56 protein-coding genes, 1 tRNA gene and 1 pseudogene (2 of these 58 running past the window's edge) are annotated in these 54987 nt (G+C 71.0%); 39 read left to right on the top strand and 19 right to left on the bottom strand.

What is annotated here, in order from left to right:
* A protein-coding gene (locus ACAG26_RS06450) for an Rv2175c family DNA-binding protein (protein ID WP_370480535.1) crosses the window boundary here: on the top strand, nucleotides 1-161 show its final stretch. It extends 244 nt beyond the left edge of the window; the window shows 161 of its 405 coding nt (coding positions 245-405); its start codon lies off the left edge, out of view; its stop codon occupies nucleotides 159-161.
* Here the strand turns inward: ACAG26_RS06450 and ACAG26_RS06445 are convergent.
* Nucleotides 148-1665 (bottom strand): alpha-(1->6)-mannopyranosyltransferase A, encoded by a 1518-nt coding sequence (locus ACAG26_RS06445; protein ID WP_370480534.1) that lies wholly within the window; start codon nucleotides 1663-1665, stop codon nucleotides 148-150. The genes ACAG26_RS06450 and ACAG26_RS06445 overlap by 14 nt on opposite strands.
* Before the next feature lie 6 nt (nucleotides 1666-1671).
* On the bottom strand, nucleotides 1672-2721 hold the full coding sequence (gene idsA2, locus ACAG26_RS06440) for a bifunctional (2E,6E)-farnesyl/geranyl diphosphate synthase (protein ID WP_370480735.1): 1050 nt from the start codon (nucleotides 2719-2721) through the stop codon (nucleotides 1672-1674).
* A gap of 277 nt (nucleotides 2722-2998) precedes the next feature.
* Here idsA2 and ACAG26_RS06435 point away from each other — a divergent pair, with 277 nt between their 5' ends.
* Nucleotides 2999-3892 carry a mycobacterial-type methylenetetrahydrofolate reductase gene (locus tag ACAG26_RS06435; RefSeq protein ID WP_370480533.1) on the top strand — a complete coding sequence of 298 codons (894 nt, stop codon included), beginning with the start codon at nucleotides 2999-3001 and terminating at the stop codon, nucleotides 3890-3892.
* Here the strand turns inward: ACAG26_RS06435 and ACAG26_RS06430 are convergent.
* Together ACAG26_RS06430 and ACAG26_RS06425 are read right to left on the bottom strand one after the other, a co-directional pair.
* Nucleotides 3868-4542, bottom strand: coding sequence for a DUF3153 domain-containing protein (locus tag ACAG26_RS06430; RefSeq protein WP_370480733.1), 675 nt, complete (start codon nucleotides 4540-4542; stop codon nucleotides 3868-3870). The genes ACAG26_RS06435 and ACAG26_RS06430 overlap by 25 nt on opposite strands.
* A 102-nt stretch (nucleotides 4543-4644) precedes the next feature.
* Entirely contained in the window at nucleotides 4645-5247 is a 603-nt protein-coding gene (locus tag ACAG26_RS06425; RefSeq protein WP_370480731.1) for a GNAT family N-acetyltransferase, read from the bottom strand.
* A gap of 275 nt (nucleotides 5248-5522) precedes the next feature.
* On the opposite strand from ACAG26_RS06425, the gene ACAG26_RS06420 reads away from it, so the two are divergent.
* From ACAG26_RS06420 to ACAG26_RS06400, 5 genes and pseudogenes are all read left to right on the top strand, one after another.
* On the top strand, nucleotides 5523-5930 hold the full coding sequence (locus ACAG26_RS06420; RefSeq protein WP_370480532.1) for a DUF3040 domain-containing protein: 408 nt from the start codon (nucleotides 5523-5525) through the stop codon (nucleotides 5928-5930).
* Nucleotides 5931-6478: 548 nt separating this feature from the next.
* Nucleotides 6479-6910, top strand: a complete 432-nt coding sequence (mraZ, locus tag ACAG26_RS06415; RefSeq protein WP_071030051.1) for a division/cell wall cluster transcriptional repressor MraZ — start codon at nucleotides 6479-6481, stop codon at nucleotides 6908-6910.
* Nucleotides 6885-8105, top strand: coding sequence for a 16S rRNA (cytosine(1402)-N(4))-methyltransferase RsmH (rsmH, locus tag ACAG26_RS06410; protein WP_370480531.1), 1221 nt, complete (start codon nucleotides 6885-6887; stop codon nucleotides 8103-8105). The genes mraZ and rsmH overlap by 26 nt, the downstream gene beginning before the upstream one ends.
* A pseudogene (locus ACAG26_RS06405) lies at nucleotides 8102-9134 on the top strand (hypothetical protein); the annotation flags it as partial. The gene rsmH and the pseudogene ACAG26_RS06405, both read left to right, overlap by 4 nt.
* Complete coding sequence (locus tag ACAG26_RS06400; RefSeq protein ID WP_370480530.1) at nucleotides 9124-11082, top strand: peptidoglycan D,D-transpeptidase FtsI family protein; 1959 nt, start codon at nucleotides 9124-9126, stop codon at nucleotides 11080-11082. The pseudogene ACAG26_RS06405 and the gene ACAG26_RS06400, both read left to right, overlap by 11 nt.
* 11 nt (nucleotides 11083-11093) lie before the next feature.
* On the opposite strand, the gene ACAG26_RS06395 is transcribed toward ACAG26_RS06400, so the two are convergent.
* Genes ACAG26_RS06395 through ACAG26_RS06385 form a run of 3 tightly spaced genes read right to left on the bottom strand, consistent with a single transcriptional unit; the run spans nucleotide 11094 to nucleotide 12684 of the window.
* A complete protein-coding gene (locus tag ACAG26_RS06395; RefSeq protein ID WP_370480529.1) occupies nucleotides 11094-11492 on the bottom strand; it encodes a PIN domain nuclease in 399 nt (132 codons plus the stop codon).
* Nucleotides 11489-11713 (bottom strand): type II toxin-antitoxin system VapB family antitoxin, encoded by a 225-nt coding sequence (locus ACAG26_RS06390; protein ID WP_370480528.1) that lies wholly within the window; start codon nucleotides 11711-11713, stop codon nucleotides 11489-11491. Before ACAG26_RS06390 ends, ACAG26_RS06395 begins: the two co-directional genes overlap by 4 nt.
* A 44-nt stretch (nucleotides 11714-11757) precedes the next feature.
* Nucleotides 11758-12684 carry an acyl-ACP desaturase gene (locus ACAG26_RS06385; RefSeq protein ID WP_370480527.1) on the bottom strand — a complete coding sequence of 309 codons (927 nt, stop codon included), beginning with the start codon at nucleotides 12682-12684 and terminating at the stop codon, nucleotides 11758-11760.
* Nucleotides 12685-13432: 748 nt separating this feature from the next.
* Here ACAG26_RS06385 and ACAG26_RS06380 point away from each other — a divergent pair.
* The 15 genes from ACAG26_RS06380 to ACAG26_RS06310 all read left to right on the top strand — a co-directional run bounded on the left by ACAG26_RS06380 (nucleotide 13433) and on the right by ACAG26_RS06310 (nucleotide 29703).
* A complete protein-coding gene (locus ACAG26_RS06380) occupies nucleotides 13433-14938 on the top strand; it encodes a UDP-N-acetylmuramoyl-L-alanyl-D-glutamate--2,6-diaminopimelate ligase (protein ID WP_370480728.1) in 1506 nt (501 codons plus the stop codon).
* Nucleotides 14935-16416, top strand: coding sequence for a UDP-N-acetylmuramoyl-tripeptide--D-alanyl-D-alanine ligase (murF, locus tag ACAG26_RS06375; protein ID WP_370480526.1), 1482 nt, complete (start codon nucleotides 14935-14937; stop codon nucleotides 16414-16416). The genes ACAG26_RS06380 and murF overlap by 4 nt, the downstream gene beginning before the upstream one ends.
* Nucleotides 16413-17492 carry a phospho-N-acetylmuramoyl-pentapeptide-transferase gene (mraY, locus tag ACAG26_RS06370; protein WP_370480525.1) on the top strand — a complete coding sequence of 360 codons (1080 nt, stop codon included), beginning with the start codon at nucleotides 16413-16415 and terminating at the stop codon, nucleotides 17490-17492. The genes murF and mraY overlap by 4 nt, the downstream gene beginning before the upstream one ends.
* Nucleotide 17493: 1 nt before the next feature.
* Nucleotides 17494-18954: a UDP-N-acetylmuramoyl-L-alanine--D-glutamate ligase gene (gene murD / locus ACAG26_RS06365; protein ID WP_370480524.1), complete on the top strand. Its 1461-nt coding sequence runs from the start codon at nucleotides 17494-17496 to the stop codon at nucleotides 18952-18954.
* Nucleotides 18955-18968: 14 nt separating this feature from the next.
* A complete protein-coding gene (gene ftsW, locus ACAG26_RS06360; protein ID WP_370480726.1) occupies nucleotides 18969-20477 on the top strand; it encodes a putative lipid II flippase FtsW in 1509 nt (502 codons plus the stop codon).
* Nucleotides 20478-20480: 3 nt separating this feature from the next.
* Nucleotides 20481-21596 carry an undecaprenyldiphospho-muramoylpentapeptide beta-N-acetylglucosaminyltransferase gene (gene murG, locus ACAG26_RS06355; protein WP_370480523.1) on the top strand — a complete coding sequence of 372 codons (1116 nt, stop codon included), beginning with the start codon at nucleotides 20481-20483 and terminating at the stop codon, nucleotides 21594-21596.
* On the top strand, nucleotides 21593-23038 hold the full coding sequence (murC, locus tag ACAG26_RS06350) for a UDP-N-acetylmuramate--L-alanine ligase (RefSeq protein WP_370480522.1): 1446 nt from the start codon (nucleotides 21593-21595) through the stop codon (nucleotides 23036-23038). Before murG ends, murC begins: the two co-directional genes overlap by 4 nt.
* Nucleotides 23029-23931: a cell division protein FtsQ/DivIB gene (locus ACAG26_RS06345; protein WP_370480521.1), complete on the top strand. Its 903-nt coding sequence runs from the start codon at nucleotides 23029-23031 to the stop codon at nucleotides 23929-23931. The genes murC and ACAG26_RS06345 overlap by 10 nt, the downstream gene beginning before the upstream one ends.
* Nucleotides 23932-24243: 312 nt before the next feature.
* On the top strand, nucleotides 24244-25407 hold the full coding sequence (ftsZ, locus tag ACAG26_RS06340) for a cell division protein FtsZ (RefSeq protein WP_370480520.1): 1164 nt from the start codon (nucleotides 24244-24246) through the stop codon (nucleotides 25405-25407).
* A 25-nt stretch (nucleotides 25408-25432) separates the two neighbouring features.
* Nucleotides 25433-26140 (top strand): peptidoglycan editing factor PgeF, encoded by a 708-nt coding sequence (pgeF, locus tag ACAG26_RS06335; RefSeq protein WP_370480519.1) that lies wholly within the window; start codon nucleotides 25433-25435, stop codon nucleotides 26138-26140.
* A complete protein-coding gene (locus tag ACAG26_RS06330; RefSeq protein WP_370480518.1) occupies nucleotides 26137-26883 on the top strand; it encodes a YggS family pyridoxal phosphate-dependent enzyme in 747 nt (248 codons plus the stop codon). The genes pgeF and ACAG26_RS06330 overlap by 4 nt, the downstream gene beginning before the upstream one ends.
* A gap of 65 nt (nucleotides 26884-26948) precedes the next feature.
* Complete coding sequence (locus ACAG26_RS06325) at nucleotides 26949-27578, top strand: cell division protein SepF (protein WP_370480517.1); 630 nt, start codon at nucleotides 26949-26951, stop codon at nucleotides 27576-27578.
* 127 nt (nucleotides 27579-27705) lie between these two features.
* On the top strand, nucleotides 27706-28008 hold the full coding sequence (locus ACAG26_RS06320; RefSeq protein WP_370480516.1) for a YggT family protein: 303 nt from the start codon (nucleotides 27706-27708) through the stop codon (nucleotides 28006-28008).
* A gap of 473 nt (nucleotides 28009-28481) precedes the next feature.
* Nucleotides 28482-29306: a DivIVA domain-containing protein gene (locus ACAG26_RS06315; protein WP_370480515.1), complete on the top strand. Its 825-nt coding sequence runs from the start codon at nucleotides 28482-28484 to the stop codon at nucleotides 29304-29306.
* Nucleotides 29307-29370: 64 nt separating this feature from the next.
* Nucleotides 29371-29703: a hypothetical protein gene (locus ACAG26_RS06310; RefSeq protein WP_370480514.1), complete on the top strand. Its 333-nt coding sequence runs from the start codon at nucleotides 29371-29373 to the stop codon at nucleotides 29701-29703.
* Here ACAG26_RS06310 and ACAG26_RS06305 read toward each other — a convergent pair.
* Complete coding sequence (locus tag ACAG26_RS06305) at nucleotides 29700-30380, bottom strand: phosphoribosyltransferase (RefSeq protein WP_370480513.1); 681 nt, start codon at nucleotides 30378-30380, stop codon at nucleotides 29700-29702. The two genes, ACAG26_RS06310 and ACAG26_RS06305, sit on opposite strands and share 4 nt — an antisense overlap.
* Here ACAG26_RS06305 and ACAG26_RS06300 point away from each other — a divergent pair.
* The gene (locus tag ACAG26_RS06300; protein WP_370480512.1) at nucleotides 30379-30636 is read left to right on the top strand and encodes a Txe/YoeB family addiction module toxin; all 258 of its coding nucleotides are present in this window, start codon (nucleotides 30379-30381) and stop codon (nucleotides 30634-30636) included. The genes ACAG26_RS06305 and ACAG26_RS06300 overlap by 2 nt on opposite strands.
* A 23-nt stretch (nucleotides 30637-30659) precedes the next feature.
* On the opposite strand, the gene ACAG26_RS06295 is transcribed toward ACAG26_RS06300, so the two are convergent.
* Nucleotides 30660-31916, bottom strand: coding sequence for an ATP-binding protein (locus ACAG26_RS06295; protein WP_370480511.1), 1257 nt, complete (start codon nucleotides 31914-31916; stop codon nucleotides 30660-30662).
* A gap of 237 nt (nucleotides 31917-32153) precedes the next feature.
* Between ACAG26_RS06295 and ACAG26_RS06290 the strand changes: the two genes are divergently transcribed.
* Together ACAG26_RS06290 and ACAG26_RS06285 are read left to right on the top strand one after the other, a co-directional pair.
* Nucleotides 32154-32381, top strand: a complete 228-nt coding sequence (locus ACAG26_RS06290; RefSeq protein ID WP_370480510.1) for a hypothetical protein — start codon at nucleotides 32154-32156, stop codon at nucleotides 32379-32381.
* On the top strand, nucleotides 32374-32823 hold the full coding sequence (locus ACAG26_RS06285; protein ID WP_370480509.1) for a TA system VapC family ribonuclease toxin: 450 nt from the start codon (nucleotides 32374-32376) through the stop codon (nucleotides 32821-32823). The genes ACAG26_RS06290 and ACAG26_RS06285 overlap by 8 nt, the downstream gene beginning before the upstream one ends.
* Before the next feature lie 158 nt (nucleotides 32824-32981).
* Here the strand turns inward: ACAG26_RS06285 and ACAG26_RS06280 are convergent.
* Nucleotides 32982-33067, bottom strand: a tRNA-Leu gene (locus tag ACAG26_RS06280).
* An 81-nt stretch (nucleotides 33068-33148) separates the two neighbouring features.
* On the opposite strand from ACAG26_RS06280, the gene ACAG26_RS06275 reads away from it, so the two are divergent.
* Both ACAG26_RS06275 and ACAG26_RS06270 read left to right on the top strand, forming a co-directional pair.
* Nucleotides 33149-34501, top strand: coding sequence for a M20/M25/M40 family metallo-hydrolase (locus ACAG26_RS06275; protein ID WP_370480508.1), 1353 nt, complete (start codon nucleotides 33149-33151; stop codon nucleotides 34499-34501).
* A gap of 22 nt (nucleotides 34502-34523) precedes the next feature.
* Complete coding sequence (locus ACAG26_RS06270) at nucleotides 34524-35090, top strand: YbhB/YbcL family Raf kinase inhibitor-like protein (protein WP_370480507.1); 567 nt, start codon at nucleotides 34524-34526, stop codon at nucleotides 35088-35090.
* Between the two features lie 87 nt (nucleotides 35091-35177).
* Here the strand turns inward: ACAG26_RS06270 and ACAG26_RS06265 are convergent, their stop codons facing one another.
* The 3 genes from ACAG26_RS06265 to ACAG26_RS06255 are packed head-to-tail and all read right to left on the bottom strand — an operon-like array spanning nucleotide 35178 to nucleotide 37579.
* Nucleotides 35178-36242, bottom strand: a complete 1065-nt coding sequence (locus ACAG26_RS06265; RefSeq protein WP_370480506.1) for a quinone-dependent dihydroorotate dehydrogenase — start codon at nucleotides 36240-36242, stop codon at nucleotides 35178-35180.
* Nucleotides 36243-36488, bottom strand: coding sequence for a DUF5703 family protein (locus ACAG26_RS06260; RefSeq protein ID WP_370480505.1), 246 nt, complete (start codon nucleotides 36486-36488; stop codon nucleotides 36243-36245). It abuts the gene before it with no gap.
* Nucleotides 36485-37579 (bottom strand): hypothetical protein, encoded by a 1095-nt coding sequence (locus ACAG26_RS06255; protein WP_370480504.1) that lies wholly within the window; start codon nucleotides 37577-37579, stop codon nucleotides 36485-36487. Before ACAG26_RS06255 ends, ACAG26_RS06260 begins: the two co-directional genes overlap by 4 nt.
* Before the next feature lie 79 nt (nucleotides 37580-37658).
* On the opposite strand from ACAG26_RS06255, the gene ACAG26_RS06250 reads away from it, so the two are divergent.
* Complete coding sequence (locus tag ACAG26_RS06250; RefSeq protein ID WP_370480503.1) at nucleotides 37659-37964, top strand: hypothetical protein; 306 nt, start codon at nucleotides 37659-37661, stop codon at nucleotides 37962-37964.
* Here ACAG26_RS06250 and ACAG26_RS06245 read toward each other — a convergent pair.
* Nucleotides 37863-40178, bottom strand: a complete 2316-nt coding sequence (locus tag ACAG26_RS06245; RefSeq protein ID WP_370480502.1) for an MMPL family transporter — start codon at nucleotides 40176-40178, stop codon at nucleotides 37863-37865. The genes ACAG26_RS06250 and ACAG26_RS06245 overlap by 102 nt on opposite strands.
* 148 nt (nucleotides 40179-40326) lie before the next feature.
* Between ACAG26_RS06245 and ACAG26_RS06240 the strand changes: the two genes are divergently transcribed.
* From ACAG26_RS06240 to ACAG26_RS06230, 3 genes are read left to right on the top strand one after another with little or no spacing between them, the layout of a single operon-like run.
* Entirely contained in the window at nucleotides 40327-41367 is a 1041-nt protein-coding gene (locus ACAG26_RS06240; protein WP_370480501.1) for a type III polyketide synthase, read from the top strand.
* A 3-nt stretch (nucleotides 41368-41370) separates the two neighbouring features.
* Nucleotides 41371-41871 carry an isoprenylcysteine carboxyl methyltransferase family protein gene (locus ACAG26_RS06235; protein ID WP_370480500.1) on the top strand — a complete coding sequence of 167 codons (501 nt, stop codon included), beginning with the start codon at nucleotides 41371-41373 and terminating at the stop codon, nucleotides 41869-41871.
* A complete protein-coding gene (locus ACAG26_RS06230; RefSeq protein WP_370480499.1) occupies nucleotides 41868-42884 on the top strand; it encodes an NAD(P)/FAD-dependent oxidoreductase in 1017 nt (338 codons plus the stop codon). The genes ACAG26_RS06235 and ACAG26_RS06230 overlap by 4 nt, the downstream gene beginning before the upstream one ends.
* 5 nt (nucleotides 42885-42889) lie before the next feature.
* Here the strand turns inward: ACAG26_RS06230 and ACAG26_RS06225 are convergent, their stop codons facing one another.
* From ACAG26_RS06225 to ACAG26_RS06210, 4 genes are read right to left on the bottom strand one after another with little or no spacing between them, the layout of a single operon-like run.
* Entirely contained in the window at nucleotides 42890-43573 is a 684-nt protein-coding gene (locus ACAG26_RS06225; protein ID WP_370480498.1) for an anti-sigma factor, read from the bottom strand.
* The gene (locus ACAG26_RS06220) at nucleotides 43570-44088 is read right to left on the bottom strand and encodes a sigma-70 family RNA polymerase sigma factor (RefSeq protein WP_370480497.1); all 519 of its coding nucleotides are present in this window, start codon (nucleotides 44086-44088) and stop codon (nucleotides 43570-43572) included. Before ACAG26_RS06220 ends, ACAG26_RS06225 begins: the two co-directional genes overlap by 4 nt.
* Before the next feature lie 59 nt (nucleotides 44089-44147).
* Complete coding sequence (locus ACAG26_RS06215) at nucleotides 44148-45776, bottom strand: carotenoid oxygenase family protein (protein WP_370480496.1); 1629 nt, start codon at nucleotides 45774-45776, stop codon at nucleotides 44148-44150.
* Nucleotides 45773-46279, bottom strand: coding sequence for a sigma-70 family RNA polymerase sigma factor (locus tag ACAG26_RS06210; RefSeq protein WP_370480495.1), 507 nt, complete (start codon nucleotides 46277-46279; stop codon nucleotides 45773-45775). The genes ACAG26_RS06215 and ACAG26_RS06210 overlap by 4 nt, the downstream gene beginning before the upstream one ends.
* A gap of 158 nt (nucleotides 46280-46437) precedes the next feature.
* On the opposite strand from ACAG26_RS06210, the gene ACAG26_RS06205 reads away from it, so the two are divergent.
* From ACAG26_RS06205 to ACAG26_RS06175, 7 genes are all read left to right on the top strand, one after another.
* Nucleotides 46438-47268, top strand: coding sequence for an undecaprenyl-diphosphate phosphatase (locus ACAG26_RS06205; RefSeq protein ID WP_370480724.1), 831 nt, complete (start codon nucleotides 46438-46440; stop codon nucleotides 47266-47268).
* On the top strand, nucleotides 47265-47939 hold the full coding sequence (locus ACAG26_RS06200) for a histidine phosphatase family protein (RefSeq protein ID WP_370480494.1): 675 nt from the start codon (nucleotides 47265-47267) through the stop codon (nucleotides 47937-47939). The genes ACAG26_RS06205 and ACAG26_RS06200 overlap by 4 nt, the downstream gene beginning before the upstream one ends.
* Before the next feature lie 66 nt (nucleotides 47940-48005).
* Nucleotides 48006-48593 (top strand): DUF3090 domain-containing protein, encoded by a 588-nt coding sequence (locus ACAG26_RS06195; protein ID WP_071028987.1) that lies wholly within the window; start codon nucleotides 48006-48008, stop codon nucleotides 48591-48593.
* Nucleotides 48590-49405 (top strand): SCO1664 family protein, encoded by an 816-nt coding sequence (locus tag ACAG26_RS06190; protein ID WP_370480493.1) that lies wholly within the window; start codon nucleotides 48590-48592, stop codon nucleotides 49403-49405. The genes ACAG26_RS06195 and ACAG26_RS06190 overlap by 4 nt, the downstream gene beginning before the upstream one ends.
* A 130-nt stretch (nucleotides 49406-49535) precedes the next feature.
* The gene (locus ACAG26_RS06185) at nucleotides 49536-50309 is read left to right on the top strand and encodes a 3'(2'),5'-bisphosphate nucleotidase CysQ (protein ID WP_370480492.1); all 774 of its coding nucleotides are present in this window, start codon (nucleotides 49536-49538) and stop codon (nucleotides 50307-50309) included.
* Between the two features lie 81 nt (nucleotides 50310-50390).
* Nucleotides 50391-51626: a cysteine--1-D-myo-inosityl 2-amino-2-deoxy-alpha-D-glucopyranoside ligase gene (mshC, locus tag ACAG26_RS06180; RefSeq protein ID WP_370480491.1), complete on the top strand. Its 1236-nt coding sequence runs from the start codon at nucleotides 50391-50393 to the stop codon at nucleotides 51624-51626.
* 98 nt (nucleotides 51627-51724) lie between these two features.
* Nucleotides 51725-52600, top strand: coding sequence for an SDR family oxidoreductase (locus ACAG26_RS06175; RefSeq protein WP_370480490.1), 876 nt, complete (start codon nucleotides 51725-51727; stop codon nucleotides 52598-52600).
* A gap of 113 nt (nucleotides 52601-52713) precedes the next feature.
* Here ACAG26_RS06175 and ACAG26_RS06170 read toward each other — a convergent pair whose 3' ends face one another.
* Nucleotides 52714-53580, bottom strand: a complete 867-nt coding sequence (locus ACAG26_RS06170) for a PAC2 family protein (RefSeq protein ID WP_370480489.1) — start codon at nucleotides 53578-53580, stop codon at nucleotides 52714-52716.
* Nucleotides 53581-53782: 202 nt separating this feature from the next.
* Here ACAG26_RS06170 and metH point away from each other — a divergent pair, with 202 nt between their 5' ends.
* Nucleotides 53783-54987, top strand: the start of a protein-coding gene (metH, locus tag ACAG26_RS06165) for a methionine synthase (RefSeq protein WP_370480488.1). It continues 2554 nt past the right edge of the window; 1205 of the gene's 3759 nt are visible here — the first part of the coding sequence; it begins with the start codon at nucleotides 53783-53785; its stop codon lies beyond the right edge, outside the window.

Below are 54987 nucleotides of genomic sequence, written 5' to 3'. Positions count from 1 at the left end.
ACGAAACCGAGATCCTGCGCTGGCTGTTCACCCCGGATGCGTCGCTGTCGGTGACCCGCGACGGGATGCGCGACCCGGTCGACAACGCCCGCCCGGTCGATGCGCTGCACGCCCACCAAGCCCGTGAGGTGGTGCGCCGGGCCCAGGCTATGGCGTACTGACCGGGGCCTGCGGCGCCCGGTACAGCGTGTAGAACGCGAACGCCGCGCAGCTGGCCGCGATGCCGACATGCACCCAGGAGTACATGCCGTGCGCGCCGTCGGGTTTGAAGATCACCATCACATAGGTGCACAGCGCCGCGATCGTGGCCAGCGCCACCCGGGACTGCGCCACCGCGGCCGCGGCGGCTAACGGCCAGGTGTAGTACCAGGGCAGTGCGGCCGGCACGAACAACACCACGATCAGCATCGCCCAGGCGATCCCGGTCAGCGCGGCGCGGTCGTCGCGGCGGAACCGCCACCACAGCAGCGGCAGCGACACCGCGATGAGGACGATCCCGATGATGCGGGTCACGTGTAGCACCGCGTAGAAGTTGACCGGGAAGAACAGTCCGCCGATCGCGTGCACCAGGTTCGCGGTCGCCGTCGGCACCGTTAGGGCGTTAATGATCTTCACGTTGCCGGCCAGCAGCGCGGTCAGCCAGCCCAGGCCCACCCCGGCCAGCCCGGACAACACCCCGAACACCGTGACCACGATGGCCACGGTGGCCGCGCCGGCCGCCGCGAACGCCGCGGCCCGGCGGTAGCCGCGCCGGTCCCGCAGATGCCGCATCCACACCCACACCAAAAACGGCAACGCGATCCCGGCGGTGGCCTTGACCGCCACCCCCAACGCGACCACGGTGGTCCCGGCCAGGGGGCGGTGGCCGAAGGTCAGCGCGATGCCGGCGGTCATCAGCCCGACCATCAGCATCTCGTTGTGCACCCCGCCCATCAGGTGGATGATCACCAGCGGGTTGAGCACGCAGATCCACAGCGCGGCCGGTCCGTTCCCGCCGACATGGCGGGCCAGCCGCGGCGCCGCCCAGATCAGCAGCGCCAACCCGGGCAGCATGCACAACCGCAGCAGCATGGTGCCCAAGATGACGTGGTCGCCGACCAGCATCGTGACGAACTTGGCGACCAGGATGAACGCCGGGCCGTAGGGCGCGGTGGTGGCCGACCAGATCGGGCTGACGTCGTCGAGCAGCGGATTGGGGTTGTCGACCGGCCCGACCAGGTACGGGTCCAGCCCGTCGCGCAGCAGCGCGCCCTGGGCCAGATACGAGTAGGTGTCGCGGCTGAACACCGGCACCGACGCCAGCAGCGGCGCCAGCCAGAAGCCGGTGGTGGCCACCAGGGTGTACTCGGTGACGGTGCCGTCGAGGACGCGCCGGCCCAGCCGCAGCCAGGCGAGCAGCATCAACGCCACCCCGGTCCACAGCAGCACCGAGGACAGCACCAGCCCGTGCCCGAACCGCAGCCAGGACAGGTGCAGCCCCTCCAGCAGCGGGTCGTGCAGTTTGGTGCTGCCGGCGCCCAACCCGCCAGCGGTGATCAGCGCCGCGCCCAAACACCCCAGCAGCGCCGGGCGGGCCTGGGCGCTGGCGGTGAACTCCTGCAGCCGGGCCAGCCGTGGGGGGCGGGCGGCGGCCGCGTCGGCGGTCGTGGGGGTCGGGGTGGACATCGGTGCTCAGCTGGATCGGTTGGCGGCCAGGCTGGCCAGTTCGGAGAGCCCGGCCTTGGCCGCGGCGGAGATCGGGGCGGCGGCCAGCGTCGCCTGCGCCCGCCGGGTCAGCGTGTCGATGTGCTCCTCGACCGCCGCCAGCGCCCCGACCGCGGTGATGACGTCGCACAGCTCGCCGACCTGGGCGTCGGTCAGCTCGGTGCCGATCGAATTGCGCAGCAACTGCGCCGCGGCCGGGTCGGCCTCATCGGCCAACTCCACCGCCTCGGCCCACAGCACGGTGCGCTTACCGGACCGCAGGTCGTCGCCGGACGGTTTGCCGGTCACCGCCGGGTCGCCGAACACGCCCAGCACGTCGTCGCGCAGCTGAAACGCCACCCCCAGATCGGTGCCCAGCTCGTGGAAGATGGCCTGCACATCGGGGCGGTCGGCCGCGGCGGCGGCACCCAGCTGCAGCGGACGCGACACCGTGTACGACGCGGTTTTGTAGGTGTTGACCTGCATCGCCGAGGCGATCGAGTCGGCGCCGGTGGCCTCGGCGACGATGTCGAGGTATTGCCCGCCGAGCACCTCGGTGCGGATATCGGCCCACACCCGCCGCACCCGGGCGTGCGCGGCCGGCGGCAACTCGGCGGCGGCGACGATGTCGTCGGCCCAGACCAGGGCCAGATCACCGAGCAGGATCGCCGCCGACAGCCCGAACTGGTCGGGCACCCCCCGCCAGCACCGGTCGCGGTGCAGGCCAGCGAATTTCACGTGCGTCGTCGGTTTGCCGCGGCGGGTCGCCGAGGCGTCGATCACGTCGTCGTGCACCAGCGCGCAGGCGTGCAGCAACTCCAACGCGGCGAACAGCCGCAGCATCCCGGGGTCGGGTTCGGCGTCGGCCACCGCGCGCCACCCCCAGTAGGCGAACGCCGGGCGCAGCCGCTTACCGCCGGACAGCACGAACTCCTCGAGCCCGGCGACCAGGCCGTCGTAGTCCGGCCCGATGTAGGCGGTGTCCCGGCGGCGGTCACGCAGATACCCACGCAGCTGGTCGGTGACGGCGCCGGCCAGCTCCGCGGCTGACGGAGCGGGTGCGGCTGTAGCTCTAATGCTCAGCGCGGCGCCCCTTTCTGCTCTGTGCGCTACCGATGACGGAGTGCATTCAGGGTAGAGCGTACGGCCACTTTCGGGGGAGCCGAGCCCCGCGGCCACCGGAGTTGCTTCGACAGGCTCACTAACTCGCCCCTATGCTGTCTGCAGAACCCGCGCGCCCGCTCAGTTGACGAAGCAGCGCCGTCCCGGTGGCGGATCGCCGCGCCGGGCGTGGCAAACACACAGGAGCATCCTCTTGACCTTGAACACCATCGCGCTCGAACTCGTCCCGCCCAATGTGGAACGCGGTCGCCAGCAGGCCATCGACGACGCGGGCAAGGTGCTCAAGTTCGCCGCGGAAACCGGCCTGGCCGGACAGATCGGGCACATCATGATGCCCGGGATGATCGAGGAAGAGGCCGACCGGCCCATCGAGTGGAAGCCGAAGCTCGACGTGCTGGATTTCTGGTCGATGGTCAAACCGGAGTTACCCGGGATGAAAGGACTGTGCAGCCAGGTCACCGCGTTCTCCGATGAGCCGTCGCTGCGCCGGCGGCTCACCGATCTGGTCGACGCCGGCATCGAAGGCATCGTGTTCGTCGGGGTGCCGCGCACCATGGCGGACGGGGAGGGCTCCGGCGTCGCGCCGACCGACGCCCTGTCGCTCTACCGCGAGCAGGTGGCCAACCGCGGCGTGATCCTGATCCCCACCCGGGACGGTGAGCAAGGCCGCTTCGGGTTCAAGTGCAACCAGGGTGCGACGTTCGCTCAAACCCAGCTGTTGTACTCCGATGCCATCGTGGGATTCCTGGCCGAGTTCGCCAGGCACACCGACCATCGCCCCGAGATCCTGCTGTCCTTCGGCTTCGTCCCGAAGATGGAGAGCCGGGTGGGGTTCATCGATTGGCTCATCCAAGATCCGGGCAACGCCGCCGTCGCGGCCGAGCAGGCGTTTGTCAAAACGCTGGCGCACAGCGAACCCGCGCAGAAGCGTCGGCTGATCCTCGATCTGTACCAGCGGGTGATCGACGGTGTGGCCGACCTCGGCTTCCCGTTGAGCATCCACTTGGAGGCCACCTACGGGGTGTCCGCGCCGGCATTCGAGACCTTCGCGACGATGCTGGACTACTGGTCGCCGCGCGGGGAGTGAACCTCGGCGTCGGCCTCGTCGTCCTCGCCGAACCGGGGGCTGCGGTCGCGGCCGGTCCACGCCAACACCGCGATCAGGATCGCGACCGCGACCGACCCGAGCCCTAGGCGCATCGCGGCGCTGGTGAACGAGCGGGTGGACGGATCGGTGTAGCGGGCCTGGGCGCTCATGGTGGTGACCACCCCGGGTTTGAGTTTCCATTCCACCGAGTCGCTGGCGATGCGATCCCCGTTGGTGGAGGTCACTTCCCCGGGGAACGACACGCTTAACTGCACGTCGGCCTCGGGGTCGTCCAACGTGGTCAGGTCGACGCGGCCCTCCAGGATCACCAGATCGCCGGCGCGGCGCAGCGACAGGTCGACCCCGGCGGCGTCGGGGTTCATATTCGCCAGTTGCGGCAGCTCGGCGAAGGTCAGATCGGAGAACACCGCCTGCGAGCCGACGTAGCCGTCCCGGTCGTACTTCGAGATCGCCACCTTCTGGCTGAACGGCAGGTCGGGGTTCAGTTGCGGCCCGGGGTCGTGCTCGTTGCGGGGTTTGGTCGCCGCGATCACCTGGCCGGACACCTGATCGTCGGGGGAGACGGTGATCGTCGCGTGAACCCGCAGGCAACCGACGGTCATCAGGGTCACCGGGAGCAGCAGCAGCATCAACGCCAGCGGGCGGCGAACCCGAGGTGGGCGAGAGGTGGCGCGCACCCGGTCATCGTGCCAGACCGGCGGTGTGCGCGCCGCCGTGCCGGCCGGGTTTTGTCACGACAACGGCAGCGGCCGGCCCAGGATCGCGAACGGACGCGGGTCACCGGCGAAGTGGTAGCCGCGGATGACGTCGGTGAAGCCCAACCGCCGGTACAGCCGCCAGGCGCGGTTGGCCTCGCCGTGGATTTCCGGGGTGGACAGCAGCACGTGGGCTTCGCCGCGCCCGGCGAGCAGCCGCCGCGTCAACGCCTCACCCAGGCCGCGGCCCTGCGCCCGCGGCGCGATATGCAACTCGGTCAGCTCGAAGTAGCTGGTCATCAGGCGGGCGATCTCCGGGGCGGGCCGGCCGCCGCGCTGTAAGCCCTGCACGACCTGCTGCTGCCACCACTGGTCGGGGGCGCCGCAGTAGCCGTAGGCAACGCCCAGCAGCGGCGCCCCGGTTAGCTCGGCCGCCGACGGCGCCGCACCGGTGCGCACGTCGGCCTCGACGGCGGCCACCGCCTGCCAGCCGCGTCGGCGCATATGTTCCAGCCACATCGACGCCCGCTGGCTCTCCGTACCACGCGGGTAACTCATCGCGTCGACGTAGACACCCAGCGCGTCACCGAGGCGGCGGGCCATGTCCTGGGGCGCCAAATCGATGAGGAAGGTGGCCAACTCGGGGCGTCCTCCTGGTGATCGGGTTGGTGCTGCCACTGTTCCATTATCCGGGGCGGGTGATCGATGCCCAGCGACGATCCTGTCGGCTGGCCGCGATGTCGGGCGGTGTCACCCGGGCCTGCCCGCCCGCATTGCCGCCGGGCTACACTCATCGTTCGAACCCGGTGGTACGCCGCAGATCGACCTCGTATCATCAGTGGTAGTTGCCCGTCGCTACGGGCATCCACGTGCTATCGGAAACCACGTGACGGGCCGTCGGCAAGGAGGGACGAATGCCACTCTCCGATCATGAGCAGCGGATGCTCGACCAGATCGAGAGCGCTCTCTACGCCGAGGACCCCAAGTTCGCCTCCAGTGTGCGCGGCGGGGGACTGCGTGCGCCCACCACCCGGCGGCGGGTCCAAGGCGCGGCGATGTTCGTGGTCGGTTTGGCGATGCTGGTGTCCGGTGTGCCGTTCTACGCGAACGTCAACCACAGCTTCCTGGTCCTGTCCGTCGTCGGGTTCGTGGTCATGTTCGGCGGGGTGGTGTTCGCCGTCACCGGCCCGCGGATCGCCGGTGGCCGTGGACCGTCGGGGTCGTCGGCCCCCAACGCCGCGCGCCAGGGCCGGGTGAAGGGCGCCGGCGGTTCCTTCACCAGCCGCATGGAGGATCGGTTCCGCCGCCGCTTCGAGCCGTAATCCGGCCCGTCCGCATCGAGTTCACGTCGGGGCAGCCCAGTTGGGCTGCCCCTTTTTGCTTTTCGGTTCGCCGGCATCGGGATTGAGGTGTCGAGGCTGGATTTGGCTTCTTGAGACTGCAGCCATGGCGTCGAGACTGTAGCCATGGCGTCGAGACGGTACTGAGGCCGTCATTTCCGTCGGGGGATTGGCCCTGGATACAGGCTCGGCGCCGTGAGCACGGCCTCGACGCCGTGGGCGCAGGCTCGGCGCCGCCAATACAGTCTCGGCGCCACCAGCCCCGCCGCGCCCAGCCGCCGCGAGCGTACCGAGACTCCCCACCGCTCCCCACCCTTGACCCCACCCGCGAATTTCCGCGCTGAGCTGGTAGTTCACCGCCACGACGGCCCGCGCCGGCGGCCCCCGCCGAGGCCAACCCGGCCGCATGGTGGGGGAAACACCCAACCGTTATGTCTCAGAGGGCGCGAAGTGGGGGATTGTGGGGTATGGTGGCTGAAGTCGGCGGCGAGACGGAGTGCAAGGAGGCTCCGCCAGGCGGGAGGTGCGCGATGTTCCTCGGCACCTACACGCCCAAGCTCGACGACAAGGGGCGGCTGACCTTGCCCGCAAAATTTCGCGACGCACTGGCAGGAGGGTTGATGGTGACGAAGAGCCAAGACCACAGCCTGGCCGTGTACCCGCGGGCCGAATTCGAGCAGCTGGCCCGCCGGGCCGCCAACGCGTCGCGGCGTAACCCGGAGGCGCGGGCGTTCCTGCGCAACCTGGCCGCAGCCACCGACGAACAACACCCCGACGGCCAGGGCCGCATCACGCTGTCGGCCGACCACCGCCGCTACGCCAACCTGTCCAAGGAGTGCGTCGTCATCGGATCCGTGGACTATCTCGAGATCTGGGATGCGCAGGCCTGGCAGGACTACCAACAGACCCACGAAGAGAACTTCTCCGCGGCCAGCGATGAAGCACTCAGCGACATCATTTGAGGCGCATGCCCGTGCCTCGTGGCCTCTGCCCGAACCGACCCTGACGTACTTCCCCAACGCCAGGTTCGCGCTCTCGGACAGGGACCTCGAGGCAGGGGCTACCCGCCGTGCCGTCGGGCGACCGCCAGCGCGGCGGTGCCGGGCGCAGCGGGTCGTGCGCGGGCCTTACATGCGTTGCCAAACTCGACGGGGAGGTGCTGTGGGCGATTTCGGCCATGTGCCGGTGCTGCTGGAGCGCTGCGTCGCCCTGCTGACCCCCGCGCTGACCCGGCAGCATGCCGACGGGTCCGGGGCGGTCCTGGTCGACGCCACCCTGGGTGCGGGCGGGCACGCGGAACGGTTCTTGACCGAGCTGCCCGGGCTGCGGCTGATCGGCCTGGACCGCGACCCCACCGCGCTCGACATCGCCGCCGAGCGGCTGGCACCGTTCGCCGATCGGCTCACCCTGGTTCGGACGCGCTACGACGGGATCGCCGACGCGCTGACCGAAACAGGTTATGCCGCAACGGGATCTATCGACGGCGTGCTGTTCGACCTGGGCGTCTCGTCGATGCAGCTGGACCGGGCCGAGCGGGGCTTCTCCTACGCCCAGGACGCGCCGCTGGACATGCGGATGGACCCGGAGGCACCGCTGACCGCGGCCGACATCCTCAACACCTACGACCAGGCCGCGTTGACCGATATTCTGCGCCGCTACGGCGAGGAGCGGTTCGCGTCGCGCATCGCCACCCAGATCGTGCGTCGCCGCGCGCACACCCCGTTCAGCTCCACCGGTGAGCTGGTTTCGCTGCTCTACGAGGCGATCCCGGCCCCCGCCCGGCGCACCGGGGGGCACCCCGCCAAGCGGACGTTCCAGGCGCTGCGGGTCGCGGTCAACGGCGAATTGGACTCGCTGCGCGCCGCGCTGCCCGCAGCGTTGGCCGCGCTGGACGTGGCCGGGCGCATTGTGGTGATGGCCTACCAGTCGTTGGAGGACCGCATCGTCAAAGGCGTGTTCGCCGAGGCGACCGCGTCGCGCACGCCGCCCGGGCTGCCGGTCGAACTTCCCGGCCACGCACCGCAATTCAGGTCGCTGACGCACGGAGCCGAACGGGCAGACGCCGCCGAAGTCGAACGCAACTCCCGCAGCGCCGCGGTGCGGTTACGCGCCCTGCAGCGGGTGGAGCAACGGTCAGCAAGGAGGGGAGACCGATGACCACCAAGCGCGAAGCGCCGGCGCGGCGCGGCGGCGACCGTCGTCGTCGCCCCGATGGTCCCACCCGCCGAACCACTCGCCGGCCCGCCGAGGCGACCTCGTCGGGTCGCGGCCGGCCGCGCGGCGCGAAGGCTACCGCGCCGGCCCGCGAGGCCCGGGTGCCGCGGTCCGGTCCGCAAACCACCACCCGGACCCGGCCGGCTCCGGCGAAAAGCACCAAACAGGCTAAGGCGCGGGCGAAGGCTCGGAAAGCTAAGGCACCCAAGGTTGTTCGCCCACCGCTGCGGGAGCGGCTGCTCACCCGGCTGGCGTCGGTGGACCTGCGACCCCGCGCGCTGCTGGCCAAGGTGCCGTTCGTGGTGCTGGTGATCGGTTCACTCGGTGTCGGCCTGGGCGCCACGCTGTGGCTGTCCACCGACTCGGCCGAGCGTTCCTACCAGCTGGGCAGCGCGCGCGAGGAGAACCGGGCCCTGGTGCAGCAGAAGGAGTCACTGGAACGCGATGTGCTCGAGGCGGAGGCCGCACCGGCGTTGGCCGAGGCGGCGCGGAACCTGGGCATGATCCCGTCGCGCGACACCGCGCATCTGGTGCAGGACCCGGCCGGCAACTGGGTGGTGGTCGGCACCCCGAAACCCGCCGAGGGGGTGCCGCTGCCGCCGTTGAACAGCAAACTGCCCGACGAACAGGCGCCGCCCACCGGGCCGGCGGGCAATCCCGTCGAGGTGCCGGTGCGGGTGTTGCCCGGCCTCGGGGAGCCCATCCCGGGCCTGCCGGCCCCGGCCCCGGATGTGTTGCTGCGCGCCCCGGATGGGGCATCGACGCTGGGCGCCGAACATCTGCCCGGCGGTGATCCCGCCCCGGCGGGTCCGCCCGCACCGGGTGTGCCCGACGCCCCGGTCACCGGTCCGCTGCCGGGCCCGGTTGCGGTGCCCGCGGCGCCGCCCGCGGCGCCGGCCGCCACCCCGGTCAACCCCGAGCAATTCACCCCGGTGACCGGAGCGACGGCGGGTGTCGCCCGGTGAGCCGCGCCGGCCGGACGCGCACCCGTCAGCCGGCGCGCCCCGCGCGTGGCCGCCGCGGCGCCAAGGGCGGCCCGGCGCCTAAAACCAGCACCGAGCCGCTGGGCCACTCGGCCCGGGCGCGCCGCACCCGACAGGCGGTGGAATTCGGCTCCCGCAGCGCATCGTTCGTCTTCCGGCACCGCGCCGGCAATGCGGTCATCTTCCTGGTGCTCGCGGTGGCCGCGGCGCAGCTGTTCTATCTGCAGGTGCCGCGGGCGGCCGGGTTGCGCGCCGAAGCCGCCGGCCAGCTCAAGGTCACCGACGTCGAACAGGCGATGCGTGGGGCCATCATCGACCGCAACAACGACAAGCTGGCGTTCACCGTGGAAGCGCGCGCGCTGACGTTCCAGCCGGTCAAGATCCGCCAGCAGCTGGCCGACGCCAAACAGAAGAACCCCCAAGCCCCCGACCCGCAACGGCGGCTGCACGAGATCGCCACCGAGGTGGCGGCCCGGCTCAACAACAAGCCGGACGCGGCGACGGTGGAACGCAAGCTGCAAAGCAACGACACCTTCGCCTACCTGGCCCGCTCGGTCGACCCCGCCATCGCCGAGGTGATCACCAAGAAATTCCCCGAAGTCGGCAGCGAGCGGCAGGATCTGCGGCAGTACCCGGGCGGTTCGCTGGCGGCCAATATCGTCGGCGGCATCGACTGGGACGGCCACGGCCTGCTGGGCCTGGAGGACTCGCTGGACGCCGTGCTGGCCGGCACCGACGGATCGGTCACCTACGACCGCGGCTCCGACGGGGTGGTGATCCCCGGCAGCTACCGCAACCGGCATAAGGCGGTCGACGGGTCCACGGTGCAGCTGACCCTCGACGACGACATCCAGTTCTACGTGCAGCAGCAGGTGCAGCAGGCCAAGAACGCCTCGGGGGCGCAAAACGTCTCGGCGGTGGTGCTCGACGCCAAGACCGGTGAAGTGCTGGCGATGGCCAACGACAACACCTTTGACCCGTCCCAGGACCTCGGGCGCCAGGGCGACAAGCAGATGGGCAACCTTCCGGTGACCTCGCCGTTCGAGCCGGGCTCGGTGAACAAGGTGGTCACCGCCGCCTCGGTCATCGAATACGGGTTGAGCAACCCCGACGAGGTGCTGCAGGTGCCGGGCTCGATCGACATGGGCGGGGTGACCGTGCACGACGCCTGGAACCACGGCGTGACGCCCTACACCACCACCGGGGTGTTCGGGAAGTCGTCCAACGTGGGCACGCTGATGCTGGCCCAGCGGGTCGGCCCGGACCGCTGGTTCGACATGCTGGAGAAATTCGGGCTGGGACAGCGCACCCGGGTCGGCCTGCCCGGGGAAAGCGCCGGGCTGGTGCCGCCGATCGACCAGTGGTCGGGCAGCACCTTTTCCAACCTGCCGATCGGGCAAGGTCTTTCGATGACGCTGCTGCAGATGGCCGGCATGTACCAGGCGATCGCCAACGACGGGGTGCGGATCCCGCCGCGGATCATGAAAGCGACCGTCGCCCCGGATGGCACCCGCACCGACGAGCCCCGCCCGCAAGGTGTTCGGGTGGTCTCGGCGCAGACCGCGGCGACGGTCCGGGACATGTTGCGCGCGGTCGTGCAGCGCGACCCGATGGGCTACCAGCAGGGCACCGGATGGCAGGCCGGGGTCGAGGGCTATCAGATCGCCGGGAAAACCGGTACCGCCCAGCAGATCAACCCGGCCTGCGGCTGCTACTTCGACAACGTGTACTGGATCACCTTCGCCGGCATGGCCCCGGCCGACAACCCGCGCTACGTCATCGGCCTGATGATGGACAACCCGCACCGCGCCGCGGACGGCTCCCCGGGATCGTCGGCGGCCCCGCTGTTCCACGACATCGCCAGCTGGCTGCTGCAGCGCGAAGAGGTGCCGCTGTCACCGGATCCGGGGGCGCCGCTGACCCTGCAGCAGATGTAGCGTCGGAACCGTCAGAACAGCGGCAGCGTTCGTAATCCGCAATGCCGTCGGATGACTTCAAAGTCGCGGTCGCGGTGCGCCACCACCAGGTTCAAACGCAGTCCCATCGCCGCGACTTGGCAGTCGATCAAGCTGCGGACGGTGTCTCCGCCGCGCCGACAGCGACGGTGAATCGCCGCGGCGTCCTCGGCATCGCGCACGGGTGCGAGCGGCTCGATGTCGAATCGCTGGAGGAACCGCCGCCGAACCGCCGCGGCTTTCTCCTCGGTGGTACCGATCAGCAATTCCATCACCACCACCTCGGGGATGGTCAGTGACGCTTCGTCCGCGATGCGGCCCGCGACCCAACGGCTTGCGGTCGAGTCGGTGGTAGCCAAATACTCGATCCACACCGATGTGTCGACGATCACCGGTCGTCGGCAGCGCGTTCTGGAACGGAGAACGCCTCGAGTTCTTCATTGGTGTAGTCGAAGCCGGTTCCCTGCAACGCCAGCGCTTCCTCGACGCTGAGGGCCTCGCCGACCAGCCGGCGCAAGGCCAGGTCGACCGCGCTGCGTTTCGATGTCAATCGGTAGATGCGCTGCGCGGCGGCGATCAACTCGTCATCGATGTCGATGTTCGTACGCGACATGACACCACCATACACCGCAGGGTGTATTCGGCCTCCGTCGCTGACTACGACCGCGCTTCGGCCAGCTCCCGGCGGGCGGCGGCCTTCTCCTCGTAGTAGCGGGCCCGCTCGTCGAGGGCGGCCAGGAAATCGGTGATCTCCTCGCGGGCTTTCTCGCCGTCGGCGCCAACGTCGGTGCGGTCGAACACCTTCCAGTAGCGCAGGACCGGCAGCAAAACGTCGTCGTGGTGAATGCGCAGATCGTAGATGCCCGCCTTGGCGATGAGCAGCGCGTTCTCTTCGAAGCCCGGCATGCCGATACCGGGCATGGCGAAGCCGAGCACCTCGTCGCGGATCGCGCCGAGCGCCGCGTCCGGGTCGATGTCCAGTGCGGCGGCCATCAGGTTGCGGTAGAACACCATGTGCAGGTTCTCGTCGAGCGCGATGCGGGACAGCAGCTGCTCGGCCAGCGGACAGCCCGACGCCCGACCGGTATTGCGATGCGAGATCCGGGTGGCCAGCTCCTGGAACGACACGTAGGCCAGCGCCTGCAGCGGCGTCTTATCCCCGGAGTCGTAGCCGGCGATCACGTGCGCCATCCGCATGTTCTCCAACGCCACCGGATCGACGCCCCGGGTCACCACCAGGTAGTCGCGCAGCGCCACGCTGTGGCGGCCCTCCTCGGCCGTCCACTGGCCCACCCAGGATCCCCAGGCGCCGTCGCGGCCGAACCGGGTGGCGATCTCGCGGTGATAGGACGGCAGGTTGTCCTCGGTGAGCAGGTTGACCGTCAGGGCCGCCCGGGCCACCGGATCCAGCGGCGAGTCCTGCGGCGTCCAGTCCTGCCCGCCCAGGAACGCGAAGTCCCGGCCGCGGCTCCACGGCACATAGTCGTGTGGCTGCCACGGGCGCACCGCGGCGAGGTGCCGGTCCAGATTCGCGGCGACCACGGGTTCGAGGTCGTAGAGCAGTGTGGTGTTCGATTCGGTCACTGGTTCGCGCCTTCCGAGCGTCGTCAATGTCCCCGACCCTGAAACCTACGGTTGCGTAAGCTACGGAACCGTAGCCTCGAGGGTATTGCTGGGTCACCGGGCTGTCAACGCCGCGCCGCGCCGTGTGTATCAACCGCGGTGAGGACGCGACCGGCCTAGAACGATCGGTACTTTGACGGGTCCGATGATGAGCTGACAAACCCGTGGTCGCCGTCCCTGCAGGTGGTGGTGTCTGCGTCTTGGGTGCAGCGGATCGGTGCGGATGTCAACTGAAGGAGCTCACCCAGATGTTCGTCGCGATTCCGAACACGCCGGTGCGGAGTTTGAAACCGGTCCCGTCGCTGTAATAGAAGGACGGCGCTACGACCGGGACCCCAGGGAAACTGGGCCCGGTGCATCCCGCTGAGAACTCGCCAGTGGTATCGAACGGGCAGGGGATCCCATCCGGGGTAAGGAATCTCGTAAAAAAATTGATATGCCCAGGGCTCGTCTCTTCCACTGCGTAGTCCTCGACGTGGGCGGCGGCGAAGCCGGCGAGGTCCGGGAAAATCGGCGTACCTGCAGGGGGTCGGTGCGGCAGGGTGAAGCGTGCATGCGGTCAGCACAGCGGCGCTGACGAAGGTGAAGTTACGCGACCGGGGTGACCGCATGAGTGTCACTCATACACACTCCCGGCAACGGTAGGGTGTCTAGGCCGAAGATGGCGTGACTGGCGGCGGTGGACGGAGGTGATCTCGGGGTGCCCACGATGCTGCGGCCGCGGACCGGTGATGGCATCCCGCTGCTGACGCTGGCCGCCCAGGTCAGCGCGGTGCCCGCGGAAGGCAGCGTGGTCGCCGACACCCGCATCACCGGGGTGACGCTGCGGGCACAGGACGCCGCGCCCGGTGACCTGTTCGCCGCCCTGTCCGGGTCGGCGACCCACGGCGCGCGCTACACCGGCCAGGCCGTCGAGCACGGCGCGGTCGCGGTGCTCACCGACCCCGCCGGGGCCGCCGCGTTGGGCGCGGATCGCACCGTGCCGGTGCTGGTGCACCCCAACCCCCGGGAGATCCTCGGTGCCCTGGCCGCCACCGTCTACGGGCATCCCTCCGAGCGGATCGCCGTCATCGGCATCACCGGGACCTCGGGCAAGACCACCACCACCTACCTGGTCGAGGCCGGGCTGCGCGCGGCCGGGCGCACCGCGGGCCTGATCGGCACCGTCGGCGTCCGCATCGACGGCGCCGATGAGCCCAGCGCGCTGACCACCCCGGAGGCGCCCGCGCTGCAGGCGCTGCTCGCGGTGATGGCCGAACGCGGCGCCGACACCGTGGTGATGGAGGTGTCCAGCCACGCGCTGGCGTTGGGCCGCGCCGACGGGGTCCGGTTCGCGGTGGGCGGCTTCACCAACCTGTCCCGCGATCACCTCGACTTCCACCCCAGCATGACCGACTACTTCGAGGCCAAGGCGCGGCTGTTCGACCCGGCGTCCCCGCTGCGGGCCCGCCGCGCGGTGGTCTGCGTCGACGACGACGCCGGACGGGCGATGGCCGCCCGGTTCGGCGAGGCGATCACGGTCAGCGCGGCGGGGAAGCCGGCGTCCTGGCGCGCCGAGGACGTGGTGGCGCTGCCCGGCGGCAGCCAGGAGTTCACCGTCGTCGACCCGGTCGGGGTGCACCATCGGGTCGGCATCCGGCTACCCGGTGGCTACAACATCGCCAACTGCCTTGTCGCGCTGGCGATCCTGGACAGTGTCGGGGTGTCCCCGGAGCAGGCGGCGCTGGGGCTGCGGGACGCCGGGGTGCCCGGGCGGCTGGAGCCGGTCGACCGCGGCCAGGGCTTTCTCGCGCTGGTCGACTACGCGCACAAACCCGGCGCGCTGCGCGCCGTGCTGAGCACGCTGCGCCGCCCGGAGGGCCGGCTGGCGGTGGTGTTCGGCGCCGGCGGTGACCGCGACCCGGGCAAACGCGCCCCGATGGGACAGATCGCCGCCGAGCTGGCCGACCTGGTGGTGGTCACCGACGACAACCCGCGCAGTGAAGACCCCGCCGCGATCCGCCGCGAGATCCTGGCCGGCGCCGCCCACGGCCCCGCCCAGGTCGTCGAGATCGGTGACCGGCGCGCCGCGATCGAGCACGCCGTGGCCTGGGCCCGCCCCGGCGACGTGGTGCTGATCGCCGGCAAGGGCCACGAAACCGGGCAGACCGCGGCCGGACAGACCCGCCCATTCGACGACCGGGTGGAGCTGGCGGCCGCCCTGGAGGCGCTGTGATCCCGTTGACCGTGGCCCAGATCGCCGAGATCGTCGGTGGGCGGGTGGCCGACCTGGCGCCCGACGTCGCCGCACGCACCCCGGTGACGTCGACCGTGGAGTTCGACTCCCGCAAAATCACCCCGGGCGGGCTGTTTTTGGCGCTGCCCGGGGCGCGCGCCGACGGGCACGACCACGCCGCGGCGGCGGTGGCCGCCGGGGCGGTTGCGGTGCTGGCGGCCCGCCCGGTCGGGGTGCCCGCGATCGTGGTTGACCCCGCCCCGACCGGCAGCCGCGCCGGGGTGCTCGAACACGACACCGACGGCTCGGGGGCGGCGGTGCTGGCGGCGTTGGCCAAGCTGGCCGCCGCGGTGGCCGCCGACCTGGTCGCCAAGGGGTTGACGATCATCGGGGTCACCGGTTCGTCGGGCAAAACCTCCACCAAGGATCTGCTGGCCGCGGTGCTGGCGCCGCTGGGGCAGGTGGTGGCCCCGCCCGGCTCGTTCAACAACGAGCTCGGCCACCCCTGGACGGTGCTGCGCGCCACCGAGGACACCGACTATCTGATCCTGGAGATGTCGGCGCGACACCCCGGCAATATCGCCGCGCTGGCCGCGATCGCGCCGCCGCAGATCGCGGTGGTGCTCAACGTCGGCACCGCGCATCTGGGCGAGTTCGGCTCCCGCGAGGCGATCGCGCAAACCAAAGCCGAGCTGCCGCAGGCGGTTCCGGCATCCGGGGTGGTGGTACTCAACGCCGACGACGCGGCGGTGGCGGCGATGGCCGCCCAGACCGCCGCCCGGGTGGTGCGGGTCAGCCGCGCCGGACCGGCCGACGTGTGGGCCGGGCCGGTGACCCTCGACGAGCTGGCCCGGGCCCGGTTCACCCTGCACGCCGGGGACGCCGCCGTCGACGTCGCGCTCGGCGTGCACGGCGACCACCAGGTCGGCAACGCGCTGTGCGCGGCCGCGGTCGCGCTGGAATGCGGCGCCAGCACCGAGCAACTGGCCACCGCGCTGGCCGGCGCGGGCCCGGTGTCCGCGCACCGGATGCAGGTGAGCACCCGCGCCGACGGGGTGACCGTCATCGACGACGCCTACAACGCCAACCCGGACTCGGTGCGCGCCGGCCTGCAGGCGCTGGCCGTCATCGCCCGGCAAACCGGCGCCCCCCGCCGCAGCTTCGCGGTGCTCGGCGAGATGGCCGAACTGGGGGAGGACGCGATCGCCGAACATGATCGCATCGGCCGACTGGCGGTGCGCTTAGATGTCTCTCGTCTCGTTGTCGTCGGAATGGGGAGGTCTATGAGCGCCATGCACCACGGGGCGGTGATGGAGGGTTCGTGGGGCTCCGAGTCCACCATGGTCGCCGACGCCGACGCCGCGCTGGCCCTGTTGCGGGCCGAATTGCGGCCCGGTGATGTGGTGCTGGTCAAGGCGTCCAACGCGGCCGGCCTGGGACGGCTGGCCGACGCCCTGGTCGGCGGGGACGGCGCATGATCGAGATCCTGCTCGCCGTCGGTATCGCGCTGGCGGTGTCGATTCTGCTGACCCCGGCGCTGATTCGGCTGTTCACCCGGCAGGGGTTCGGCCACGAGATCCGCGAGGACGGCCCGCCCAGCCACAAAACCAAACGCGGCACCCCGTCGATGGGCGGGGTGGCGATCCTGGCCGGCATCTGGGCCGGCTACATCGGCGCCCACCTGCTCGGGCTGCTGTTCGGCGGCGGCGGCCCGACCGCCTCGGGCCTGCTGGTGCTCGGCTTGGCCACCGCGCTGGGCGCGGTCGGCTTCGTCGACGACCTGATCAAGATCCGTCGGTCCCGCAACCTGGGGTTGAACAAGACCGCCAAGACCGTCGGCCAGATCGGCGCGGCGGTGCTGTTCGGGGCGCTGGTGCTGGGCTTCCGCAACGACATCGGGCTGACCCCGGGCGGGGTGCAGCTGTCCTATGTCCGCGACATCGCCACCGTCACCCTGGTGCCGGTGCTGTTCGTGCTGTTCTGCGTGGTGCTGGTCAGCGCCTGGTCGAACGCGGTGAACTTCACCGACGGCCTGGATGGGCTGGCCGGCGGGGCGATGGCGATGGTGTCCGCCGCCTACGTGCTGATCACCTTCTGGCAGTACCGCAACGCGTGCGCCCTCACCCACGACCCGGGCTGCTACGACGTGCGCGACCCGCTGGATCTGGCGCTGATCGCGGCCGCCACCGCCGGGGCCTGCGTGGGGTTTCTGTGGTGGAACGCCGCGCCGGCCAAGATCTTCATGGGCGACACCGGGTCGCTGGCGCTGGGCGGGGTGATCGCCGGGCTGTCGGTGACCAGCCGCACCGAGATCCTGGCGGTGGTGTTGGGGGCGCTGTTCGTCGCCGAGATCATCTCGGTGGTGGTGCAGATCGTCGCGTTCCGCAGCACCGGCCGGCGGGTGTTCCGGATGGCGCCGTTTCACCACCATTTCGAGCTGGCCGGCTGGGCCGAAACCACCGTGATCATCCGGTTCTGGCTGCTCACCGCGATCACCTGCGGATTGGGTGTGGCCCTGTTCTACGGTGAGTGGCTCGCCACCACCGGCAACTGAGATGACCGATCCGCTGCACCCGCTGGCGCCCGGGCTGCCGGTCTTGGTGACCGGGGCCGGGATCACCGGGCGGGCGGTGCTGGCCGCGCTGGCGCCGTTTCACGTCGCGGCCACGCTGTGCGACGACGACCCGGCCACCTTGGCGCCGTACGCCGACGCCGGGGTGATCACGGTCGACCCGGCCGCCGCCGCGCGGCGCATCACCGACTACGCCCTGGTCATCACCAGCCCCGGGTTCCCGCCCACCGCACCGGTATTGGCCGCCGCCGCGGCGGCCGGGGTGCCGATCTGGGGGGACGTGGAGCTGGCCTGGCGGCTGGACGCGGCGGGCCGCTACGGGCCGCCGCGGCGCTGGCTGGTGGTCACCGGTACCAACGGCAAGACCACCACCACCTCGATGCTGCACGCCATGCTGACCGCGGCGGGCCGGCGGGCCGTGCTGTGCGGCAACATCGGTGACCCGGTACTCGACGTGCTCAGCGCACCGGCCGAGCTGCTGGCCGTGGAACTGTCCAGCTTCCAGCTGCACTGGGCGCCGTCGCTGCGCCCGGAGGGCGGCGCGGTGCTCAACATCGCCGAGGACCACCTGGACTGGCACGGCAGCCTGGCCCACTACACCGCCGCCAAGGCGCGGGTGCTCGACGGCCGGGTGGCGGTCGTCGGGCTCGACGACGCCCGGGCGGCCGCGCTGGCCGACACCGCCGCCGCCCCGGTGCGGGTCGGGTTCCGGCTCGGTGCGCCGGCCGCCGGCGAGCTGGGGGTGCGCGACGGCTGGCTGGTCGACCGCGCCTTCGCCGACGATGTGCCGTTGGCGCCGACCGCCGCGATCCCGGTGCCGGGCCCGGTCGGGGTGCTCGACGCGCTGGGCGCGGCGGCGCTGGCCCGGGCGGTCGGGGTGCCCGCCGAGGCCGTCGCGTCCGCGCTGGCGGCGTTTCGGGTCGGGCGGCACCGGGCCGAGCTGGTGGTGGTCACCGGCGGCATCAGCTACGTCGACGACTCCAAGGCCACCAACCCGCACGCCGCGGAGGCCTCGGTCCTGGCCTATCCGCGGGTGGTGTGGGTGGCCGGCGGCCTGCTCAAGGGCGCCTCGATCGACACGACCGTGGCCCGGATCGCGTCCCGGCTGGTGGGGGCGGTGCTGATCGGCCGGGACCGCGCCGAGGTTGCCAAGGCGTTATCACGACACGCGCCCGATGTGCCCGTCATCGAGGTTGTGACAGGTGAGGATGTTGATATGGATGCGCCTGCTGCGACTGCTGTTACCAAAGTGATACGCGTGGTGAATGGGCCGGAGGGGCCGATCGGTCCGCGCGTGATGACCGCGGCCGTCGCGGCGGCCCGCGACCTGGCCCGACCCGGCGACACCGTGCTGCTGGCGCCGGCCGGCGCATCGTTTGACCAGTTCACCGGCTATGCCGCGCGCGGTGACGCGTTCGCGGCCGCCGCGCGCGCTACCAGCTGATCGGCGTGACCAACGTGCTGACCCGGTTGCGGCACCGGGGGGACAAGGGTGGGTCGGCCGCCGCGGAGGCCGAGCAGTCCGCCGCCGAGGAAACGGCGGCGGCCGCGCCGCCGCCGTCGGGTCCGCGCACCCGGTTCGGGGCCTGGCTGGGCCGGCCGATGACCTCGTTTCACCTGATCGTCGCCGTCGCCGCGCTGCTGACCACGCTCGGCCTGATCATGGTGCTGTCGGCCTCGGGGGTGCATTCCTACGACGCCGACGGATCGGCGTGGCTGATCTTCGGCAAGCAGCTGATGTGGACGGTGATCGGGCTGATCGCCTGCTATGCGGCGCTGCGGACACCGGTGCGGTTCATGCGCCGGGTCGCGTTCTCCGCGTTCGCCGTCACCATCGTGTTGCTGGTGCTGGTGCTGGTCCCCGGCGTCGGCACCGTCTCCAACGGCTCCAGCGGATGGTTCGTCATCCACGGCTTCTCGATGCAGCCCTCCGAGCTGACCAAGATCGCCTTCGTCGTCTGGGGCGCGCACCTGCTGGCCGCCCGGCGGATGGAGCGGGCCACGCTGCGCGAGATGCTGGTGCCGCTGGTGCCGGCCGCGGTGATCGCGTTGGCGCTGATCGTCGCCGAACCCGACCTGGGCCAGACGGTGTCGCTGGGCATCATTTTGTTGGCGCTGCTGTGGTACGCCGGGCTGCCGCTGCGGGTGTTCTGCAGCTCGCTGGTGGCCGTCATCGTCGCCGCCGCGATCCTGGCGGTCTCCGAGGGCTACCGCTCCGACCGGGTGCGGTCCTGGCTGGATCCGGCCGCCGACTCGCAGGGGTCGGGTTACCAGGCCAAACAGGCGCGGTACGCGCTGGCCAACGGCGGCGTCTTCGGTGACGGCCTGGGCCAGGGCACCGCGAAGTGGAACTACCTGCCCAACGCCCACAACGACTTCATCTTCGCGATCATCGGCGAGGAGCTCGGCTTCGTCGGCGCGTTCGGGTTGTTGGCGCTGTTCGGGTTGTTCGCCTACACCGGGATGCGCATCGCCCGGCGCTCGGCGGACCCGTTTTTGCGGCTGCTGACCGCCACCATCACCATGTGGGTGATCGGTCAGGTGTTCATCAACGTCGGCTACGTGATCGGGCTGCTGCCGGTCACCGGCATTCAGCTGCCGCTCATCTCCGCCGGGGGAACCTCCACGGCCACAACACTTCTGATGATCGGCGTGATGGCCAACGCGGCCCGGCACGAACCCGAGGCGGTGGCCGCGCTGCGGGCCGGTCGTGACGACCGGATGAACCGGCTGCTGCGGCTGCCGCTGCCCGAACCGTATGCGCCCAGCCCGCTGGAGGCGCTGCGGGACCGGTTGCGGTCCCGCCCGCAGCCGGCCAAACCGGCCCGCAAACCGCGGCCCGCCCAGGCCCGACCCCGTCCGGGGGATCGGCCGGCCCGGCGGGCCAGGCATCATGGAGGCGGCCAGCGGCACGCCGGCCAGCGCCCCACCCGGGGGCGCGCTCGCGCACTGGAAGGTCAGCGTTAGGCGGTGAACGACTCGTTTTCGGTGGTGCTCGCCGGCGGCGGCACAGCCGGCCACGTCGAGCCCGCGATGGCCGTCGCCGACGCGCTGACCGCGCTGGATCCGGCCGTGCAGATCACCGCGCTGGGCACCGCCCGCGGGCTGGAGACCCGGCTGGTGCCCGAACGCGGCTACCACCTGGAGCTGATCACCCCGGTGCCGTTGCCGCGCAAACTCAACCGTGACCTGCTGCGGCTGCCGCTGCGGGTGCGTCAGGCGGTGCGGCAGACCCGGGCGGTGCTGCGGGCCGTGGACGCCGACGTGGTGATCGGGTTCGGTGGCTACGTCGCGTTGCCGGCCTATCTGGCCGCCCGCCGGCGCCGGGTGCCGGTGGTGATCCACGAGGCCAACGCCCGCGCCGGGTTGGCCAACCGGGTGGGGGCCCGCACCGCGCGGCGGGTGCTGGCCGCGGTGCCCGATTCCGGCCTGCGCGGCGCCGAGGTGGTCGGGGTGCCGGTGCGCGAGGCGATCACCGCGCTGGACCGCGCGGCGCTGCGGTCGGCCGCGCGCGCCGAGTTCGGCTTCGCCGACGACGCCCGGGTGCTGCTGGTGTTCGGCGGCTCGCAGGGCGCGGCGTCGATCAACCGGGCGGTGTCGGGCGCCGCCGGCGCGCTGGCCGCGGCCGGGGTGGCGGTGCTGCACGCGCACGGCCCGAAGAACACCCTGCAGCTACCCACCCCCGGCGACGGCGACCCCCCGTATGTGGCGGTGCCGTATCTGAGCCGGATGGATCTGGCCTACGCGGCCGCCGACCTGGCGATCTGCCGGTCCGGGGCGATGACGGTCGCCGAGGTGTCGGCCGTCGGGCTGCCCGCGGTCTACGTGCCGCTGCCGATCGGCAACGGGGAGCAGCGGCTCAACGCGCTGCCGGTGGTCAACGCCGGCGGCGGGCTGCTGGTCGACGACGCCGATCTGACACCGGAGTTCGTCGCCGACACGGTCGGCGGGCTGCTGGCCGATGCGCCGCGGCTGGCGGCGATGACGACCGCCGCCGCCCGGGTCGGGCACCCCGACGCGGCCCGGCAGGTGGCCGCCGCCGCGCTGGACGTGGCCGCCGCCGCCCGCGAAAGGGGACGCGCATGACCGAGCAGCTGCCGGCCGAGCTGCAGCGGGTGCACATGGTCGGCATTGGGGGAGCGGGCATGTCGGGGATCGCCCGCATTCTGCTGGACCGCGGCGGGCAGGTGTCGGGGTCGGACGCCAAGGAGTCCCGCGCGGTGCGCGCGCTGTGCGCCCGCGGCGCGCAGATCCGGATCGGGCACGACGCGGCGTCGCTGGACCTGCTGGCCGGCGGGGCGACCGCGGTGATCACCACCCACGCCGCGATCCCCAAAACCAACCCCGAACTCGTCGAGGCCCGGCGCCGCGGCATCCCGGTGCTGCTGCGGCCCGCGGTGCTGGCCAAGCTGATGGCCGGGCGCACCACGCTGATGGTCACCGGCACCCACGGCAAGACCACCACGACGTCGATGCTCATTGTCGCGCTGCAACATTGCGGGCTGGACCCGTCGTTCGCGGTCGGCGGCGACCTGGGGGAGGCCGGCACCAACGCGCATCACGGCAGCGGGGACTACTTCGTCGCCGAGGCCGACGAAAGCGACGGGTCGCTGCTGGAGTACACCCCGCACGTCGCGGTGGTCACCAACATCGAGGCCGACCACCTGGACTTCTTTGGCAGCGCCGACGCCTACACCGCGGTGTTCGACGCGTTTGTGCAGCGGTTGGCGCCCGGCGGTGTGCTGGTGGCCTGCACCGATGACCCGGGGGCGGCCGCGCTGGCGCAACGTGCTGCCGCGCTGGGGATTCGGGTGTTGACCTACGGCAGCGCTGCGGATCGGGAGTTGACCGGCCGGCTGCTGACCTGGGAGCAGCAGGGCACCGGCGCGGTCGCCCACGTCCAGATGGCCGGGCAACCGCAGCCGTGGGTGATGCGGTTGGCGGTGCCGGGCCGGCATATGGCGCTCAATGCGCTGGGCGCGCTGCTGGCCGCCGTCGACATCGGCGCTCCGGCCGAGTCGGTGCTGCACGGTCTGGCCGGGTTCGAAGGGGTGCGGCGGCGTTTCGAGCTGGTCGGCACCACCGCCACGGTGCGGGTGTTCGACGACTACGCCCACCATCCCACCGAGGTCGCCGCGACGCTGGCCGCGGTGCGCACGGTGCTGCAGCAAAGCGGCCGCGGCCGGGCGTTGGTGGTGTTCCAGCCGCACCTGTATTCCCGCACCCAGGCTTTCGCGATGGAATTCGCCGCCGCGCTCGACGCCGCCGACGAGGTATTCGTGCTCGACGTGTACGGCGCCCGGGAGCAGCCGCTGCCCGGGGTCAGCGGCGCCAGCATCGCCGAACACCTGCGGGTGCCGGTGCACTACGTCCCGGATATGTCGGCGGCGCCCGCGGCGGTGGCCGCCGCGGCCGGCCCGGGTGATGTCATCGTGACGATGGGCGCCGGGGATGTCACCCTGCTCGGCCCGGAGATCGTCACCGCCCTGCAGCTGCGGGCCAATCGGCGCCCGGAGGTGTGGCGGTGACCGGCCCCGCCGACGAGGTGGACGACGCGGTGGCCGAAGCCGAACCCGCCGCCGGCGCCGATGCCGCGGACGAGGCCCCGGCGGAGGGACCGCGGCGGCGGGCGCGCCGGGAACGCGCCGAACGCCGCGCCGCCGAGGCGCGGGCCCGGGCCATCGAAGAGGCGCGCCGGGAGGCCAAACGCCGGGCCCGCGGGCTGTCCCCGGAGGCCAAACCCGTGCCCCGGGGCGCGATTCGCGGCTTGAAGCTGGCGGTCGCGACGGTGCTGGCGGTGCTCGTCGCGGTGGGGCTCGGGCTGATCTTGTACTTCACGCCGGTGATGTCGGCGCGCGACATCGCCGTGTCCGGGGCCGAGGTGGTGACCCGCGAGGACGTCCTCGATGCCGCCCAGGTGCAGCTGGGCACTCCGCTGTTGCAGATCGACACCGACCAGGTCGCCAACCGGGTGGCCACCATCCGGCGGGTCGCCAGCGCACGGGTGCAGCGCGACTATCCGTCCACCCTGCAGATCACCATCGTGGAACGTATCCCGTTGGTGGTCAAGGATTTTGCCGACGGGCCGCACCTGTTCGACCGGGACGGGGTGGACTTCGCCACCGCGCCGCCACCGCCGTCGCTGCCGTATCTGGACGTGGAGAACCCCGGGCCGTCGGATCCGGCGACCCAGGCCGCGCTGCAGGTGCTGACCGCGCTGAGCCCCGACGTCGCCGACCGGGTCGGCAAGATCGCGGCCCCGTCGGTCGCCTCGATCACGTTGACGCTGGCCGACGGCCGGGTGGTGATCTGGGGGACCACCGACCGCACCGCCGTAAAGGCGCAGAAGCTGGCCGCGGTGCTCAGCCAGCCCGGGCAGACCTACGACGTGTCCAGCCCGGACCTGCCCACGGTCAAGTGAGGTGTGGCCGTCCGCTGCGTTGAGATTGCGTTGCGGGTTGTGCATTGCGGGGGGAGCACAGCCCTGCACGCAATCTCACCACCGGAGCCGACACCAAACCCGAAAAATTCGCCCGACGCGTTTCGGCGCGCCTGCGCGGATAGGCGGCGTCGCGGCCCTACCGTTCTGTTTGCGCGGAACTACTTGACATAACTCTAATCCTCTGGTTGAGGTTGAGGGTTTGCAGAACGCCAAGGGGTTCGGTGTCAGGCCACTGTCCCACCCGGGTCCACCACGGACCCAGCCAGTCCCCACCAGGGAGGAAGACGAACGATGACCCCCCCTCACAATTATTTGGCCGTCATCAAAGTCGTGGGTATCGGCGGCGGCGGCGTCAACGCGGTGAACCGGATGATCGAGCAGGGCCTCAAGGGCGTGGAGTTCATCGCGATCAACACCGACGCGCAGGCGTTGTTGATGAGCGATGCCGACGTCAAGCTCGACGTCGGCCGCGATTCGACCCGCGGCCTGGGCGCCGGCGCCGATCCCGAGGTCGGCCGCAAGGCCGCCGAGGATGCCAAGGACGAGATCGAAGAGCTGCTCCGCGGCGCCGACATGGTGTTCGTCACCGCCGGCGAGGGCGGTGGCACCGGCACCGGCGGCGCGCCGGTGGTCGCCAGCATCTCGCGCAAGCTGGGCGCGTTGACCGTCGGCGTGGTGACCCGGCCGTTCTCGTTCGAAGGCAAGCGGCGCAGCGGCCAGGCCGAGAACGGCATCGCCGCGCTGCGGGAAAGCTGCGACACGTTGATCGTGATCCCCAACGACCGGCTGCTGCAGATGGGCGACGCCGCGGTCTCGCTGATGGACGCGTTCCGCAGCGCCGACGAGGTGCTGCTCAACGGGGTGCAGGGCATCACCGACCTGATCACCACCCCCGGCCTGATCAACGTGGACTTCGCCGACGTCAAGGGGGTGATGAGCAATGCCGGCAGCGCGCTGATGGGGATCGGGTCGGCCCGCGGCGAGGGCCGCGCGCTCAAGGCCGCCGAGATCGCCATCAACTCGCCGCTGCTGGAGGCCTCGATGGAGGGCGCCCAGGGGGTGCTGATGTCGATCGCCGGGGGCAGCGATCTGGGCCTGTTTGAGATCAACGAGGCGGCCTCGCTGGTGCAAGAGGCCGCCCACCAGGACGCCAACATCATCTTCGGCACCGTCATCGACGACTCGCTGGGCGACGAGGTGCGCATCACCGTCATCGCCGCGGGATTCGCCGCCACCGGGTTGGGTCGCAAGCCCATCATCGGCTCCAATGAGTCCAGCAACTCCGGCCACTCCGGCGGCCAGACCATCGCGCCCGGCAAGCACGGCAAGGTGACCTCGACGTTGTTCGAGCCGGCCGACGCGGTCAGCGTGCCGGTGTCGACCAACGGCGCGACGGTCAGCGTCGGCGGCGATGACGACGACGACGTCGACGTGCCGCCGTTCATGCGGCGCTAGCGGGCCGCTCGGGATACTGGACACGGTGAGCTCTCGCATCCGCCGGGTCACCACCACCCGGGCGGGCGGCGTCTCGGCGCCACCCTTCGACACCTTCAACCTCGGCGACCACGTCGGCGACGATCCCGCCGCGGTCGCCGCCAACCGGGCGCGGCTGGCGGCGGCGATCGGCCTGCCCGGCGACGCGGTGGTATGGATGCACCAAGTGCACGGCGACCGGGTCAGCGTCGTCGACGGCGCGCGGGACACCCCGGTCGACGACACCGACGCGTTGGTGACCACCGCGCGCGGATTAGCGCTGGCGGTGGTGACCGCCGATTGTGTCCCGGTGTTAATGGCCGATGCGCGCGCCGGGGTCATTGCGGCCGTGCACGCCGGTCGCGTCGGTGCGCAGCGCGGTGTCACGGAACGCGCCGTGGAAACAATGCTGGCCCTCGGCGCCCACCCCGACGACATCTCGGTGCTGCTCGGCCCGGCGGTCAGCGGGCGCAATTATGAAGTGCCCGCGGCGATGGCCGACGAGGTCGAGGCGGCGCTGCCGGGCAGCCGGACCACCACCTCGCGCGGCACCCCCGGACTCGACCTGCGGGCCGGAATCGCGTGCCAGCTCAAGGGTTTAGGCGTCACCGCGATCGACATCGACCCGCGCTGCACGGTGGCCGACCCGCAGCTGTTCAGCCACCGCCGCGGTGCGCCCACCGGACGACTGGCCTCGCTGGTGTGGATGGAATGAGCAGCGACCGGGAATCCGAATTAGCGGCGGCATTGGCCGCACTGCAAACGCGACTGGCCGCGGCCGCGGAGGCGGCCGGTCGCAATGTTTCCGAAATTGAATTACTCCCAATTACGAAATTCCATCCGGTCACCGATATCGCGATTTTGGCGCGTTTGGGTTGCCGGGAATTCGGGGAATCCCGGGCGCAGGAAGCGGCGGCGAAAGTGAGCGAACTCACCGCGTTGCCAGGCGTCGCGGCCGACGCGGTGCGCTGGCACATGGTGGGCCGCATCCAGCGCAACAAGGTGGCCTCGGTGGCCGGCTGGGCGCACACCGCGCATTCGGTGAGCAGCGTGGCGGTGGCCGCCGCGCTGGACCGCGCGGTGGCGGCGGCCCTCGACGACGGGCGGCGCCGCCACCGGCTGCGCGTCTATGTCCAGATCAGCCTCGACGGGGACACCTCCCGCGGCGGTGTCGACGTGTCGGCGCCCGGCGGGGTCGACGAGCTGTGCGCCCGGATCGACTCCGCCGCCGCCCTGGAACTAGTGGGGTTGATGGCCATCCCGCCGCTGGACTGGGATCCGGACCGGGCGTTCGCCCGCCTGCAGGCCGAGCACCGGCGGGTGCTCGCCGCGCATCCCGGGGCGACCGGGCTGTCGGCCGGGATGTCCGAGGACCTCGAAACCGCGATAAAACGCGGTTCGACGTGTGTGCGTGTCGGTACCGCGCTTCTCGGGCGCAGGCGGTTACCGTCACCGTGATAGTCACTCCAGTCACATCTTCATCACAGACACCAGTTCGCCAGCAGCCTAGAAGGGGTCACGCGATGAGCACACTGCATAAGGTCAAGGCCTACTTCGGTATGGCTCCGATGGAGGACTACGACGACGAGTACTACGACGACGAGGAGGACCGCGCCCCCGCGCGCGGATACCAGCGTCGCAGTGAGCGCTTCGCCGAGGACGGCTACGGGCGGTACGAGGGACGTGACTACGACGAGCCGCCGGGCAGCTACCGCGGGGGTTATGAGGATGAGCCCCGGTTCCGGCCGCGCGAGTTCGACCGGCCGCCGCGCGAGTTCGACCGGCCGCGGTTCGCGTCACTGCGCGGCTCCACCCGCGGCGCGCTGGCGATGGACCCGCGGCGGATGGCGATGCTGTTCGACGAGAGCAGCCCGTTATCGAAGATCACCACGTTGCGCCCCAAGGACTACAGCGAAGCCCGCACCATCGGGGAGCGGTTCCGCGACGGCACCCCGGTGATCATGGACCTGGTGTCGATGGATAACGCCGACGCCAAACGCCTGGTCGACTTCGCGGCCGGGTTGGCGTTTGCCCTGCGCGGCTCGTTCGACAAGGTCGCGACCAAAGTGTTCCTGTTGTCACCGGCCGACGTGGACGTCACCCCCGAGGAGCGGCGCCGGATCGCCGAGACCGGCTTCTACGCCTACCAATAACCCGGGTCGGATCGCCGGCGGGCGCGCCACCGCCCGAGTCGGTAGGCTGACAGCACTGCGGGCTGCCCGGCAGCCGCCGTGTTGTCAGCATCACAACCACGTCCTCATCACTAAGGTCAGGCTTTCGTTGGCGCTCTTCTTCAACATCCTTGGTCTCGCGCTGTTCGTTTTCTGGTTGCTGTTGATCGCCCGAGTGGTGGTGGAGTTCGTCCGCTCGTTTAGCCGTGACTGGCATCCGCGCGGGTTCACCGTGGTGATCCTGGAGATCATGATGAGCCTCACCGACCCCCCGGTGAAGCTGCTGCGCCGCCTGATCCCGCAGCTCACCATCGGTGCGGTCCGCTTCGACCTGTCGATCATGGTGTTGCTGTTGGTCGCGTTCATCGGGATGGACCTGGCCTTCGGGGCCGCCAACCGCGTTGCGCTGTAGCGCTCAGGGGTTTCTCAGCCGTTCCTCCGCCCGGCCGTAGGCCGGCGCTGGCGCGTGCGCGCCGGCCGGCGATCGCCGGGTCGCGCCCGTTCCTCGCCTCACCACCACCCGGCTGCCCGGAACCGCTTGCGACGGCGCCGGGTTCGGGTCCTCGCCTGGTCAGGGCCCTGCGCGGACGGGGTGGTGGCGCACGTCGCGGATCGGGTCGCCGCCCGCACGGGTGGCCGGGTTGGGGGCCGGCTCGGCACCGGATTGGCGGCGGCGTTAATAGCGAACTGGAAGCGTGAAACCGTTTGCCACGCCGAGATTTCTGTGGCAAGTCTTTGAAATTCGTTCTTAATTATTGGTCTCGCTCGGAACCGTCCCATCCGGTGTGACAGGATGGACGCCAGTTACAGTACGGCTAACATATTGTCCGATCGATCTACACTTGCCAGATCGGTGTCACCGTCCAGACTCGAGGGGGCAGACAAATGCCACTTACACCGGCAGACGTGCACAATGTGGCGTTCAGCAAGCCGCCTATCGGTAAGCGCGGCTACAACGAAGACGAGGTCGACGCCTTCCTCGACCTGGTGGAGACCGAGCTGACCCGGCTGATCGAGGAGAACTCCGATCTGCGTCAGCGGGTGAGCGAACTCGACCAGGAACTGGCCAGTGCCCGGGCCGGTGGCGCAACCCAGACCACTCAGGCCATCCCGCTCTACCAGCCCGAGCCGGAGCCCGAGCCGGTTCGCGAACCGGTCCGCGAGGCGCCCGCCGCGCCGGCCGCCCCGGCGGCCGCGGCCGCCGGCGGCGAGGACGCGGCGCTTAAGGCCGCCAAGGTGCTGAGCCTGGCCCAAGACACCGCCGACCGGCTGACCAGCACCGCCAAGGCGGAGTCGGAGAAGCTGATGTCCGACGCCCGCGCCAACGCCGACCAGATCCTGGGCGACGCCCGGCGGGAAGCCGAAACCACCGTCTCCGAGGCCCGGCAGCGGGCCGACGCGATGCTGGCCGATGCGCAAACCCGGTCGGAGAGCCAGCTGCGGCAGGCCCAGGAGAAGGCCGACGCATTGCAGGCCGACGCCGAACGCAAGCACTCCGAGATCATGGGCACGATCAACCAGCAGCGCACCGTGCTGGAGGGCCGCCTGGAGCAGCTGCGGACCTTCGAGCGCGAGTACCGTACCCGGCTGAAGACCTACCTGGAATCCCAGCTCGAGGAGCTCGGCCAGCGCGGCTCGGCGGCGCCGGTCGACTCCAGCGCCGGCAGCGACGGCGGAGGGTTCAACCAATTCAATCGGGGTAACAACTGAGCGGGGCGCCGCTGGCCGCTGCGGCGGCCTCCCGTAGTGTGCCCGTCGGCTGGAAGGTTGACCGATGCTAATTGTTGCCCTGGTGTTGGCGGTGATAGGTCTCGCCGCCCTGGTCTTTGCGGTGGTGACCGCCAATGCGCTGGTGGCGTGGGTGTGTATCGGCGCCAGCCTGCTGGGCGTGGTGCTGCTGATCATCGACGCGCTGCAGGAACGTCGACGCCGCGCCGCCGGGCCGGCCGGCGAGACGGCGCCCGAGGAGCTCAGCGGCCTGGACGAGGACTCGGGTGAGGCCGCCGACGCGACCTATGAGGACTTCTACGACGACGAGGACGGCGGCGCCGCCGATACCGAGGCCGCCGACGCGGACGCGGTGAGCGACGACCACAACGCCCGCTAACCGTCGGTCGGCGTGCCGAGCAGGTCGCGGACCTCGTCGTCGCTGACCTGGTGGAAATCCAGGAAGGCCTGACCCACCGCCTCGAATGAGGGCGGCATCGTCGCGCACACCACGTCGTCGGCTTCGCGGGCCAGCTGCTGGCACGCCGCGGCCGGGCCGACCGGCACCGCGACCACCACCGCGGCCGGATCGCAGGCCTGCACCGCGCGGACCGCGGCGAGCATGCTGGCGCCGGTGGCGATGCCGTCGTCGACCAGGATCACCGTCCTCGCCTGCAGGTCGGCGGCGGGCCGGTCGCCACGGTAGGCCCGCTCCCGGCGACGCAGCTCGGCGGTCTCCCGTTCGATGACCGCCTGCACCTGGTCCTCGGTGATGCCCAGGCTGGCGACGACGTTGTCGTTCATCACGACCTGGTCGCCGCTGGCCAAGGCGCCCATCGCCAGCTCGGACCACTGTGGCACCCCCAACTTGCGCACCACGAACACGTCCAGCGGGGCGCGCAACGCCGCGGCGACTTCGAATCCGACCGGAACCCCGCCCCGAGCCAGCCCCAGCACCACCAGCGGGTCGGTGTCGCGGTAGGCGGTGAGCTCCTCGGCCAACACACGACCGGCCTCCCGACGGTCGCGGAAGGTGCGCCACGATGTCCGCCGAAGAAAGTCGCTCGGTCGGTTCATGTCCTTATCCAGCCTACGACCGACGTCCAGACGTGGGGGTGCTGGTGAGGACCAGGACCGCAAGATCGTCAAACGGATCAATCTGCTGAGCAAGGACATCGCGCACCACGGTAATGCGGGCATCGGAAAGCCGGAGGCCCTCAAGCACGGGTTTCGGGGCTACTGGTCACGGCGGATCACCGACGAGTACCGACTCGTCTACCGCTACACCGCAACCGAAATCCGAATCGCGCAATGCCGCTACCACTACGAGTAGGGGGCAGCCCGGCCCCTTGTGTTTCATGGGCATAGAGCGGCGACAGGTATTACCTGGATTCCGTCCTTGCGGGTGTAGCCGTACGTTGCCGTGGTGATGACGCCCAGCACAGCGGGGTCACCAGCTTTCGCCGTGTCGATCGTCGAAGCGAACCGCAGCAGCGAAGCGGCCGCGTCGTCAATGCGGCCGGGGCCGAGTTTTACTTCGAAGGCGCCCCACGTCCCATCGGGGATTTGCAGGATGGCGTCGGCCTCGACGCCGTTGCTGTCCCGGTAATGGGCAACCGTTCCGCGAAGCGGTGACGACAGCACCCGCAGGTCCCGCATGACGAGGGACTCGAACAGGAATCCACCGAAACTGAGCTCGCCGAGCAGCCGCGTCGGGGTGGTAGCAAGGGCGGCGACGGCAAGTGACGGATCGACGAAGTGGCGTTTGGGTTCTTGTCGCAGCGTCGCCCTGGATCGTAGGTGCGTCGACCATGCTGGCACGTCGTCGACGAGCATGAGCCGCTCGAGCGCAGCCAGGTAATCGTAGATCGTCGTTCGAGCGAGCGCTGTCCCATTGTCGCCCAACGTTTCCCGCGCGAGCGCGGAGATCTTCACCTCAGTCGCGGTGTTCCGCGCCAGCGACGTCAGCAACCGTCGTAGGCGTTCGGGGTCGCGCCGAGCCCCAGAGGTCGATGGAATGTCGACTTCGCGCGCGTGGGCCAAGTAGTCGATGTTCTGCTGCATCGCGCTCTCGACGGTGCTATTCAGGTTGGCGGGCCAGCCGCCAATGGCGATGCGATCGATGAGATCTCGTACACCCAGTCCGGGGTCTGGGCAGGATTGGTGTTCTCCGGCAAGCAGGCCGGCCACAGAGATTTCTCCGGTGGAGTCGCCGAGCTCGTACAGCGACATCGGGCGCATCGTGATCCTGGCGAACCGCCCGGCCCCGCTGTGTCGCGTCACGTCCTCTGCCGGAGTGGACGAGCCGGTGAGGATGAACTGTCCGGCTGATTGTCGGTCGTCGATGGCGCGCCGCACGTGATTCCACAGCGGGGTCCCGCCGATTTGCCATTCGTCGACAAGTCGAGGTGACGCTCCCTCGAGGATCAGGGCTGGGTCGGCGTCAAGTGCGTGGCGAGCGCCGGAGTCGACATCGAGCAGGACCTCGCTGGCGGCGAACTGGCGCGCGGTCCAGGTTTTCCCGCACGCCTTCGGGCCTTCCAGAACAACAGCGCCGGCCGACGTCAAACGTTCGCTGACCAGCTGGTCGGCGACTCGCGGTCGGTACTCCACGTCCGCAGACTACAGTTTGTGGGTAATATAGGCTACAGTTTATGTTAGATGAACGCTTCAGTTTGTCGATTCTGGCGGCAGCGATGCGAACTGGTCGCGTCAGTTTGATCCTTGGTGAGCTGTACAGAATTGTCTGATCGCGGCGTCGCCGCTCAACACACTCCATCGGCGTTCATGTCCATCAGACTGGCGCATATGATTCGTGATGACAGATGCGAGATGCGTTATGCTGGGTGGATGCGTACCACCCTCGACCTGGACGACCGTGTCCTGGCTGCGGCCCGGAGCCGAGCCAGAGCGCGCGGCATCTCGATCGGTCAGGCCGTCTCCGAGCTGGCGTTGGACGGGATTGAGGCGCAGGCCGAGGTAGCGCAGGTTTCGGCTGCCGGCTTTCCGATGCTTCCAGCTGTCCCCGGGCACCTCATCACCGATCAGATGGTCGAAGACGCGCTAGCAGATGTCTGAGCCGCCCTCGGCGGAGCCCGGTTTGTTCCTCCCGGACGTGAATGTCCTGGTCGCACTCACCAATCCGGCACACGTGCATCACGCGCAGGCACATCAATGGCTGTCGACCATCGAACAGTTTGCGACGACGCCGGTCACCGAGAGCGGCTTGGTGCGCATGTTGCTCAATCCGGCGGTAACGGGTCAGCCGGTATCTGGCCAGCAAGCCATCGGGATTCTCACCGGCTTGCGCGCCGATGTGCGGGCGACTTTCCTGCCCGACGGCTCGAGCCTTTCGTCGCCGCGGATAGACACTGTCGGTTTGGCGGGACACCGCCAGGTGACCGACGTCCATCTGGTCAATCTCGCCGCGCTGCATGAGGCAACGTTGGTGACGTTCGACCGGAGGATCACCCAGGCGCTCGTCGCGGCGGATCAACGGTTCGTGCACGTGCTGGACTGATTACAAACGGTGTGATCGAACACCCTCCGTCGGCTCGGAAATGGACGTGAGCGTTCATTTCGCTCGGCTCAGTCGGGTGTGATCGCGGCTGCGCCGCTCAACACCCTCCATCGCCTCAGGAATGAATGCGAGCATTCATTCCATTCGCCTCAGTCGGGTGTCCGAGGGGGGACTTGAACCCCCACGCCCATTAATAGGGCACTAGCACCTCAAGCTAGCGCGTCTGCCATTCCGCCACTCGGACCGACACCAACCGCACCACGGCAGTCGGGGCAGCTAAGGCTATCGGATCGGGCTGCCCAGACCCAAACTTGACGCCTTTGAGATGGTAGGAAAGGTGATTGTGACCGCGCCTACCGACCCCCGCGATGCGGTGGTGGAGATCGTCAGCCGCCTGATCCAGTTCGACACCTCCAACACCGGTGAACTCGAGACCACCAAAGGCGAGGCGGACTGCGCGCGCTGGGTCGCCGCGCAGCTCGAAGAGGTCGGCTACCAAACCGAATACCTGGAATCCGGCGCGCCGGGGCGCGGCAATGTGTTCGCGCGGCTGGCCGGGGCCGACCCGTCCCGCGGCGCGCTGCTCATCCACGGTCACCTCGACGTGGTGCCCGCCGAGGCCGCCGACTGGAGCGTGCACCCGTTCTCCGGTGCGGTCGAGGACGGCTACGTGTGGGGCCGCGGCGCGGTCGACATGAAGGACATGGTCGGGATGATGATCGCGGTGGCCCGGCACTTCAAACGCGCCGGCATCACCCCGCCGCGCGATCTGGTGTTCGCGTTCGTCGCCGACGAGGAAGCCGGCGGGAAATACGGCGCGCACTGGCTCGTCGAGCACCGCCCGGACCTGTTCGCGGGGGTGACCGAGGCGATCGGCGAGGTGGGCGGGTTCTCGCTGACGGTGCCGCGCCGCGACGGGGGAGAACGGCGGCTGTACCTGATCGAGACCGCCGAGAAGGGCATCGCCTGGATGCGGCTGACCGCCCGCGGCCGTGCCGGGCACGGCTCGATGGTGCACGACGACAACGCGGTCACCGCGGTCGCCGAGGCGGTGGCGCGGCTGGGTCGCCACCAGTTCCCGCTGGTGGTCACCGACACCGTCGTGCAGTTCCTGACGGCGGTCGCCGAGGAAACCGGGTACACCTTCGACCCGGACTCGCCCGACCTGGAGGGCGCCATCGACAAGCTGGGCCCGATCGCCCGGATCGTGAAAGCCACCCTGCATGACACGGCCAACCCGACGATGCTCAAGGCCGGCTACAAGGCCAACGTGATCCCGGCCAGCGCCGAGGCGGTGCTGGACTGCCGGGTGCTGCCCGGCCGGCGGGCGGCGTTCGAGGCCGAGGTCGACGCGCTGATCGGCCCGGACGTCACCCGGGAATGGGTCAGCGACCTGCCGTCGGTGGAGACCAGCTTCGACGGCGACCTGGTCGACGCCATGAACGCCGCGCTGCTGGCCACCGACCCCGACGCCCGCACCGTGCCCTACATGCTGTCCGGCGGCACCGACGCGAAAGCCTTCGCCAAGTTGGGAATCCGCTGCTTTGGCTTCATTCCGCTGCGGTTGCCGCCGGAGCTGGATTTCGCCGCGTTGTTCCACGGCGTCGACGAGCGGGTACCCGTGGACGCGTTGAAGTTTGGTACGCAAGTACTGGAACACTTCCTGACCCATTGTTGAGCACCGACGAGAGGACCGACGCATGACCACATCCCCCGACCCGTACGCCGGTCAGCCCAGCATCGCCCGCCCGGACCCGTATGCGGCGCTCCCCAAGCTGCCGTCGTTCACGCTGACCTCGGCGTCGGTCACCGACGGTCAGCCGCTGGGCACCGCCCAGATCAGCGGCATCATGGGCGCCGGCGGCCAAGACGCCAGCCCGCAGCTGAGCTGGTCGGGGTTCCCGGCCGAGACCCGCAGCTTCGCGGTCACCGTCTATGACCCGGACGCCCCGACCCTGTCCGGGTTCTGGCACTGGGCGGTGGCCAACCTGCCCGCGGGCGTCACCGACCTGCCCGAGGGGGCCGGCGACGGCAGCGACCTGCCGGGTGGGGCGTTGACCCTGGTCAACGACGCCGGCATGCGCCGCTACGTGGGCGCCGCGCCGCCGGCCGGGCACGGCCCCCACCGCTACTACATCACCGTGCACGCCGTCGACGTCGACACACTGGACCTGCCCGAGGACGCCAGCCCGGCCTTCCTCGGCTTCAACCTGTTCCAGCACGCCATCGCCCGCGCCGTGCTGCACGGCACCTACGAGCAGCGCTAAACCTCGCGAGTGGGAAACCCACGACGCATCACCGGCGCGTCGCGTCGTGGGTTTCCCACTCGCGGCCAGGCGCGGCCGGGGCTCGGGCTAGTTAGCCGCCGAGCCGACCGCCTCGGTCAACGACGCGAAGCCGCCGGCGCGCAGCCGAGCGGCCAGGCCGTCGTGAATGTGCTTGGCCCACAGCCCGCCGCCGTAGATGAACCCGGTGTAGCCCTGCAGCAGCGCGGCGCCGGCGGTGATCCGCTCCCAGGCGTCGTCGGCGGTTTCGATGCCGCCCACGCTGATCAGCACCAGCTCGGCACCGACCCGGCCGTACAGCCGGCGCAGCACGGCCACCGCGCGGCGGGCCACCGGCGGCCCGGAGATGCCGCCGTCGCCGAGCCGGTCGACGCCCGGGGTGGCCAGCCCGTCGCGCGACACCGTGGTGTTGGTGGCCACGATGCCGGCCAGGCCCAACTCGACGGCCAGGTCGGCGATCGCGTCGATGTCGGCGTCGGCCAAATCCGGCGCGATCTTCACCAGCACCGGGGTGGTGGTTTCGGCCCGCACCGCCGCCAGGATCGGGCGCAGCTGCTGCACCGACTGCAAATCCCGCAGCCCGGGGGTGTTGGGGGAGCTGACGTTGACCACCAGGTAGTCGGCCAGCGGGCCGAGCAGCCCGGCGCTGGCCCGGTAGTCGTCGACGGCGCGGTCGGCCGGGGTGGCCTTGGTTTTGCCGATGTTGACCCCGATCGGCACGTCGGCGCGGTGCCCGGTCAGCCGGTGCGCCAACGCCGCCGCCCCGCGGTTGTTGAACCCCATCCGGTTCAGCAGCGCCCGGTCGGCGGGCAGCCGGAACAGCCGCGGCGGCGGGTTACCCGGTTGCGGCTCGGCGGTGACGGTGCCGACCTCGGCGTAGCCGAAACCCAGCGCCCCCCAGCTGTGCAGCCCGCGGCCGTCCTTATCGAACCCGGCGGCCAGCCCCAGCGGGCCGGGGAATCTCACCCCGAACACCGTGCTGGCCAGCACCGGATCGGTGGGCGCCAGGCGTGCCCGCAGCCCGCGGCGCACCGCGGGAGCCGCGGTGACGCCGCGCAACCCGGCGAACACCACGGTGTGGATGCGTTCGGCCGGCGCCAAAAACAGCGCCCGGCGTAGCGCCCGGTAGGCCATCTACTGCTCCGGCCGGTCGGCCAGGCCGTGGCTTTTCCGGCGGCGCAACAACACTCGCCGGCTCCCGTCGGTGTACAGCCGTACCCGGGTCAGTTCCCAGCCGCGGTATTCGGCTTCGATGGACAGCCGGGTGGACGCGCTGATCCGGGTCACCTCCGGCGGCAGCCGCAGCGGCACCCATTCGTAATCCTCGGACAGTTCCGTGTCCCACTCCGCGGGCAACCGGCCCCGCCGAGCGGCGGTCAACGCGGGCCCGCCGCGTGCTCGATCACCTGGACCCCGGCGCCGGCCCCGGACAGCACATACAACGTCCCCGACGCGTCGTCGAAGGCCAGCAGGTTGGGTTGCCGCACGGTTGGGTACCGTACCTTTTCCACAGGGATTCCGGTGGTCAGATCGTAACCAATGACGGTGTTGCTGCCGGTCTGCGACACCCACGCCAACGCGGCCGACCCGGCCAGGCCGTAGGGGGCGTGCGGCACCGGATAGGCCTGTCGCAAGATCAGCGGGTCCACCCCGTACACCAGCAGCTGGCCGCCGCGGGTGTCGGCGACCAGCACCACCCCGAGCGGGTCGGCGGCCAGCGTGGTGGCGCCCTGCCCGGCGCGCAGCGCCTGCTGCGGGTTGCCGTCGGCGCCCAGGCTGGTCACCGAGGTCTGCCCGCGATCCAGCACGACGACGGTATCGCCTTGCGCCACAAGGGAATCCACCCGAGCGAAGATCTTGTTCCGTTTCAGCACCGCGCTGGCTCCGGTGGGGGTGGCGCCGGCCAGCAGGTAGACCGTGCCGTCGGCACCGCCCAACACCAGCTTGCCGTCGGCGCGGCGGGCGATCGCGGTGAACTCGGTGTCCTCGGCGTCGTTGACGCTGACCCGGCTGGTGTGCCCGGCGGCCAGGTCGACCACGAAGTAGCCGCCGCGGGTCGCCAGGTAGGCGGTGCCGCGCCCGTCGCCGGCCAGCGCGGTCGCCGGGCCGGGCAGCGCGATGGCGCGCGGCGGGCCCCCGGCGGCGCCGAACACCGACACCGCCGCCGGGGTCTGCGGGTCGGGGCCGGGGGTCAGCACCACCAGCTGTGCGGTGCCGGCGTCGACCAGCGCGGCCTGCGGGTGAGCGCCCAGCGGCCGCACCACCCCGGCCGGGTGCGGCGGGCCGGGCGGTGAGTCGGCCGGCTGCGCCGGCGCGATGGTCGGCGGGGTCGTGTCGATCGGGTGCGCCGAGCAGCCGGTCAGCACCGCCAGCGCCCACCCCAAACCGGCCAGGAGCGGCTGAACTGCAGGTTTGCGACGCTGCGGCAACGGGTAGCTTTCGACAGTGGGGCGGCAAGAGGAACCGAACATTGATTCTAAGGAAACCCGCCCGGCGCTTTCCGGCCCCGTCCGGTCCGCCGGGCGCCGGTCGGGCGGTAGGGTGCCCCGCATGACCGTCACCGCAGACCGGCCAGTGGCCAGCCGAGAGTTTGTCATCGAGGACATGTCGACCGGGATCTTCGCCAGCGGCTTCGGTCAAGTCGGTGATGGCCGCAGCTTCTCCTTCCACATCGAACGTGCGGTGCTGGTCGTGGAGGTGTACCGGCCCCGGGTGGTCGGCCCGGTCCCGCAGCCCGAGGACGTGGTCGCGGGGTTAAGTCGCAGCCTGGTCGACATCGACGTCGACGACCAGCGCAGCCTGGCGGCGGCGGTGCGCGACGCGGTGGCGGTGGCCGAACCGGTGGCGCGGTCCTGACCGCGCCCGGGGCGCGTCCTCGCTGAGCCCGACCCGGCGGTGCAGCCGGGTCAGCGGGCGCGGCGCCCACCAGGCGGCGCGGCCCAGCAGCCGCATGAACGCCGGCAGCAGCACCGTGCGGACCAGGGTGGCGTCGGCCAGCACGGCCAGGGTCAGGCCGACCCCGAACATCCGCATGAACGACACCTGGGCGGCGATCAGCGCGGCGAACGAGATCGACATCACCAGCGCGGCGGCGGTGATCACCCGCCCGGTGCGGGCCACGCCCAGCGCCACGCTGGCCCGGTGGTCGGCGGCGGTGCGGCCCGAGTCCAGCCAGTACTCCCGGATCCGGGCGATCAGGAACACCTCGTAGTCCATCGACAACCCGAACGCGATGCAGAACAACAGCACCGGCATGTTGGCCACCAGCGTGCCGGTGGGGGTGGTCCCGAACGCGCCCAAATGGCCGTCTTGGAAGATCCACACCAGCGCCCCGAACGCGGCGGTCAGCGACAGCACGTTGAGCACCAGCGCCTTGGCCGGGAGCACCACGCTGCCGGTCAACAAGAACAGCAACACAAAGCTGATCACCGCGATCAGCCCCAGCACCAGCGGCAGCCGGCCGGTGATGGCGGCCACGCTGTCCCGGTTGATTTGGGCCAGCCCGGCCAGCTGGACCGAACGCCCGCCCGGCCCGCCGACCCGATGCAACTGGTCCAGCTGGGCGTCCGACGCCGCCGAGAACAGCGGCGCGGTGCTGGCGACGGTGATAAACGCGCTGCCGTCGGCCAGCCCGGTCGGCGCCGACGGCGGCCCGGCCTGGGCTCCGGCGACAAAGGTGCCGGCCGGCGCCGACACCGCAGACACGTCGGGCACCCGGGACAGCGCGGCGGCGTAGCGGTCCAGGTCGGCCACGGTCAGGCCGGCGGCGTCGGGGACCACCGCGGTGACCGTGGCCGACGAATCGTCGGCGAAGCCGGTGCGTAGCCGGTCGCCGACCTGATGCGCCGACGCCGAGCGCGGCAGCGCCCGGTCGTCGGGAAACCCCCACTTGACGCCGAGAAACGGCACCCCCAGCAGCACCAGCACCGCGACCCCGGCCAGCCCGATCGGCACCGCCCGGCGCATCACCGCCGTCGTGCACCGATACCAGAACAGCCGTCGCACCGGGGTCGGCGCCCGATCGGCGCGGCGCAGCACCCGCCGGGCCAGCCGGCGCACGTCGAGGGCGTCCAGCCGGGCGCCGAGCAGCACGATCAGCGCCGGGGTCACCACAATGGCGGCGACCGCGACGAACACCACGGTCGCCACCCCGGCGTAGGCGAACGATTTCAGGAAGTACATCGGGAACAGCACCATGACCGCCATCGACAACGCGACGGTGGTCGCCGAAAACAGCACGGTGCGCCCGGCGGTGACCATGGTGCGCGCCAGCGCCCGATCGGGGTCGGCGCCGTCGGCGAGTTCGTCGCGGTAGCGGCTGAGGATCAGCAGGGTGTAGTCAATGGCCAACGCCAACCCCATCGCGGTGGTCAGGTTCAGCGCGAAGATCGACACGTCGGCCCAGGAGGTGATCAGCCGCAGCAGCGCCGTCGACCCGACGATCGCCAACGCCGCCACCGCCAGCGGCAGCGCGGCCGCCAGCAGACCGCCGAACACCCAGACCAGCACCGCAAAGCTCAGCGGCACCGCGATCGACTCCATCACCAGCAGGTCGCGTTGGTTCTGCCGGTTGATCTGCGCGTAGACCACCGCGTCGCCGCCGGCGGCGACGGTGACACCGGCGCGGTCGTGCACCACCGCGTCGGCCAGCGCCCGCGCGTAGTGCTGGGCGTCGTTCTCGCCGCCGCGCAGCTGCGCGACCACCAGGCCGGTTTTGCCGTCGGTGCTCACCAGCCCCGGCGCCCCGGTCCACGCCGAGGACACCCCGTACACCCACGGCGAGGACCGCAACGCCGCGACGATGTCGGTGCCGGCCGCGCGGGCCGCGCCGCTGCGGGCGCCGCCGTCGGCGGTCACGGTGATGATCATCTGCTGATCGCTTTGACCGAACTTGTCCGCCAAAACCGTGGCGGCGCGGGCTGATTCGGATGATGGGTCTTGAAAGCCGCCCGCCGCCAGCCGTCCGGCCACCGGCGCGCCGAGCAGCGCCGCCCCGATGAGGACCAGGACGGCGGCAGCGATCACCCGCCGCGGTGCGATCAACGCCATGCGGGCGATCCGCGGCAACATACGGGTCCTTCCGGCGATCGGCGGCGGGGCAACCACGCCCTTTTTGGTACTTACGAATTTGGCGGCCGCATCGTTCATTCGGTGCGCGGTCACGGCGAATTCGGCCCGAAAGGTGAACTGGTGAGCCGGCAATGCCGTACCCCCCAATGTGACTACCTCGCCTGCCATCGCCGCCGCAGCCGTCGCGCTGCCGCCGCACCGATACAGCCAAGACGAAACGGCGGCGGCGCTGGCCGGCTTCGCCGGGCCCGAGTTTCGGCGTTTCGCCGCCACCAGCGGTGTGGCGTCCCGCCAACTGGCGCTGCCGCTTTGGCGGTACGGCGAGTTGCGCGGCTTCACCGAAGCCAACGACGCCTACCTGGAGGTGGCGCTCGAACTGGGGGAGCGGGCGCTGACCTCGGCACTGGACGAGGCCGGGATCGCCCCGGCCGAGGTCGACATCGTGTTCTCCACCACGGTGACCGGGCTGGCGGTGCCCACCCTGGAGGCACGGCTGGCGACCCGGATCGGGCTGCGCCCCGACGTCAAACGGGTGCCGCTGTTCGGCCTGGGCTGTGTCGCCGGCGCCGCCGGCGTGGCCCGCATGTATGACTACCTGCGCGCCTTTCCCGGCCACGTCGCGGTGCTGCTCGCGGTGGAACTGTGCTCGTTGACCATGCAGCGCGACGACCATTCGGTCGCGAACTTGGTGGCGTCCAGCCTGTTCGGTGACGGCGCCGCGGCGGTGGTCGCCACCGGCGCCGACCGCGCCGGGGCCGGGCCGACGCTGCTGGCCACCCGCAGCCACCTGTATCCGGACACCGAGGACGTGATGGGCTGGCACATCGGCAGCGACGGGTTCCGGATCATCCTGTCCGCCGACGTGGCGACCGTCGCCGAAAAATATCTCGGCGAAGACGTCCGCGAATTTTTGGCCGACCACGACCTGGTCACCGCCGACGTCGACCGCTGGATCTGCCATCCGGGCGGTCCGCGGGTGATCGAGGCCGTCGAGAACGGCCTGGACCTGCCCGACGACGCGCTGGATGCCACCCGAAAATCGTTACGCGACAACGGCAACTTGTCCTCGGTGTCGGTGCTCGACGTGCTGCGCGGCACCCTGGCCGACCCGCCGCCGCGCGGATCCCTCGGGGTGATGATCGCGATGGGTCCGGCGTTTTGCTCCGAACTCGTGCTGCTGCGCTGGTAGCCGATGTACCCGCTGCTGCTCGTCGCGGTCGGCCTGGAACGGCTGGCCGAGCTGTGGGTGGCGCGCCGCAACGCGCGGTGGGCGTTCGCCCACGGCGGCGTGGAGGTCGGCCGCGGCCACTACCCGGTGCTGGTGGCCGTGCACGCCGGGTTGTTGGCCGGCTGCCTGATCGAGGTGGCCGCGGCCCACCGCGGGTTCATCCCGCGGCTGGGCTGGCCGATGCTGGCGGTGGTGGCGGTCGCCCAGGCGCTGCGCTGGTGGTGCATCGCCACCCTGGGCCGGCGGTGGAACACCCGGGTGATCGTGCTGCCGCGGGCCCCGCTGGTGCACCGCGGCCCCTACCGGTGGCTGCACCACCCCAACTATGTGGCGGTGACGGCCGAGGGGCTGGCGCTGCCCCTGGTGCACACCGCCTGGCTGACCGCGGCCGGGTTCGCGGTGGCCAACGCCGCGGTGCTGACCGTGCGACTGCGGGCCGAAAACGCCGCGCTGGGATACGCATGACAACCTACGACGCCGACCTGCTGGTCGCCGGCGGCGGGCCCGGCGGGCTGGCCGCCGCGTTATACGCACGCCGGCAGGGGCTTTCGGTGATCGTCGCCGAACCGCGGACCGATCCGATCGACAAGGCGTGCGGCGAAGGCCTGATGCCCGGCGGGGTGGCGGCGCTGGCCGCGCTGGGGGTGGACCCGGCCGGGATGCCGTTGGCGGGCATCGCCTACGTCGGGGAGCGGCAGCGGGCGCAGGCGCCATTCGGCGACCGGTGCGGGCGGGGGGTGCGCCGCACCACGTTGCACGCCGCGCTCACCTTGCGCGCCAAAGAGCAAGGCACCCAATGGATCGCCGCGCGGGTCGGCCGGGTCGAGCAGGACGGGTGCGGGGTGGCCGCGGCCGGGATCCGGGCGCGCTGGTTGATCGGCGCCGACGGCCTGCATTCCGCGGTGCGCCGCGCGGTGGGGATCCCGGCGGTCGCCGGCACGCCGCGGCGCTACGGGGTGCGCTGGCACTACACGGTGCCGGCGTGGTCGGAGTTCGTCGAGGTGCACTGGTCGCGGTGGGGCGAGGCGTATGTGACGCCGGTGCAAGCCGACCTGGTGGGGGTGGCGATCCTGTCCCGGCACCGCCCCGACCTGGACTGGTTCCCGTCGCTGGCGCAGCACCTGCAGGGCCGCGACCGCGCCCGGGCCCGCGGCTGCGGGCCGCTGCGCCAGGTGGTGGCCCGCCGGGTCGCTGGCCGGGTGCTGCTGGTCGGCGACGCCGCCGGCTACGAGGACGCGTTGACCGGCGAGGGCATCAGCCTGGCCGTCAAACAAGCCGGCGCCGCCGTGGACGCGATCGTCGAGGACACCCCCGGGTGCTACGAGCGGGCCTGGTGCCGGATCACCCGCTCCTACCGGCTGCTGACCCGGGCGCTGGTGTTGGCCAGCGCCCCGCGCGCCGCCCGGGGCGCCGTCGTGCCGGCCTGCGCGGCGCTGCCCGGGGTGTTCGGCGGCGTGGTCCGCACCCTGGCCCGCTGAGCGGGTCACAGGCTGCGCTGCAACAGCACCTGGCCGCTGTCGGCGGAGACCACCTGTACCGACGCGATCCGCTCGACCGGCAGCGACGTGCTGCCCGACGGGGTGGCGGTGTGTCCGGGGTGGGCGACCCAGCTCGCCAGCCGGCTGCGGCTGCCGTCGCGGCCCACCACCACCATCGCCAGCGTGTCGTGCGGGGCGTTGGCCGCGGCCAGGCACACGCAGCGCAGCTCGATCAGCGTCCCCCAGCCCTGGTCGCTCAGCGACACGGTGGAGGCCAGCAGCGCGGTGTGCACCTGGGCCATCGGCAGTGCCGCGACACTGGTCTGCGGCGCCGGTGCGGACGGCACCGAGTGGCCGCCGACGAACACCGCGACGGCCACCGCCGCCGCCGCGACGGCGCTGCCCACCCAGGTCAGGTGCAGCCGATGCCGACGCGAGCGGGCCGCCGCCAGCAGCGACGTGCGCAGGTGCGCCGGCGGTACCTCGGTGTCGCTGACCTCCTCGATGGAGGCCACCACGTCCCGGTCGAGCTGCGAGAGCAGCGCGGGCACGCCGCTGAGGTCGGTGACCGCCGCGCGGCAGGTCGCACAGCTGCCCAGGTGGGCTTCGAACTCGCGCCGGTCGGTCGCCGACAGCGACCCCAGCACGTAGGCGGCGTCCCACGTCTCGTATTTGTGACCAAGCCTCATCGGGTCACCCCCATTTCCTGCAGAGCCAGCCGCAGCGCCCGCACCGCGTAGTGCAGCCGCGATTTCACGGTGCCCTCGGCGATCCCGAGATCGTCGGCGATCCGGGCGGTGCTCCAGCCCCGGTAGTACGACCGGCAGATCACCGCGCGGTGGTCGGCCGACAGCCGGGTTAGCGCGTCGGCGATCAACATCCGATCCAGCGTGGCGTTGACCTCGTCGGGCCCGGCCGGCTCGGGGGTGTCCTCCAGCGAACCGACCTCGTTGCGCACCCGTGCGCTGCGGCTGTGGTCGATGACCAGGTGGCGGGCGACGGTGAACAGCCAGGCGCGGGCGGTGGCCCCGGCGACCTCCGGATGTTTCCAGGCCCGCAGCAGGGTTTCCTGAACGATGTCCTCGGCGCGGGACCGGTCGCCGGTCAACCGCAGGGCGTACCGCCACAGCGCGGCGCCGTGCTCGTCGTAGAGCGCCTTCAGCAGGCTGTCGTGCGGGGCTACCGTGCCGGTGACCGTGGGCATCTGGTTCACCTCCCGCAGATGACACGATTGGCCACCGCGGCCGGTTCACCGCGGCGCGGTCAGTCCGTGATCCAGTTCCCGTGGAACCCGTGCGGCACCCGCCGCGGCATCCGCACCCGGGCCACCGGTTCGCCCCCGAAATCGGCGGCGTCGATGATCACCAGGTCGCTGCCGTCCCGGGCCGGGTCGTAGACGTAGCTCAAATACCAGCCGGCCGCCTCGTCGTCGACCGGCCCGCCGGCCGGCACGAAGATCGCCTCGTCGACGGCCCCGGGCGGGCCGGCGCCGCCGAACCGGTGTTCGTCGGCGGTGCCGCGCTGCAGGTCGTAGCGGACCAAACCGTGGGTGCCGACGGCGACGGCGTAGCGGGCCGGGCGACCGGATCGCCGGTCGTCGATCCGCGGGAACTCCACCGCGCGGTCGTCGAGCTGGGTCTGTTCGACGGTACCGGTCCGCAGGTCGATGCTCCAGCGCCACAGCGTCGCGTCGGTGTCGAACGTCCGGTCGTCACGCCACAACTCCGGGTAGCGGATCACCTGCAGCACAATGGATTTACCGTCGGGGCCGTCGTAGGCGTTCGCCAGATGAAACACGTAGCACGGGTCGACGTCGAACCAGCGCATCTCACCGTACGGGTCGTCGCGGCGCAGCACCCCCAGCCGGGCGCCGTAGCCGTCGTTCCAGCGGTAGGGCACATCCGGGTGCTCGCCCATGGCCAGCGCGAGGTCCAGGTCGAACAGCAGCGGCAGGTCCAAGAACACGACGTGCTCGGCGGTCAACGCGAAGTCGTGCATCAAGGTCAGCGCCGCCACGTCGATCGGGCGGCTGATGATCAGCTCGCCGTCGGCGTTGGCGCGATGGTAGGTGACGTGCGGTGCCACCAGGGAGCCGTACCCGAAGAAGTGCAGCTCGCCGGTGGTCGGGCAGATCTTGGGGTGGGCGTTCATCGCGTCGGCCAGTTTGCCGCCGAAATCGTAGGCGCCCAACGTTTCCAGCTCGGTGCCGATCTGGTAGGGCAGCGACGTTTCCATCAGCGCCAGGGTTTTGCCGGCGTGCCGCACCACGTGGGTGTTGGCCAGGCTGGACCGCAGGTTGCGGCTGCCGTCGGCGCCGTACACCGGCACCGGGTGCTCGAAGCTTTCGGTGCGCACCCAGCGGTTGCGGTACCAGGCGGCGCGGCCGTTTTCCAACCGGATCCCGTGCACCATCCCGTCGCCGACGCACCAATGCCCGCGGGCCACCCGCGGGTTCGGCCCGTTGCGCAAATACCAGCCGGTCAGCTCGGCCGGGATGGCGCCGTCCACCGGCAGATCGAAGGTGGTCAGTTCGTCGGGCACCGGCGCGTAATTCCCGGTCCGGAAGAACGGGAAGACGGTCTCCACCGGCTGCGCCGAGCCGAGCGGGGATCCGTTGCCCGACACCGCGGCCAGCAGAACCGCCGGCGCCGCCACCGGGTGGCCGTTGGTGTCGAGGGTCGCGACCTCATCGGGTGCCAGCAGCGCCAGCGCCGCGGGCAGGTCGGCCAGTTCGGTGACCGCACGCCGGCAGGCGGGACACCGGTCCAGGTGCCCCTCGAATTCGTGGCGGTCCGCGGCCGACAACGACCCCAGCACGTAGGCGGCATCCCAGGTCGCGTAGGGGTGACCGTCGCCGTTGCGGGACACCCCGAGGTGAGGTGTGGGCGTCATCGGCTCACCACCCCCATCTCCTGCAGTGTTTGGCGCAGCGCGCGCAGCGCGTAGTGCAACCGGGATTTCACGGTGCCCTCGGCGATGCCCAGGTCGGCGGCGATCTGGGCGGTGCTCCAGCCCTGATAGTAGGAGCGCCGCACCACGGCCCGATGCTCGGCGGACAGCTGCGCCAGCGCGTCGGACACCAGCATCCGGTCCAGCGCCGGGGCGTCCTCGTCGGGACCGGGGCGCTCCGGGGTGGGCGAGCGATTCTCGGAGCGGAAGCGGGCGCTGCGGCTTTCGTCGATGACGAGGTTGCGCGCGACGGTGAACAGCCAGGCGCGCGCCGAGCGGGCGATGTCGTCGACCACCTCGGGATGCTGCCAGGCCCGCAGCAGCGTCTCCTGCACCACGTCTTCGGCGCGGGACCGGTCGCCGGTCAGCCGGAACGCATAACGCCATAGCGCTGCCGCGTGTTGGTCATACAGCAGCCGCATGGCGCCGGTTTCCGGAACGTCCATCACCAACCTTCCGGAAGGTAATACGGCTCGCGCGGTCCCCGGGTTCGGCGTGATCGGTGAGTCGGTGGGTTCCAGTGTGCGGCGCGCGACGCGCCGACACCAGTCCCACGCTGCGATGCGCACACGGTACGGTCGTCGTCGTGTCAGCCGCCCCCCCGATGTCTTGGTTACAGGTTGTGGTGTTAGCGGTGGTGCAGGGGTTGACCGAATTCCTGCCGGTGTCCTCGTCGGGGCATCTGGCGTTGGTGTCGCGGCTGTGGTTTCACGACGACGCCGGCGCCTCGTTCACCGCGGTCACCCAGCTGGGCACCGAGGTCGCCGTGCTGGTGTACTTCGCCCGCGACATCGTCCGCATCGTCAAGGCCTGGTTCAACGGTCTGGCGGTCAAGGCGCACCGCGACGCCGACTACCGGCTGGGCTGGTACGTCATCATCGGCACCATCCCGATCTGCGTGCTGGGTCTGCTGTGCAAAGACCAGATCCGGTCCGGGGTGCGCAATCTGTGGGTGGTGGCCACCGCGCTGGTGGTGTTCGCCGCGGTGATCGCCGCCGCCGAATACCTGGGCCGGCAAACCCGCCACGTCGAGCAGTTGACCTACCGCGACGCCATCGTGGTGGGGCTGGCCCAAACCCTGGCCCTGGTGCCCGGGGTGTCGCGGTCCGGGGCGACCATCAGCGCCGGGCTGTTTCTCGGGCTGGACCGGGAACTGGCGGCCCGGTTCGGGTTCCTGCTGGCCATCCCGGCGGTGTTCGCCTCCGGGCTGTTCTCGCTGCCCGACGCGTTTCACCCGGTCAGCGAGGGGATGAGCGCCACCGGGCCGCAGCTGCTGGTGGCCACCCTGATCGCGTTCGTGGTCGGGTTCGCCGCGGTGGCCTGGTTCCTGCGGTTTTTGCTGCGGCACAACATGTACTGGTTCGTCGGCTACCGGGTGCTGGCCGGCGCGGCGGTGCTGGCGCTGCTGGCCACCGGGGCGGTGAGCCCGGTATGACCGTCCTGTTGGTGCGGCACGGCCGGTCCACCTCCAACACCGCGGGGGTGCTGGCCGGGCGGTCGGACGGCGTCGACCTCGACGATAAGGGCCGCACCCAGGCCGCCGAGCTGGTGGAGCGGCTCGCTGGCCTGCCGCTGGCGGCCGTGGTGTGCTCGCCGCTGCTGCGGTGCCGGCGCACGGTGGAACCGCTGGCCGCCGCGCTGGAGCTGGCGCCGGTCATCGACGACCGCCTCGCCGAGGTGGACTACGGCGACTGGACCGGCCGCAAGATCGCCGAGCTGGTCAACGAGCCGTTGTGGAAGGTCGTGCAGGCCCATCCCAGCGCGGCGGTGTTTCCCGGCGGGGAGGGGCTGGCGCAGGTGCAGGCCCGGGCGGTGGCCGCGATCCGCGACCACGACCGGCGGCTGACCGAGCAACACGGCGGCGACGCGCTGTGGCTGGCCTGCACCCACGGCGACGTGATCAAGGCGGTGGTCGCCGACGCGCTGGGCACCCACCTGGACAGCTTCCAGCGGGTCACCGCCGACCCGGCGTCGATCAGCGTGATCCGCTACACCGAGCTGCGCCCGTTCGTCGTGCACGTCAACCACACCGGCGCGCGGTTAGCGGCCGGCCTGACCGCGCCGCCGCCGACCGGCGACGCGGTGGTGGGCGGGTCCACCGACTGACCTTGACCGACGGCGGGTGCCGAGAATTTACGACCCGGCGGCAACTGCCGGTATTTTGGAGATGCCATGGCTCGCGCGATCCACGTCTTCCGTACCCCCGACCGGTTCGTCGCCGGGACCGTCGGCCAGCCCGGCAACCGCACCTTTTACCTGCAGGCCGTGCACGACACCCGGGTGGTGTCGGTGGTGCTGGAAAAACAGCAGGTCGCGGTGCTCGCCGAGCGGATCGGTGCGCTGCTGCTGGAGGTCAATCGCCGGTTCGGCACCCCGGTCCCGCCGGAGCCCGCCGAGGTCGAGGACCTCAACCCGCTGATCACCCCGGTCGACGCCGAATTCCGGGTCGGCACCATGGGCTTGGGCTGGGATTCGGAGGCCCAAACCGTGGTGGTGGAGTTGCTGGCGGTCACCGACAGCGAATTCGACGCCTCGGTGGTGCTCGACGACACCGAGGAGGGCCCGGACGCGGTGCGGGTGTTCCTCACCCCGGAGTCGGCGCGCCAGTTCGCCACCCGGTCCAACCGCGTCATCTCGGCGGGCCGCCCGCCGTGCCCGCTGTGCGATGAACCGCTGGACCCCGACGGGCACCTGTGTGTGCGCACCAACGGCTACCGGCGCGGCGCGTTCCTCGGGCCGGACGACGACGCCGACTCGTGACCGGTGAGCGGGAGGCGTTGCGGTGCGGCGAGCTGACCGTCCTCGGGCGCATCCGGTCGGCGAGCAACGCCACCTTCCTGTGTGAGGCGACGCTGGACGAGCACCGGGTGCACTGCGTGTACAAGCCGGTCGCCGGCGAGCAGCCGCTGTGGGACTTCCCGGACGGCACGCTGGCCGGCCGGGAACGGGCCGCCTACCTGGTGTCGGTGCAGCTGGGCTGGAACATTGTGCCCTACACCATCATTCGCGACGGGCCCGCCGGGGACGGGATGCTGCAGCTGTGGATCGATCAGCCCGGCGACGCGGTGGACGCCGACGAGTCCGCGGCCCGGCCGGGGCCCGACCTGGTGGACCTGGTGCCGGCCGGCAAGCTGCCGGCCGGGTATCTGCCGGTGCTGCAGGCCTACGACTACGCCGGTGCGCCGGTCACCTTGATCCACGCCGACGACCCCCGGCTGCGGCGGATGGCGGTGTTCGACGTGCTGGTCAACAACGCCGACCGCAAGGGCGGGCATGTGCTGCACGGGGTGGACGGCGGCGTGTACGGCGTCGACCACGGGGTGTGCCTGCACGTCGAGGACAAGTTGCGCACCGTGCTGTGGGGCTGGGCCGGCAAACCCGTCGACGACGACACCCTGGAGGCGGTGGCCGGGCTGGCCGAGGCGCTGGCCGGTTCGTTGGCCGAGGCGTTGCGGCCGCACCTGACCGCCGTCGAGATCGCGGCGCTGCGGCAGCGGGCCCGGGCGCTGCTGGACACCCCGGTGATGCCCAGCCCGGACCGCCGCCGCCCGATTCCCTGGCCGGCGTTCTAGCCGCCCGCCTGCTATTTGGCTCGCCGAGATCGACGTTAGCGTGACAGCCACTCGAGGTTTTACCCGCTAACGTCGATCTCGGCGCGGCCTCGCCACCCGACCTCGGTCCGCCTCGGGGATACTGCCAACCGTGACGTTGACCGACGCGGCGTTGGCCGCCGAGCTGGCCGTCGACGCCGGCAAGCTGCTGCTGGCGGTGCGCGACGAGGTGGGGTTCGACTACCCGTGGATGCTCGGCGACGCTGGCGACCGCCGCGCCAACGCGTTGATCCTGCAGCGCCTGCAGCAGGCCCGCCCGCACGACGCGGTGCTCAGCGAGGAAGCCGACGACGATTTGGCCCGGCTGCGGGCCGACCGGGTGTGGATCGTCGACCCGCTGGACGGCACCCGCGAATTCTCCACCCAAGGACGCTCGGACTGGGCCGTGCACATCGCGCTGTGGCAGCGCGACGGCGACGGCCACGGCGCGATCACCGACGCGGCGGTGTCGCTGCCGGCCCGCGGCAACATCGTGTACCGCACCGACACGGTGACCGACCCCGCGGCGCGGGCCGCGGCGTCCGACCCGGTGCGGGTGGCGGTCAGCGCCACCCGCACCCCGGCCATCGTGCGCCGTATGCAGCACCTCATGGCGATCGAGCCGGTGCCGATCGGGTCGGCCGGGGCCAAGGCGATGGCGGTGGTGGCCGGTCACGTCGACGCCTACCTGCACGCCGGCGGGCAGTGGGAATGGGACTCGGCCGCCCCGGCCGGGGTGGTGCTGGCCGCCGGGCTGCACGCCTCGCGGCTCGACGGGTCGCCGCTGCGCTACAACCAGCCCGACCCGTACCTGCCCGACCTGCTGATGTGCCGCCGCGAGGTGGCCGCGCCGCTGCTGGCGGCGATCCGGCAGGCACTGTACTGACGGGCACGGTTTAGCTCGAGTGCGTGCCTCCCGCTCGGGCCGTTGACGGCCCGCATCCTCGGCCCGCTTACCCTCGACGGTATGCATTCGTGGTCGGCGGCCCCCGTTCCGGAACTGGCCGGACAGGGTCCGGCGCTGCGCTTGTACGACAGCGCCGACCGCCAGATCCGCCCGGTCGCACCGGGACCCACCGCCACCATGTACGTCTGCGGTATCACCCCCTATGACGCCACCCACCTGGGGCACGCCGCCACCTACCTGGCGTTCGACCTGATCCACCGGGTCTGGCTGGACGCCGGGCACCACGTGCGCTACGTGCAAAACATCACCGACATCGACGACCCGTTGTTCGAGCGGGCCGACCGCGACGGGGTCGACTGGCGGGAGCTGGCGTCCGATCAGGTCGCGTTGTTCGGCGAGGACATGGCCGCGTTGCGGGTGTTGCCGCCGCACGACTACGTGGCGGCGACCGAGGCCATCGCGGAAGTCGTCGAGCTCGTCGAGAAAATGCTGGCGTCCGGCGCCGCCTACGTCATCGACGGCCAATACCCCGACGTCTACTTCCGCGCCGACGCCACCGCGCAGTTCGGCTACGAATCCGGCTATGACCGCGACACCATGCTGGCGTTGTTCGCCGAACGCGGCGGCGACCCGGACCGCGCCGGCAAAACCGACCGGCTCGACGCGCTGATGTGGCGGGCCGCCCGGCCCGGGGAACCGAGCTGGCCGTCGCCGTTCGGGCCCGGCCGGCCCGGCTGGCACGTGGAATGCGCGGCGATCGCGTTGAGCCGGATCGGCACCGGCCTGGACATCCAGGGCGGCGGCACCGACCTGGTCTTCCCGCACCACGAGTTTTCCGCCGCGCACGCCGAAGCGGTCACCGGGGAGCGGCGCTTCGCCCGTCACTATGTGCACGCCGGCATGATCGGCTGGGACGGCCACAAGATGTCCAAGAGCCGCGGCAACCTGGTGCTGGTGTCGGCGCTGCGCGCCGACGGGGTGCAACCGGCCGCGATCCGGCTGGGTCTGCTGGCCGGGCATTACCGCGCCGACCGGTCCTGGAGCGCCGAGGTGCTCGACGCCGCCACCAGCCGGCTGCACCGGTGGCGCAGCGCCACCGCGCTGCCCGCCGGGCCGGACGCCGCCGACGTGATCGCCCGGGTGCGCCGCTACCTGGCCGACGACCTGGACACCCCCAAAGCGCTTGCCGCCCTGGATGGTTGGGCCACCGACGCGCTGGACTACGGCGGCCACGACGCCGCCGCGCCGGCCCAGGTGGCCGCCGCCGTCGACGCGCTGCTCGGCGTGGCGCTGTAGGGGCACCTTTCCCCCGAGGGTGCGTGTCCCCGGCCGCCACGCCGCGCCCATTTCCGGGTTTGCGCACGCTCGCCGGAAACCAGGTACCTTCGGCGGCTATGACGTCTGTTGACTCGCGTGTGGTCTTCATCACCGGCGGCGCCGGTGGCATCGGCGCGGCGGTGGCCCGCCGCCTGCACGCCAAGGGCGCCCGGCTGGTGCTGACCGATCTGGACCGGGCGCAGCTGGACGCCCTGGCCGCCGAGCTGGGCGAGGACCGGGTGCTCACCGTGGTCGCCGACGTGCGCGACCTGGCGGCGATGCAGGCCGCCGCCGCGCAGGCCGTGCAGCGCTTCGGCGGCATCGACGTGGTACTGGCCAACGCCGGGATCGCCAGCTACGGGTCGGTGCTGCAGGTGGACCCGGCCGCGTTTCGACGGCTGATCGAGGTCAACGTGCTCGGCGTGTTCCACACCGTGCGGGCCGCGCTGCCGGCCTTGATCGACCGCCGCGGCTACGTGCTGATCGTGTCGTCGCTGGCCGCCTACGCCGCCGCGCCCGGCCTGGCGCCCTACAACGCGTCCAAGGCCGCGGTCGAGCACTTCGCCAACGCGCTGCGGCTCGAGGTCGCCCACCACGGCGTCGACGTCGGGTCCGCGCACATGTCCTGGATCGACACGGCGATGGTGCAAGACACCAAGGCCGACCTGTCCACGTTCACCGAGATGCTGGCCAAACTGCCGTATCCGCTGAGCCGCACCACCTCGGTGGAGCACTGCGCCCGGGCGTTCGTCGCCGGCATCGAGGGCCGCAAACGGCGGATCAACAGCCCCAGCTGGGTCGGCGCGCTGCGGTGGCTCAAACCGATCCTGTCCACCCGGCTGGGGGAGTCCCCGGTGCGCCGGTTCGTGCCCGACCTGCTGCCCCGGATGGACGCCGAAGTCGCCGCGCTGGGCCGCTCCACCAGCGCCCACACCGCGGCGATCGACCAGTAGCGCCGCACCCCACCCCGACGAGCGTGCGCAGTTGTACGGTGGCACGCCGTCGCCGCTGGCATTCTGCGCACGCTCGCGCGGTAGGTCGGCGCCGCGAAAGCGAAAACGCAGACTCAGCGCCGACGGCGCCGCAGGTAGCGTTCGAACTCGGCGGCCAGCGCGTCGCCGTCGACCTTGCCCAACGCCTCATGCATGTCGACCTCGGCGTCGCCGCGCTCCTCCAGGGAGGCCACATACTCGGCGACCTCCTCGTCCTCGGCGGTCATCTCCGACACCGCCTGCTCCCACTCCTCGGCCTGGGCCGGCAGGTCGGCCAGCGGCACCTCGACGTCGAGCACGTCCTCGACGCGGCGCAGCAGCGCCACCGTGGCCTTGGGGTTCGGCGGCTGCGACACGTAGTGCGGCACCGCCGCCCAGAACGTCACCGCCGGGATCCCGGCCGCCACGCAGGCGTCCTGAAACACCCCGGTGATGCCGGTGGGGCCCTCGTAGCGGGTTTCGGTCAGCCCGAAATGGTGCGCCGACTCGGGGGAGTAGGCCGCCCCGGACACCGGCACCGGCCGGGTGTGCGGCGTGTCGGCCAGCAACGCCCCCAAGATGACCACCGTCTGGACGTTGAGCTTCTCGATGATGTTCAGCAGCTCGGCGCAAAACGTGCGCCAGCGCATATTCGGCTCCACCCCATGCATCAGCACCACGTCGCGGTCGGCGCCGGGCGGGCGGCAATAGGAGATGCGCATCGACGGCCACACCAGTTCCCGGGTGACCCCGTCGATCTGCCGGATCACCGGCCGATTCACCTGGTAGTCGTAGTAGGCCTCGTCGTCGATCTCGACCAGCGGATCGGCCTCCCAAATCGAATCCAGGTGCTCCACCGCGTCGCTGGCCGCGTCGCCGGCATCGTTCCAGCCTTCGAAGGCCGCCACCACGATGGCGTTGTGCAGTTCGGGCAGCACGGGGCCTTCGGACGGTCGGGTCACAGAATCAGCGTACGGCGTGCGCAAAGATCGCGGGCTCTACCGCACCGGCTGAGTCGGTGTGTCCGTTGGGGCATTCGTCCCGACCCTGGGCGACCACGTAGACTTGCCATGGTCGAGAGGCGTTGCAACGGTTCACCGGCCCTGCTGGTAGCCGCCACGCTCGACGGAGTTAAGGACGCCTTCCGCCACGGAGGGAGCCCGCGTGAACGCCGTTGAATCGAATACTTTCGCGCCCAACATCCGGCCCGACTGCACCGCGGAACTGACGGCTGCGCTGCGCCGGCGGATCGTCGTGATCGACGGCGCGATGGGCACGGCGATCCAGCGGGACCGGCCGGACGAGGCCGGCTACCGCGGCGACCGGTTCACCGAGTGGCCGACCGCGCTGCAGGGCAACAACGACCTGCTCAACTTGACGCAGCCGCAGATCATCGACGGGATCCACCGCGAGTACCTCGAGGCGGGCGCCGACATCCTGGAGACCAACACGTTCAACGCGAACGCGATCTCGCTCTCCGACTACGACATGGGCGACCTCGCCTACGAACTCAACTACGTCGGCGCCGCCCTGGCCCGCACCGCGGCCGACGAGTACGGCACCCCGGAAAAACCCCGGTACGTCGCCGGCACCATCGGGCCGACGACGCGGACGGCGTCGATTTCGCCGGACGTCAACGACCCCGGCGCGCGCAACGTCTCCTACGACCAGCTGGTCGCCGCCTACCTCGAAGCCGCCAACGGCCTGGTCGACGGGGGCGCCGACATCATCCTCATCGAGACGATCTTCGACTCGCTGAACGCCAAGGCGGCGGTGTTCGCCGTCGAGACGCTGTTCGAGGACCGCGGACGCCGCTGGCCGGTCATCATCTCCGGCACCATCACCGATGCGTCCGGGCGCACGTTGTCGGGTCAGGTCACCGAGGCGTTCTGGAACTCGATCCGGCACGCCAAGCCGATCGCGGTGGGCCTCAACTGCGCCCTGGGCGCACCCGAGATGCGGCCCTACATCGCCGAGATGGCGCGGATCGCGGACACCTACATCTCCTGCTACCCGAACGCCGGCCTGCCCAACGCCTTCGGCGAGTACGACGAGACCCCGGAGCGGCAGGCCGGCTACATCGCCGACTTCGCCGACGCCGGCCTGGTCAACATCGTCGGGGGGTGCTGCGGAACGGCGCCGCCGCACATCGCCGAGATCGCCAAGGTCGTCGAGGGCAAACCGCCACGCGAGCTGCCGACGATCGAGGTGGCCACCCGGCTGTCGGGCCTGGAACCGCTCAACATCACCGACGACTCGCTGTTCGTGAACATCGGTGAACGCACCAACATCACCGGCTCCGCCCGGTTCCGCAACCTGATCAAGGCCGAGGACTACGACACCGCGCTGTCGGTGGCGCTGCAGCAGGT

The sequence above is a fragment of the Mycobacterium sp. pUA109 genome (assembly GCF_041287095.1).
In the GTDB taxonomy this organism is placed as follows: domain Bacteria; phylum Actinomycetota; class Actinomycetes; order Mycobacteriales; family Mycobacteriaceae; genus Mycobacterium.
The sequence above is the reverse complement of the archived record's forward strand: the minus strand, read 5'-3'. Positions and strand labels throughout refer to the sequence as shown.

Excerpts from the sequence above, each read along its gene's own strand:
- ACAG26_RS06230 (WP_370480499.1), top strand. The coding sequence starts at position 41,868 with ATGACAACCTACGACGCCGACCTGCTGGTCGCCGGCGGCGGGCCCGGC.
- ACAG26_RS06205 (WP_370480724.1), top strand. The coding sequence starts at position 46,438 with ATGTCTTGGTTACAGGTTGTGGTGTTAGCGGTGGTGCAGGGGTTGACC.
- ACAG26_RS06390 (WP_370480528.1), bottom strand. The coding sequence starts at position 11,713 with ATGTCGCGTACGAACATCGACATCGATGACGAGTTGATCGCCGCCGCG.
- ACAG26_RS06235 (WP_370480500.1), top strand. The coding sequence starts at position 41,371 with ATGTACCCGCTGCTGCTCGTCGCGGTCGGCCTGGAACGGCTGGCCGAG.
- ACAG26_RS06305 (WP_370480513.1), bottom strand. The coding sequence starts at position 30,380 with ATGAACCGACCGAGCGACTTTCTTCGGCGGACATCGTGGCGCACCTTC.
- ACAG26_RS06290 (WP_370480510.1), top strand. The coding sequence starts at position 32,154 with ATGCGTACCACCCTCGACCTGGACGACCGTGTCCTGGCTGCGGCCCGG.
- ACAG26_RS06220 (WP_370480497.1), bottom strand. The coding sequence starts at position 44,088 with ATGCCCACGGTCACCGGCACGGTAGCCCCGCACGACAGCCTGCTGAAG.
- ACAG26_RS06215 (WP_370480496.1), bottom strand. The coding sequence starts at position 45,776 with ATGACGCCCACACCTCACCTCGGGGTGTCCCGCAACGGCGACGGTCAC.
- mraZ (WP_071030051.1), top strand. The coding sequence starts at position 6,479 with ATGTTCCTCGGCACCTACACGCCCAAGCTCGACGACAAGGGGCGGCTG.
- ACAG26_RS06310 (WP_370480514.1), top strand. The coding sequence starts at position 29,371 with ATGCTAATTGTTGCCCTGGTGTTGGCGGTGATAGGTCTCGCCGCCCTG.
- ACAG26_RS06200 (WP_370480494.1), top strand. The coding sequence starts at position 47,265 with ATGACCGTCCTGTTGGTGCGGCACGGCCGGTCCACCTCCAACACCGCG.
- murD (WP_370480524.1), top strand. The coding sequence starts at position 17,494 with ATGACCGATCCGCTGCACCCGCTGGCGCCCGGGCTGCCGGTCTTGGTG.
- murC (WP_370480522.1), top strand. The coding sequence starts at position 21,593 with ATGACCGAGCAGCTGCCGGCCGAGCTGCAGCGGGTGCACATGGTCGGC.
- ACAG26_RS06300 (WP_370480512.1), top strand. The coding sequence starts at position 30,379 with ATGTCCTTATCCAGCCTACGACCGACGTCCAGACGTGGGGGTGCTGGT.
- ACAG26_RS06225 (WP_370480498.1), bottom strand. The coding sequence starts at position 43,573 with ATGAGGCTTGGTCACAAATACGAGACGTGGGACGCCGCCTACGTGCTG.
- ACAG26_RS06275 (WP_370480508.1), top strand. The coding sequence starts at position 33,149 with ATGGTAGGAAAGGTGATTGTGACCGCGCCTACCGACCCCCGCGATGCG.
- mshC (WP_370480491.1), top strand. The coding sequence starts at position 50,391 with ATGCATTCGTGGTCGGCGGCCCCCGTTCCGGAACTGGCCGGACAGGGT.
- ACAG26_RS06175 (WP_370480490.1), top strand. The coding sequence starts at position 51,725 with ATGACGTCTGTTGACTCGCGTGTGGTCTTCATCACCGGCGGCGCCGGT.
- ACAG26_RS06380 (WP_370480728.1), top strand. The coding sequence starts at position 13,433 with ATGCTGCGGCCGCGGACCGGTGATGGCATCCCGCTGCTGACGCTGGCC.
- ACAG26_RS06255 (WP_370480504.1), bottom strand. The coding sequence starts at position 37,579 with ATGTTCGGTTCCTCTTGCCGCCCCACTGTCGAAAGCTACCCGTTGCCG.
- ACAG26_RS06430 (WP_370480733.1), bottom strand. The coding sequence starts at position 4,542 with ATGCTGCTGCTGCTCCCGGTGACCCTGATGACCGTCGGTTGCCTGCGG.
- rsmH (WP_370480531.1), top strand. The coding sequence starts at position 6,885 with ATGAAGCACTCAGCGACATCATTTGAGGCGCATGCCCGTGCCTCGTGG.
- ACAG26_RS06315 (WP_370480515.1), top strand. The coding sequence starts at position 28,482 with ATGCCACTTACACCGGCAGACGTGCACAATGTGGCGTTCAGCAAGCCG.
- ACAG26_RS06330 (WP_370480518.1), top strand. The coding sequence starts at position 26,137 with ATGAGCAGCGACCGGGAATCCGAATTAGCGGCGGCATTGGCCGCACTG.
- ACAG26_RS06445 (WP_370480534.1), bottom strand. The coding sequence starts at position 1,665 with ATGTCCACCCCGACCCCCACGACCGCCGACGCGGCCGCCGCCCGCCCC.
- ftsZ (WP_370480520.1), top strand. The coding sequence starts at position 24,244 with ATGACCCCCCCTCACAATTATTTGGCCGTCATCAAAGTCGTGGGTATC.
- ACAG26_RS06325 (WP_370480517.1), top strand. The coding sequence starts at position 26,949 with ATGAGCACACTGCATAAGGTCAAGGCCTACTTCGGTATGGCTCCGATG.
- ACAG26_RS06210 (WP_370480495.1), bottom strand. The coding sequence starts at position 46,279 with ATGGACGTTCCGGAAACCGGCGCCATGCGGCTGCTGTATGACCAACAC.
- ACAG26_RS06270 (WP_370480507.1), top strand. The coding sequence starts at position 34,524 with ATGACCACATCCCCCGACCCGTACGCCGGTCAGCCCAGCATCGCCCGC.
- ACAG26_RS06250 (WP_370480503.1), top strand. The coding sequence starts at position 37,659 with ATGACCGTCACCGCAGACCGGCCAGTGGCCAGCCGAGAGTTTGTCATC.
- ACAG26_RS06195 (WP_071028987.1), top strand. The coding sequence starts at position 48,006 with ATGGCTCGCGCGATCCACGTCTTCCGTACCCCCGACCGGTTCGTCGCC.
- ACAG26_RS06420 (WP_370480532.1), top strand. The coding sequence starts at position 5,523 with ATGCCACTCTCCGATCATGAGCAGCGGATGCTCGACCAGATCGAGAGC.
- ACAG26_RS06245 (WP_370480502.1), bottom strand. The coding sequence starts at position 40,178 with ATGTTGCCGCGGATCGCCCGCATGGCGTTGATCGCACCGCGGCGGGTG.
- mraY (WP_370480525.1), top strand. The coding sequence starts at position 16,413 with ATGATCGAGATCCTGCTCGCCGTCGGTATCGCGCTGGCGGTGTCGATT.
- ACAG26_RS06285 (WP_370480509.1), top strand. The coding sequence starts at position 32,374 with ATGTCTGAGCCGCCCTCGGCGGAGCCCGGTTTGTTCCTCCCGGACGTG.
- ACAG26_RS06265 (WP_370480506.1), bottom strand. The coding sequence starts at position 36,242 with ATGGCCTACCGGGCGCTACGCCGGGCGCTGTTTTTGGCGCCGGCCGAA.